This is a genomic window from Sphingopyxis sp., from assembly GCF_034380315.1.
In the GTDB taxonomy this organism is placed as follows: Bacteria; Pseudomonadota; Alphaproteobacteria; order Sphingomonadales; family Sphingomonadaceae; genus Sphingopyxis.
Map to the genome: position 1 here is coordinate 397,938 of NZ_JAXMPB010000003.1, position 55,263 is coordinate 453,200.

Genomic DNA, 55,263 nt, shown 5'->3' on the forward strand with positions numbered 1-55,263 from the left:
ACTCCCGGGCCATATTCGACGAACAATTTCGTATTTTTCCAATCCACCGGCTTCAGCATATGGCGGATCAACGTCGGGGAGGAAGGTACGATCGACCCGACCATCACCGGATGCTTGATGAAGCCCCGCACGAACATGCCCCACGGCCCGAAAAATCGTTTGAGCCGCTCGCGAACCCGACGGGTCAGCGCGATCTTCGTTTCTTGGGCCTGCGCCCGCGGATTGGTCATGGTGGCTTTCGCGTTGTTGCGGTTGCCAAGGACGTGGCAAAATCAAGGCGCTGGCGCAAGGAAAGAGTGTGGCTTGACACTGGACAGCGGCGCGCCCGCCTGTAGGAGGAGACAAGCCTGCGACGACCGGCGACGAAAGGAGGGGCGCATTGGCGACGACATCGCGGTCCATTCCGGCCGACCGAATGGCGGTCCTGTTCGCGGTCATGCTGGTCGCAGCCGCTGGCAACACGGCGATGCAGTCGATCCTGCCCGCGATAGGCGCAAAGCTGCACATTCCCGACGTCTGGGTCAGTCTGGCCTTCAGCTGGTCGGCACTGCTCTGGGTCGCAACCGCTCCGCACTGGGCCCGCCAGTCGGACAAGCGTGGACGCAAGGCGTTGATGGCGCTGGGCGTCATCGGCTTTTTCGCCTCGATGGCGCTCTGCGGTCTTGCCCTGTGGGCGGGGTTGGAGGGCTATGTCGCGGCCGGCACGACCTTCATCCTCTTCGCCCTTTTCCGCAGCCTTTATGGCGGGCTTGGTTCGGCGGCGCCGCCCGCCGTTCAGGCCTATGTCGCAGCGCGAACCGATCCCGCCGAACGAACGCAGGCGCTGTCGCTTGTTTCCTCCTCTTTCGGGCTTGGGACGGTGGTGGGGCCGGCGGTGGCGCCGTTTTTCATTCTCCCTTTCGTTGGGCTGGCCGGACCGATGCTGGTTTTTGCCCTGATCGGGCTGTTCGTTCTGGTCATGCTGCGCTGGCGGTTGCCCAACGACATGCCGCGCTTTGCGGCGCGCGGCGCGATCGCGCCCTATCCGCTGTCGGCCGGGCCCGCCGAGCCGAGCAGCGACGAAGAGGATGACGCCGCCCCGGCGCCCGCCCCCGCCCCGCCCCCGCTGCGCTGGAGCGACCCGCGCATCCGTCCCTGGCTCGCAGCGGGCTTTTTCGGCGGACAAGCGCAGGCCATGATGCTGGGCGTCATCGGATTCCTGATCCTCGACAGGTTGCAATTGCGCCTGAAACCCGACGAAGGCGCAGCCATGACGGGCATCGTCCTGATGGCCGGAGCCTTTGCCACCCTGCTGTCGCAATGGGGGTTGATACCGCTGCTGAAAATGTCGGCACGCCCCGCCGTCCTGCTGGGCGCGGCGCTTGGCGGGATCGGCATTTTGCTGACCGGCCTGTCCGACGATTTGCATGGTATTATGTTTGGTTTCGCGCTCGCCTCCCTCGGTTTTGGCCTCTTCCGCCCCGGTTTTACCGCCGGTGCGTCACTCGCCGTTCCGCGCCGCGATCAAGGCGCGGTGGCCGGTATGACCGCGTCTATCAACGGATCAGCCTATATCATCTCGCCCGCGATCGGCGTCCTTCTGTACAATTGGCACGCGATGGCGGGCTATGGCCTGATGGCGGCCTTTTGCGGCTGGCTGGTCGTGTGGGGCTGGACCGCGCTGCGCCAGCAACCCGCCGAGGGCTGACCCCCCGCAGACGCCCCCCCGGGGACCGGACCCGCGCATCAAGCACCGGCCGCGATCCCGACGGGAGCAACCCATGGCGTCCTATCCGGTCGGATCGTCACCATGTTTATGGTCGCGCACCGGTTTCAACATGCCGGGCGCGAAGAAGCCGATCGGGTCGACGCTCATCGCCTTCTGCTTGATCTCGCCCTGGATTTTTTCATAGTCGCGCTCCATCGCCTCCGTCACCGAAGCACGGGTATCGACCAGCGCCGCTTCGAAATCGGCCATCGTCACCCGGTCGCTGTCGAGCGAACGCTTGAGCGCGGCGAGACCCGCGCGGCGCACCAGATCCTCCAGATCCGCCCCGGTAAAGCGATCGGCCCGGCCCGCGAGGGCGTCGAGATCGACATCGTCGGCGAGCGGCATCCGGGAGGTGTGGATGTCCAATATGCGCTTGCGGCCATCGGCATCGGGAACCGAGACATAGATAAGTTCGTCGAGCCGGCCAGGCCGCAGCAGCGCCGGATCGATCAGGTTCGGCCGATTGGTCGCGCCGATCACCACGACCGCCTGCATCTCCTCTATCCCGTCCATTTCGGCGAGGATCGTGTTGACGACCCGTTCCGTCACCTGCGGCTCGCCCGACGTTCCGGTCCCGCGCGCGGGCACCAGACTGTCGAGTTCGTCGATGAACACGATCGTCGGCGCCACGGCGCGGGCGCGGGCGAACAGCCGGGCGATCTGCTGTTCGCTTTCGCCATACCATTTGGACAGCAGGTCCGAGGATTTGATCGCGATGAAATTGGCGTCGGATTCGCGCGCTGCCGCCTTGGCAAGCAGCGTTTTCCCCGTCCCCGGCGGCCCATAGAGCAAAAAGCCCTTGGCCGGACGGATGCCCAGCCGACGAAAGGCCTCCGGATGTTTGAGCGGCAGTTCGATGCCCTCGATCATCTTGTCGCGCGCCGCGTCGAGCCCGCCGATGTCGCTCCAGCGCACCTTGGGCGCCTGGACCATCACCTCGCGCATCGCCGACGGCTGAACGCGCTTCAGCGCATTCAGGACATCGTCGCGGGTCACGCGCACCTCGTCCAGAACCTCGGGCGGGATCGTCCCTTCTTCCAGATTGATCCGCGGCATGATGCGGCGCACCGCCTCGATCGCCGCCTCGCGGGTCAGCGCCGCCATGTCGGCACCGACGAAGCCGAAGGTCGTGCGCGACAATTCGCCGAGATCGACATCGTCGGCAAGCGGCATACCGCGGGTGTGGATGCCCAATATCTCGCGACGCCCGCTTTCGTCGGGCACGCCGATCACGATTTCCCGGTCGAAACGACCGGGACGGCGCAGCGCCTCGTCGATCGCATCGGGACGATTGGTCGCCGCGATCACCACCAGATTGGTGCGCGGTTCGAGCCCGTCCATCAGGGTCAGAAGCTGCGCGACCAGCCGCTTTTCGGCTTCGCCCGTCACCTGGCCGCGCTTTGGCGCGATCGAATCAATCTCGTCGATGAACAGGATCGACGGCGCCGCCTTTGCCGCCTGTTCGAACACGTCGCGCAGCCGCTTTTCGGACTCGCCGTAGGCGGAGCCCATGATTTCCGGACCGTTGATCAGGAAAAACTGGGCCTCGCTTTCATTGGCGACCGCACGCGCGAGCCGCGTCTTGCCCGTTCCCGGCGGACCGTGAAGCAGCACCCCGCGCGGCGGATCAACGCCAAGGCGGCGAAAAAGTTCGGGATAGCGCAGCGGCAGTTCGACCATCTCGCGAAGCTGGTCGATCGTTTCGCCAAGGCCGCCGAGATCGTCATAGGTCACGTCCGTCCGGCGCGCATCCTGCGGCTCCTGATATTCGGGGAGCAGTTCGACCTCGGTATTTTCGTCGATGAAGACCACCCCCTTGGGGCTCGCGGACACGACGAGCAGACGAACCTCGGCAAGTGCATAGGCCGGCGCATTGAGCATCTGGCGCAGTTGCGGGGGCATATCGCCAGACGGCAGGCGCTGTTGCCCCGCCGTCGCGACCGTATCGCCGGCCACCAGCGGGCGCCCGAAGAAGCTGCGTTTCAGGGCGTTGGCAGATCCCTGGAGGCGAAGATTTTCCTGGGCCGGGGCAAAGACGACGCGCGTTGCCGCGCGGGTTTCGACGCGGTTCAACTGGACCATGTCGCCCGCGCCGACACCGGCATTTGCACGCTGAAGCCCGTCGAGGCGGATTACCTCCAGCCCTTCGTCCTCGGCATAGGGAGCCATGATCCGCGACGCGGTCTCCCGCTTGCCGCTGATCTGCACCACGTCGCCTTCGGTCAGGCCAAGCTCGGCCATCGCCGAGCGCGGAATGCGCGCGATGCCGCCGCCGCTTTCTTCTGCGCGGGCATTGGCGACCTGCAATTTGATCTGTTTTTCCTTCACCGCTGCTTCGGTCAAAACCAATCTCCCACAATATGGTCACTATCCCGAAGATAGGAAGGAGGTTCCCTATTTTCGACCCCCTCGCCCGCTGGCGCATAGCCTGGCGCTATGACGCAGTGCACAATTGATCTGGCGGTTCGGGCCGCGCCATGTCATCATGGCGGACAGAGACGCATATGCAACGCCTTCCCCCCCTCAGCAGCATGGAAGCCTTTTTGGAGGTCGCCCGTCATGGCACGGTCAAGGCGGCCGCGATCGAGCTTGGCCTGTCGATGCCCGCCCTGTCGCGGCGCATTCAGACGCTGGAACATGCGGTGGGGCGGCCGCTGTTCAACCGCCATCACCATGGGCTGAGCCTGACGGAAGCGGGCCGGGCGCTGCAGGCGCAATTGTCGCCTATCCTGGACGAACTGCGCGCGGTGATCGGAAAGGCGGGCAGTCCCGACGCCTCGCTGCGGCTGCGGCTGAACATCCTGCCGCTGTTCGCGCAGCAACGGCTGTTCCCGCGCCTGCCCGAACTGCGCCGCGAGCATCCGGAACTGCATATCGACATCGAGACGCTGTCGCATGCCGAGGCGCGGCTGGGCGATGGGATCGACGTCGCCATCGCGCTGGCGCGATCGATCGACCCCGCGCTTTACGCCGCGCGGCTCGATCAGGACAAGGTGTTCCCGATCGCCGCGCAAGGCCTGACCGACGGCAGCCGCCCGATCACCGTTCCCGAACAGTTGCAACGGATGACGATCCTGCTTCACCGGGAAATGCCCGAAACCTTTAACGAGTGGCGGCGCGCGATCGGCATGCCCTGGCTGGAACCGGCGGCCACCGACTATTTCGATTCAGGCCCGCTGATGCTGGAGGCCGCCGCCCAGGGAATCGGGGTCGCCTTCATGCACGGTCATCACCTTGACGATGCCCATGACGCACGGCTGACCCGCCTGTTCGATTTCGATGTCGACAGCCCGTACAGCTATTGGTTCGTGTGCCGCCCGCGCGCCCTGCGCCAGCCGGCGGTGAAGCTGTTCCATGACTGGCTGCTGGCCGCGAAAATCTGATCGGCCCGCGGCGCGGCTAGATCCTGGCGGGCAGGTTTTCCTTGCGCATTTCGACCGCGATATCCCAGACCGCGATGAACATGGCAGCGATCACCGGGCCGATCACGATGCCGTGAAAACCAAAAAGCTGTAGCCCGCCGAGCGTGGTTAACAGCACGATATAGTCGGGAATGCGCGTTTCGCGGCCGACCAGGATCGGGCGCAGGATATTGTCGACCATGCCGATGACGAACAGCCCGCAAAAGACCAGCGCCACGCCCTGCCAGATCGAACCCGTGAACAGCAGATAAAGCGCCATCGGAACCCAGACGAGGCCGGTGCCGACCGCCGGGATCAGCGACGCCGCCCCCATCAGCACGCCCCACAGCAGCGCCGCCTCTATCCCCAGCGTCCACATCACGAGCCCGCCGATCAGCCCCTGGATGATCGCGACGACGATGCTGCCCTTGATGGTCGCGCGGACGACGACGATGAACCGGCCGACCAACAGGGTCAGATGATCGGGGCGCAGCGGCGAAGCTTCGGCAACCCGGCGCTGGATATGTTCGCCGTCGCGGATCAGGAAAAAGGCAAGGTAGAGCATCAGGCCGAGCGTGATCAGCAGCGAAAAAAGCCCCTGCCCGATCTGCAGCGCCTGTACCAGGACCGCGCGAAGGCCGTCGGCGGCGCCATCGCCCAGCAGGTCGCGCGCCGCCGCCAAATTGGTCAGGCCCAGGCGCTCGAGCCCGTCGGAGGCCCATTCGGGCAATCCGTCGCGAAACGCCGCGAAGCTGCGCGCGAGATTGATGTCGCCCGTTTGGATGCGCGAATAGATGGCGGTCGCTTCGCCCACCAGCGCCAGCATCAGCACCGTCGCGGGCAGAATGACGACGGCGATGATCAGCAGCAGCGTGAGCATGGCCGAGCTGTTTTTGCGCCCCGGCATCTTTGCCAGCAGGCGGCGATGGATCGGTTCGAACAGGATGGCGACGATGACGGCCCACAGGATCGCCGCCAGAAACGGCCACAGGATGACGAGGAAGGCCGCCGAAACGACCATCAGAATAGCCAGAAAGGGCCAGCGTCCGCCTTGATCTTCGTCCCTTTTCCCGTCCGGCATGTGGCTCTCTTTCGCAGGCGGGATCGCCCATGCGCCCATATTAGACGCAGAATCGCGGCGGGTTAAGCGAGGAAAATCCCCGCTTCATCGTGACGCTGTGGAAAATGGTGCTGCTGGGGAGGATTGAACTCCCGACCTCACCCTTACCAAGGGTGCGCTCTACCACTGAGCTACAGCAGCAGCCGGTGCCCTTTCGATCTATTTCGCCGGGCAGGCGCGGCCTATGGCGGTGCGCCCCGCGCGTGTCAAGATACGAGGCTTGACGATGATGCAATTTCCTCCGAAGGGCTCGCGCGTGACCAAAAAGCCCGCCCCGGCCGATCAGGAACGCGAACGCCGCCTTGCGGAGGCTTTGCGCGCCAATTTGCGCAAGCGCAAGTCACAGACCCGCGACGCAAAGGCCGATATCCCGGCTAAAGACTGACCGTAACGGTCACCATATCGGATTCGGCCAGCTCTTCGGCCTTGCGGACCGCGGCCTTGACCGGCAGCAACCAGCCGCCACTGTCGCGATGCGGGAAAACCGAGGTATTCCAGCTCGTGTCGCCGATGACGGCGCGCACCTTCGCCGATCCGAACCCGCGCCGCCGGTCCAGCCATTGTCCGCCCATCGCCGCCAGCCGAATCCCGTCGGCCGCCTCTCCCTCTATGGTCAGGAAATACCAGGCGGCGGGCGCCGTCGCCGATTGCCAGCGCCACAGCGGCGTCGTGACGGTGAACGCCTCCATGTCAGTTCCTCGCCGTCCGCGTCATTTTGCGCCCGCCGCGCGCACCGGCACCGGGATATTGCAAATGTCGGCGCCGCCCGCGGGCGCGATAAAAAAGGGATCGCGGCGGTTGGCGCGCGCATCGGAATAGCGCGCGAAGCTGTCGCTTTCGGTCGACAGATATTCGAACCGCGGCTGCTCGGTCGGCGGCAGGTCGCTGGCGAGGCGGATGGCGCGAATCGGCACCCGCTCGGCCGGATTTTCGTAAAAGCCCAGCGCCCCGGTGCCGCGCGGCAGGCTCGACAGATGCTCGATGCCGCTGACCACCCGGCCGACCAGCGCGATATTGCGGTCAAGGTGGCGCGGCGCATGGCCGATGACGGCATAAAGCTCGGCGCCGCTGCCGGTATCGGGCGAAAAATTCCGCCCGACGCCGACCGCGCCATAGCAATGGACGGGCCAGCGATGGTCGCGATCGAAAGCCATGGGCCAGCCGCTGAAAAAGCCGGTGGACGCCGCATAGGGATCGCGGCGCCCCTCGCCCGCTTCGCCGGGTGCCGGATCGCGAAGCGGTAGCCGTTCCGCCGGCACCAGATAGGCGTGCTCCGGCATCGTCGCCAGCCCGCCGGGCAGCGGCTTTGCCTTCGCGGCATCCTCGCCATCGGGGTCGCCCCACTGTGCAACATAATTGTCCTGGACGCGGGTGACGGCCATGCCGTCCCACCAATGCGCCGCCGCAAGCTTGCGGATATTGCCGATCCACCCCTGGCTGAAGGGCGCGGGCATCAACTGGATGACGATGCGCCGGTCCTTGCCCGCGCGGTCGGGCGCCAGATCCATCACCAGCAGATCGTCCGGCGGCACTGCGACCCAGTCGGCGGCGGGGGCCGCGCCGACGATCTCGCCCGGCGACGGCGGCGCCTGCTGGGCAAGCGCGGCGGGTACAAGCGCGAGGGCCGCGGCAGCGGCGAGGAAGCGGTGAGTCATGATGATGGTCTGCCACGCCGAACCGGCTTGCGAAAGCCCTACCAAACGATTAGGGCGCGCCTTCCAGTGCAAAGATGCGGAGCGGTGGCCGAGTGGTCGAAGGCGCTCGCCTGGAAAGTGAGTATACGGCAAAACCGTATCGAGGGTTCGAATCCCTCCCGCTCCGCCACTTCCGAACCAAGCCCGGAACGCCGTTTGCCGCCGATGGGGCGTCAGGGTCAGGCGCGCTCGTCGCTGTAAAAGGGTCGGTCGCCCGCGATCGTCACGCGCTCCATGCGCCGCACCGCGGGGAAATAATCCGACGCCGCATAATGCTGCGCCGCGCGGTTGTCCCAAAAGGCGATCGACCCCGCGCGCCAGCGAAAGCGGCACTGGATTTCGGGAACCGCCGCCGCGGCATAGAGATGCTGGAGCAGCGCCGCGCTCTCCTTCGCCGACAGCCCCTCGATATGGCTGGTGAAGGCGGTGTTGACGTACAGCGCCTGCTCGCCCGTTTCGGGGTGGGTGCGTATGACGGGGTGCCGCTGCGGCGGATACTGGTCGTGCAAGTCCTTCGCATCCTTGCCCAGCCGTTTGGCAAAGACCCGCGCAATGTCGTGAACCGCGACGAGCGACCGGCACCAGTCCTGCATGGCGGGCGACAGGCCGCGGAATGCCGCGCCCATGTCAGCGAACAGCGTATCGCCGCCGACCGGGGGCACCTCGACCGCGCGCAGGATCGAACCCAGCGACGGTTCGGCGCGCCAGGTGACGTCCGAATGCCAGAAATTCTCTCTCCCCTTCGATTCGGGTCCGTGCGCGATGTGCAGCACTTCGGGGTTCGGTTGGTCCCTGGGTGTTGCGGGATGAATTTCGAGCGAGCCGAAACGCCGTGCAAAGGCGATATGCTGTTCCGCGCTGATGAACTGGTCGCGAAAGAAGATCACCTTGTGCGCCAGCAGCGCGGCACGGACCTCGGCGATGACCGCATCATCCTGCGGTTGGCCGAGGTCTATTCCCGATATTTCGGCACCGATCGACGGTGTCAGGGGCGCAACCGTCAGCCGGGAAAAGGCGCGCGGCGGGGTGACGAGGTTCATCTTTCGCTCTCCCATTATCGGGTTTTCGCGCAGCATTAGCGCGGTTGCCGCCCGGCGAGTCAAGGCGCCCAGCCCATCCGTTGCGACAAGGCCGCGCGGATTATCGCGTGACACCCGCCGATATTTCGGCATGAAGAGAGGCTGTACGCCCTCAGCCGAACCAGAAATTCAGCGAAAGAAATCAAGATGAAATCGACCCTCTCCCTGGCCATCGCCGCCTTGTTCGCGACCGCCGCGCCCGCCTATGCGCTGGCCGCGCATGCGTTCGAACCCGCCGAACCCATGGAAGCGGCAGCAATGGTCGCCGGCGTTGCCGCCGCCGATGCGCCCGGCGACAGCACTGCGGCAGCCGATGCCTATGGCGAGGACGGCGGCCCACGCGCGCATGAACAGGCCGACGCGATCCCGTTCATCTGCCCCAACAAGAACGCGGTCGACGGCATGCACCGGCTGTGGATATCGCGGCAAAATCCCGATCATGCCGAATTTGAAATGCAGAAAATGATGGGCGATCTCGGCGCCGTCGCCGAATATATCACCATGACCCGCGTCGCGCAGCGCGGGACGACCGCCCGTTATGAATCCGACGACATGAGCTTTGACGTCACCGGCGACAAAGGCGTGTTCAACTTTATGGGATTCACCTTCGACTGCGCGCGCCAGCCCGCCTCCTGATCTTTCGGCGCCGGTCGGCCAGCCGCAGCGTCAGCCGGTTGTCGCGCCGCCCATGGCGCGCCCCGCCGCCGGCCACCGCCACGCGGCGATCGACCGGTGGCGGAAATGCGGGGCGGGATGGATGCGGCGCACCGGTTGCCCCGACGTGTCAGCGATTCCGCCCGCTTGCCGAGGGCAAGGGCGAATGCCCCATGGGTGCCGCCTCGAAAATGATCGACAAGAATCGGATGGAATAGCATAGAGATTGCACGGACCGGATCAGGGTTTCAGGCGCATGAAGATCATCGTGCGGGGCCAGAACTGAGTGGCAGGCATTTGAAGACCATATCAAAATCTGCGGCCGGATTTTTGAACCTCCCGCCCCGCCATTATACCGCCGATTGCCCTTTATGACACGACATCCCCCTTCCCCAAGAGCGGCCCGCGCCGCCGAAACACGACAGCAGCTTGTCCGGGTGGCGCAGGATCTTTTTGCCGCGCGCGGCTATGTCGACGTCAGCCTGGATGATGTGTTGGCGGGCGTTCACCTCACCAAGGGTGCACTCTATCACCATTTTCGTGACAAGAAGGACCTGTTTCGCGCGGTGCTGGTGACCGTGCAGGCGCGAATTGCGGCCAGCGCGCGCGCGGCGGGCGATGCGGCGGGCGATCCGTTTCAGGGCCTCAAGGCCGTCTGCCGGACCTTTCTGCGCGAATTGCGCAAACCGGATGCGATGCGGATCGTTTGCCGCGATGCGGGCGCGATCCTGACTTGGGCCGAATGCGCAGACATCGACCAGCAGCACATGCTGGCTGTGATGCGCGATTTCATCGGCACAGCGCAGGCAGCGGGGGCGATTGCCACGCTCGACCGGGAGGCGACGACGCGCGTTATCGCCGGGGCGATCTATCAAACCGTCGAGTGGGCCTCGCACGACCAAGCCGAGGGCCGGATGGCAGCAGGCGAAATCGTCATCATGCGATTGCTGGATGGTCTCGCAAACGATTGACTCACATACCAAAAGCATGCCCTATCACACATACTATTGGTATGTGAGGTGAATATGAGCGAAATGCCCAAGACCCTCGTGATGGGGGCAAGCGGGTTGATCGGCCGCCCCGTCGCGGAAACACTGGCGAGCGCCGGTCTGCCGGTGCGGGCCGGATACAGAAGCCGCCCCGTCGCCATTCCGGGCGCAGAACCGGTCCGGGTCGACGCGGAGACGGGCGAAGGGCTGGCCGAAGCCGTCGAAGGGATGGATCAGATTTTCCTGCTGGTCGGGGATATGCCCGACCAGACCGGGGCCGAATTGCGAATAGTCGATGCGGCCCGAAGAGCCGGTGTCGGCCACATCGTGAAACTGTCGACATTCGGCGCGGAAACCGAATCCTATTCGATCGCACGTATCCACCGGCCCGTAGAACAGGCGATCGAGCAATCCGGGATCGCCTACACCTTCCTGCGGCCGAATTGCTTCATGCAGAATTTCCATACCTATTATGGAGATATGATTGCCCATACGGGCCTGGTGAGGCTGCCTTGCGATGATGCCGCGGTCAGCTTTATCGACGCGCGCGACATTGCCGCCGTCGCCGCCCGCGTCCTTGTCGATGAGGCCTGGCGCGGCCGCGCCTATGACCTGACGGGTCCGCAAGCACTGACGCATGATCAGGCCGTCAGCTTCCTCGCGACAGCCGATGGCAAGCCGGTCCGATACAGGAGCATCACCGACGAAGAATGCCGGTCGGACATGATCGCGGCAGGCCTATCCGCCGCCTATGCCGAGGATATTGTCGAGCTTTGCCGCCATTATCGCACCGGAGCAGCAGCCCGCATCAGTTCGGCGGTGGAGGATATTACGGGCCGATCGGCCCTGTCATTCGCCACCTTTGCGGCCGATCACCCTGCCCCCTGGGCGTAACGGGCGCTTTGCAACGAATATTCGCGACAGGGCGCATTCGCTGCGGAACCGCGCGGACAGGGTGAAGGGCGCCCAGGGTGCGCGGCCCACATTGCCCATCCGGCGATGGGGCCGCGCATAAACGCCCCTGCTTGCCCCTGCTTACCCCTGCAAAGCGCCCGGCCTTGTCCGCGCCGGGCATGGAACAGGGCCTCGCCCTAGAACCATGCCTTGACGCCGATGACAAAGCTGGTGCTTTCGGCCGCTTCGCCGCCCGCGCGTGCGAAGCGGGCGGTATCGCCAAACTTGCGCGACCATTCGACGCCGACATAGGGCGCGAATTCGCGGACGATTTCATAGCGCAGGCGAAGACCCAGTTCGACGTCCGACAGCCCCGATCCGATCCCGTTCGCGGGCATATCCTGCAACGCAAAATTGGCTTCGATCGCGGGTTGCAGCACCAGTCGCTGGGTGATGCGCTGGTCATATTCCCCCTCGACCCGCGCGAGCAGATCGCCCTTGTCGGACAGGAACAACGCCCCTTCGACCTCGAACCAATAGGGGGCAAGCCCCTCAATCGCGAGCGTCGCATAGCTGCGGTCGGGACCGGGGCCGAAATCCTGACGAACGCCCGCCTGCGCGTTGAAATAGGGGCCGATGGCGCGGCTATAGAGCAATTGCACCTCGCCCCCTTCGAACCCTTCGCCGATGGCGCTTTCGCCTTCGCTCTTGATCGTCAGACGATTGATGTCGCCGCCGTACCAGGCTTCGCCGTCCCAACTGAATCCGTCATGGCCCTTTCGCGCCTGATATTCGAGATCGACGCTGACGAAGCCGAAGCTCTGTCCGCCGCCTTCCATCATCATTTCGTGGCGGGCGTGATCCATCTCGCCCTTGGGAAAGATGCGATCGGCATACCAGTCGCCCGGCGGCGGCGGCGCGGGCGCATCGCCGGCGGGCAGATCTGTACCGATGGCGCCGCCCGCGGTCGGCGGCGGCGCGGCCCTGGGCGTGCAATGCCCCATCGCGGCATGTTCGGGCGGACAGTCGGGATCGGCAACCGCCGGAGCAGCGGGTGCCGCCGCCCCATGACCGGCGTGGGGATCGATTGCAGCAGGCGCGTCGTGCCCGATGTGCTGGGCATGGTCGGCAGGCGCGTCATGCCCGCCATCATGAGCGCCGTGTACGCCCTTGTCCGTTTCCTCTGCCATGCGGCAATGGCCCATCGCGGCATGTTCGGCCGTGCAGCCGCCCATGGAACGCGGCTTTTCCATCGGCTCGGCGCCCGAGGCAGCGGGCGGAGCCGCGCCATGTGCGCCATGCTGGCCATGGCCCGTTTCATGCCCCGATCCATGACCGGCGTGGGGATCGGTCTGGGAAGCGGTCTGAGCCATCGCCGCCGGAGCGAGGGCGAGGGCCGACAGGCCGGCGAGCAGCATCGATACGCGCCTCATGCCGCCTCTCCCTTCGGACGGACGCTGACGACGCGCATCATCCCCGCGTGCATGTGATAGAGAAGATGGCAATGAAACGCCCAGTCGCCGAGCGCGTCGGCGGTAAAGTCAAAGGTCGCGATCCCGCCCGGCTGGACGATCACCGTATGCTTGCGCGGGGCATGATCGCCCTTGCCCGTCACCAGTTCAAAGAAATGGCCGTGCAGGTGGATGGGGTGGCTCATCATCGAATCATTGACCAGATTCACCCGCACCCGCTCGCCCTCGATAAAGGGAATGGGTTCGTGATGGTCCGACATCTTCACGCCGTCGAACGACCACATGAAGCGCTCCATATTGCCGGTCAGATGGATGTCGAGCGACCGTTCCGGCGCGCGGACATCGGGGTTGCGGTCGAGCGCGACGAGGTGGTGATAGGTCAGTACCTCGTGCCCGACATCCTCCAGCCCCTGCCCCGGTTCGGCCATGCGGTCGACGGGCATGGGCGAGATGGACTGGACGCTGGGGTCGCGCTTTACCTGCGGCGCCACGTCGAAATCGCGCATACTGTGGTCCATACCGCCCGCGCCGTGGCCCATCGCGGCGTGATCGGCGCCCGCCGCATCGGCGGCCGGGGTGCAATGGCCCATGGCGGCATGTTCGGGGGTGCAAGCCGCATCGCCGCCACCGGACATGTCGCCCATGCCCATGTCCTTCATCGTCGCCAGCGGACGGGCGCGCAGGGCGGGCACAGGGGCGACCATTCCGGCCCTGGGCGCCAGCGTCGCGCGGGCAAGGCCCGAGCGGTCATTGGCCTCTGCCACGAAGCTGTAGGCGCGATCCTCGATCGGGGTGACGATGACGTCATAGGTTTCGGCGACGCCGATCTGAAATTCGTCGATCTCGACCGGCCGGACATTGAGCCCATCGGCCTGGACGACGGTCAGGCGCAAGCCCGGAATGCGGACGTTGAAGATCGTCATGGCCGACGCATTGATGATGCGCAGCCGCACCCGTTCGCCCGGCGCGAACAAGGCGGTCCAATTGTCACGCGGGCCATGGCCGTTGATCAGGAAGGTATAGGTCGAACCATTGACGTCGGCGACATCGGTGGGGTCCATCCGCATCCGGCCCCATTCGATCCGTTCCTTCAGCGACTGGTCCTTGCCCGACAACAGGCCGCCCAGCGTCTGGCGCTGCATATTGAAATGGCCCGGATTGACCTTCATCTTGCGGAAGATTTCTTCGGGCGCGAGCTGGCTGTGGTCGGACAGGACGATCACATGCTCGCGGTCATAGGCGACCGGGTCGGCGCCCTTGGGATCGATGACGATCGGGCCATAATGGCCGAGCTGTTCCTGCAATCCCGAATGGCTGTGATACCAATAGGTGCCCGACTGGACGATCGGGAATTCGTAAACGAAGGACGAACGCGGCTTGATGCCCGGAAAGCTGACGCCCGGCACCCCATCCATGTGAAAGGGCAGGATCAGCCCGTGCCAGTGGATCGAGCTGTCCTCGTCGAGTTCGTTGATGACCGTCAGGCGCGCCTGCTGCCCTTCCTTGAGGCGAAGCAGCGGCGCCGGGACGGTGCCGTTGATGCCGATCGCGCGGCTGACCTTTCCGTCAACGCGCATTGTCTGGCGCGCGATGCGCAACGTGATATCGGTGCCCGAAAGGGTGGGAAGCTGCGGCGCCAGACCGGCCGAAACCGGCTGTGCCCACGCGGGAAACCATGCGGCCATCGCCGCCACCGTACCGCCACCCAAAGCTCCGCCGACGAACCGGCGCCTGTCAATCTGCATGGAAATTCAAACTCTCCTGAAAGTCTCTGTTCAGCATACGCGCCGGGATCGCCTCCCCCTTGCCGCGCCAAGAAATTTTCGCGCTAGGCGGTGCCGTCCAGCGACGCACGCAAGCGTTGCCGCGCGCGATAGAGCCGCGTCTCGATGGTCTTTTCGCTGACTCCCAGCGCGGCGGCGGCCTCTGCCTGGCTCATTTCCTCGACACCGCGCAGCAGCAATACTTCGCGCAGTTTCGGCGGCAATTCGGCCATCGCCGCGCGAACGCGCGCCAGATCGGCACGGTCCGCGGTCGCGACATCGGGCGCGGGCACCTCGCTGGCGACATGATGCGCACTTTCCAGCGGCAGCGCGCGGGCAAAAAAGGCGCGTACCTTGCGCCGCCGCGCCCAGTCGCGGCACTTGTTGAGCGCGATCCGGGCGATCCACACCCGAAACGGGCGGTCGCCGTCATAACGGCCGATCGCGGCAAAGGCGGCGACGAACGCCTCCTGCGTCAGGTCCATCGCTTCGTCGGCGTCGCCGATATTATTCTGGATCAGGCGAAAGACCGGCGCCTTGTGGCGGCGCAGCAATTCGCGATGGGCCGGGCCGCCGCCGGCCCTTGCCATGGCCGCCAGTTGCTTGTCGCTCGCCTGCCCCAGCTCCTCGCTCACCGCGCATCGGCGGTCAGCGCCTTGACCACGCTTTTGTCGAACATCGCCGCCTGTTCGGCGCTCAACACCTCGCGCATGGCGAACAGATGCTGCAATGTTTCCTTCTGCAATTCGCCCATGACCTTGTGCGTATGGTCGATCGCATCGGTCACTTGCGGACCATAGCCGTGCTCGGCCTCGATCGCACGGGCAAGGCGCACATTGGCGGCGCGCATTTCACGCTCCAGCGCATCGCGGCGGGCCGAAAAATCCTTTTCGATCTGATCGAGCCGGGCGTGCTGGTCCGACGTGAGATCGAGTTCATTGTGCAACAGCGTGTGCAATTCGGTCTCGCTCGCCTTCGGCTGGTCGAGCACCAGCCGGGCAAGGAAAACGCCGGCGACCGCCGCGAAAAATGCCACCAGCGCGATCAGCAGCAACCGCCGCGATGCGGTCATTTGCCAGCATCCAGCAGCGTGGAGGGCGCCAGCGGGCTGGCCGGAACCAGCGGCGTCAGCGGGCTGGCCGCCACGGCGGGTCCGGGCATTGCGCTGCCCGCAACGATGCCGCCGCCCAACGAGACAAAGGCCGCGAGCGCCATCATGCGCCGCATGGCCGCCGCCTCGCGCTGCCGGACCGCCAGAGCGTCCAGCACCCGATCGTCGAGCGTATCGAGCGCTTGCGGCAGCGGCGCGCTGCCCAGCATGTGAAGCGACTTGTCCATCGGATCCTTCTGCATTGTCCTCACCTCGCCTATACGCACGCCGGATAATCGCCCCTCAAAAGGATCGATATTGAGGGAGCGCCATACAGGATGCGTAATAGCAGCAGATACGCCCCAATGGAGGAAATAATGATCAAGTCCCTTCTCTCCCCGGCCGCCCTGACCCTGGCGCTGCTGCTCGCCCCCGCCGCACAGGCGCATGTGTCGCTGGCGGGATCGAAACCGGCGGCCAATGCGACCGTTTCGAAGGTGACGTCGGTGGCCCTGCATTTCAGCGAAAAGCTGATCCCGGCGACGATGAAGGTCGAACTGGTCATGACCGGGATGCCCGGAATGAAGGATCACCCGCCGATGAAAATGCCCTTCACCTCGGCGATGGGCAAGGACGGCAAATCGATGACGCTGCAGATGAAGCGGGCGCTCGTCCCTGGCACCTACAAGGTCAAATGGACCGCGGCGGGCACCGACGGACATCGCATGGGAAGCGAATTCAGCTTCACGGTGAAATAGGCCGATGCCCGACGCGCTGCTGATCGGCACGCGGTTCGCGCTTTACGCCGACCTGTTGCTGCTCGTCGGGATCGCCGCCTTTCCCCTGCATTCCCGAAGCGCGTGGGCGGCGCCCGTTACAGCAGCGCTGACGCCGCTCGCGACATTGGGCCTTGCCCTCGCCACCGGGCATCTGCTGCTGCTTGGCGCCGCGATGTTCGGCGTGTCGCCATCGGCCATCGACGGCGCGATGATCGGCGTCCTGATCGGTGAAACCGACATGGGAACGACAGGGACGATCCGCATCGGCGCGCTCGCGCTCGCGCTTGGCGCCGCCCTCACCATGCGCGGTCGGCTCAAGCCCATGGCCGTGGCCGTCGCAACGGCCGGAGCGCTGGCCCTTGCCACCCTCGCCTGGTCGGGACATGCCGCCGCGACCGAGGGCGCATGGGGCACCCTTCACCGCGCAAGCGACGCGCTGCACCTGATCGCCGCCGCCGTCTGGCTGGGCGCCATCGCCGCCTTGCTGATGCACATTGGCCGCCCGACCGGTGCCGCGGGTCCGCCGCTGGCAGACACCGCACAGACCCTCGAACGCTTTGCGCCGGTCGGAACCGCCTGTGTCGGGGTCATCCTGTTCACAGGAATCGTCAACGGCGTGGCGATTGCGGGCATCGACGGGATCGGCGCCTTGCCCGAAACCGCCTATGGCCGCCTGTTGGCCCTGAAAATCCTGTTGTTCGGCCTCATGCTGGCGCTGGCCGCCGCCAATCGCTGGCGGCTGACCCCGCGGCTTCGCGCCGTGTCGGAGGCAGCGGCAACGTCGGCGGCGGTCGAGCCTGGACGCGCGCTGCGCGCGATCCGGGTCAGCCTGTTGCTGGAAATGGCGGCGGCGGCGGCCATATTGGGTCTGGTCGCCTGGCTGGGCACGCTCGCGCCATTACCCGACGCAAGCGCATGAAGGCCCCAACGCCTAGTGGCTTGGCGCCAGTTCGCCGCGTGCCTGGCGAAACACCTCGATACTGCCCCAGACCGCGAGGCTGGCCATGATGCTGGCGACCAGCAGGTCGGGCCAGCTCTGGCCCGTCCCGAACACGCCCAGCGCCGCGGCCATCACCGCGACATTGCCGATCGCGTCGTTGCGCGAACATATCCACACCGACCGCATGTTCGCATCGCCGGTGCGATAGCGGTACAGCATCAGGGCGACGACGACATTGGCCACCAGCGCCAAAGCCCCGATCGCCCCCATGGTTTCGGCATGGGGCGCGGTGCCGTTGAAAAATCCCCATATCGCCGATCCGAACACCCACAGACCAAAGACCAGCATCGTCAGCGCCTTCACCAGCGCGGCGCGGGCGCGCCACGCCAGCGCCATGCCCGCGACACCCAGGCTGATCGCATAATTGGCGCTGTCGCCCAGAAAATCGAGTGCGTCAGCCTGAAGCGCGCGCGAATCCGCGGCCACCCCCGCAACGACCTCTACAGCGAACATCGCGCCATTCACGATCAGCGCGATCCACAGCACCCGGCGCCAACGCGGATCGTTGAGCGCGCTCGTTCCACTTTTGCTTGCACAGCATTGGTCGGCCATCGCCGAAGTCTCCTTGGTTCTTCGAGTCGACACCCTATATGGACCCTGTAGCAACTACAGGGTCAAGCGATGAAAATCGGCGAACTGTCGCGCGCAACCGGCACCAACATCGAAACCATCCGTTATTATGAGCGCATCGGCCTGTTGCCCGAACCCGGGCGCACCGCGGCCAATTACCGCAGCTATGGCGACGCCCATCGCGCGCGGCTGGTCTTTGTCCGCCATTCGCGCGACCTGGGGTTCACGATAGAGGAAATCCGTTCGCTGCTGGACCTGTCCGACGATCCCGCCCGCGACTGTCACGAAGCCGACCGCATCGCCAGCGCACATCTGGAACAGGTCGAAGGAAAGATCGCGCAATTGACCGCGCTACGCGACGAACTGACCCGCATCGTCGGCCGCTGTCGCGGCGGCCTGGCGGGCGACTGCCGGGTGATCGAGGCGCTGGGCGATCATGGGCAGTGCCAAAGCGCGCATTGAGCGCCAACCGAAGCCGTTCCGGCCGTCGTTGCAAAGGCGATAGGCGATAGGCGACGCAGCGGAACGATGCCGAAGAGAGCAACGCTCGCAAAGGCGATTGGCAAACATTGAATGACGTGAAGGTGGGACGATTCTGTTGCCCGGCTCGTCCCCAGCCGCTGGTATCCGATTCTGTTGCCCGGTTCGGTCCGAACCGCGTTCTATTTGTCTAACCTTCGGCCGTGAGGCTTATCGGTTAGGCAGCAAGAGCGAGTGCTTCGTTATCGTTAGCACTTATAGTTTTGAGCCTTGAACGGGTTACTCAGCCCGGAAGAAAACATCGTCTTTGAACACACGTCGATCCTGGTTCGGCCCCGTCAGAAGCCCGCGCGCCCCTTCACGGATGCGCGGGTTTGTGGTGGAGCCGCCGGGTACTGCCCCCGGGTCCGCTGTGTCTATTCCACGACACCATTTATCCTCATAGCCAGCCGAAACCGGCACCCTCCATATAGGCAGCCCGCCCGCGCTTGGAAAGAGCACGGACGGGCATTTTGTCGCTATTTGGCAACCGGATCGCCGCCAGATGAGCGGCTAACCTCTTATTTTTTACGCAATTCATCCCGAATTTCGGTGAGCAGATCGACCTCGCTGGGCCCCGCCGGAGCCGCCTCGGGCTCTTGCTTGCGCATCACCTTGTTCACCCATTTGACGAGAAGAAAGATGATGAAGGCCAGAATCAGAAAATTGATCACCGCGGTGATGAAGGCGCCATAACCGATCATCGCGACCCCCGCTTCCTTCAGCGCGGCATAATCGGTCGCCGACACGCCCGCCGGAACGCTGCCCAGAAGGATGAACTTGCTGGAAAAATCGACCCCGCCAAAGATCGCGCCGACCAGCGGCATAATGACATCGCCGGTCAGCGACGTGGTGATGGTGGCAAAGGCACCGCCGATGATGACACCGACCGCAAGGTCCATGACATTGCCCTTTGCGATAAATTCCCTGAACTCTGCCAGCATCTGCCTGCTCTCCGAAATAGTGGGTCCTGTGGACTTCTGGTGCCGCGACGATTGCGCAAAGGCAAGCGGCTTCCTATTATGTGTATTGTTGCGGCAAAACGCCGCCCAAGGGAGACTGACACATGAGTTTTCGTTCCGCCCGCTGGATGATCGTGCCCGTCGCCGCGCTTTCGCTGTCCGCCTGTGGCATCAACAGTGTGCCGACCAAGGAGGAAGCGGCAAAGGCCAAATGGGCGAATGTCGAGGCCGCCTATCAGCGCCGCGCCGACCTGATCCCCAATCTGGTCGAAACAGCCAAAGGCGCCGCGAATATCGAACAGTCGACGCTGGAAGGCGTGATCCAGGCGCGTGCCTCGGCCACGCAGGTCAAGCTGTCGCCGAGCGATCTGGAAGATCCCGCAAAGGTCCAGCAGTTCCAGCAGGCACAGGGCAATGTGTCGAGCGCGCTCGGTCGCCTGCTCGTCACCGTCGAACAATATCCGGACCTCAAGAGCCAGGCGCGCTTTGCCGACCTGATGACCCAGCTTGAGGGCACCGAAAACCGCATCAACGTCGCGATCCAGGACTATAATGGCGCGGTGCAGGATTATAATACGACGATCCGTACCTTCCCCGACATCATCGGTGCCAAGATCGTCCACGGCGCCGAGCCGATGACGCCGTACAAGGCGGTGACGCCCAATGCGAACGAGGCACCGAAGGTCGATTTCGGGCAGTAATGATACCGCGCCTTCTTCTTGCAGCGCCGTCGGCGATTTTACTCGCGGTCGGCGGATGCAAGGCCGAAGCGCCAATCGAATCCTCGATCTGCCTTGGCATCCCGCAAACGGCCTTGGCGGGTCACGTAACGGATGTCGCCAATATTCTGAATGATCGGGAGGAAGCCCAGTTGTCAGAGCGTCTCGCCCGCTACGAAGCGCGGACGAAACACCAGATGGTCGTCGCTACCGTGCCGGCCCTCAATGGTGCGCAGCCGATTGAATATGCCACCTGTCTGGGGCGCCGATGGCAAATCGGACGGAAAGACGAAAACGACGGCATCCTGATCCTTGTCGCGCCCAACGAACGCCAAATGAGCATCGCGACCGGACATGGCATCGAGAAAATTTTGACTGACGAGAAAGCAAAGGCCGTTATCGTCGACCAAGCCACACCACATTTTAGGAGTGGGGATTACTTCACCGGCCTTTCCAAAGGCATTGAATCGATTGCCGTACAGACGGGAGATAATCTGTGAGGATGCTTCAGTTGAGCTGGATGCTCGGGATCATCCTTATCGCTTCCCCCGCCGCCGCGCAGACCTTCCCCGCGCTGAGCGGCCGTGTCGTCGATCAGGCGGACATTATTCCGCCGGCCGAAGAGGCCGCGCTGACCAATCAGCTCGCCGAACTGGAAACGGCGACCGGCCATCAGCTGGTCGTCGCGACGGTCAAGGATCTTGGGGGCAACGAGGTCAGCGACTATGGCTACAAGCTTGGTCGCGAATGGGGCATCGGCGGCAAGGAAGCCAATAACGGCGTCATCTTTCTGATCGCCCCGAACGAGCGGCGGATGAATATTTCGGTGGGCTATGGTCTCGAACCCGTGCTGACCGACGCGCTGTCGGGACGCATCATCCGTGACGTGGTTACGCCCCGGTTCAAGGACAATGACTATCCCGGCGGCATTCAAGCCGGGGTCGATGCGATCGCCCAGCAGATCCAACTTCCGCCCGAAGAAGCGAAAGCGCGCGCCGCGGCGGCATCCAAGGCCGAACGCGACCGCGCCAAGGACGGCAATTTCGGCGGGCTGTTCTTTATCGCGTTCATCATCATCTTTTTCTTCATCGTGCCGATGCTGTCGGCGCGAGGCCGGCGCGGCAAGCGGCACCGGCGGCGGCGCGGTCCCTGGGGCGGCGCGCCGATCATCATCTGGGGCGACGATGACGATTGGGGCGGCTGGGGCGGCGGCGGCGGATCGTCGTGGGGCGGCGGTGGTGGCTTTGGGGGCGGCGGCTTCGGTGGATTTTCGGGCGGCGGCGGCAGCTTCGGCGGCGGCGGCGCGTCGGGCGGCTGGTAGGGAGCGGATCACATGCCACGCAAGGTCAATCATGTGAGCGAGGCCGATCACCGCATCGTCACCGATGCGGTCGCGGCGGCCGAACGCCATACCGACGGCGAAATCGTCACCATCATCGCGGCGCAATCCAATGACTATGACGATGTCGCGCTCGTCTGGGCCAGCGTCGGCGCCTTTCTGGCCATGTCGCTGGTCGCGCTGTTCCCCGATTTCTATCGCGGCATTTACGACTGGCTGCGCGGCGGCTGGGGGCATGAGCCGACCGCGAACGAATGGCTGGGGACGATCATCGCCTTTGGCGTCATCAAGTGGATCGGTATCTGGCTGATCCTGCTCTGGCGCCCGCTGCGGCTCGCCCTGACCCCGCGTGCGATTCTGGCGGGGCGGGTGCGTGCCCGCGCGATCGATCTGTTCAAGGTCGGAACCGAGGCGAAGACCGTCGGCCGCACCGGGGTCGTGCTGTATGTCAGCCTGAAGGAGCATCGCGCCGACATCGTCGCCGACGAGGCGATCGCCGCAAAGGTCGCGCCCGAAATATGGGGCAACGCAATGGCGGCGCTGATCGACCGCATCCGCGCGGGCGAGCCTGGCGAAGGCATGGCAGAGGCGGTGCGGCAGATGGGCGTCGTCCTGGCCGAACATTTCCCCAAGAGCGACGGCAACCCCAACGAGCTGTGCGATCGGCTGATCGAAATCTAGAAAGCGAAACCATGTCCCGCCCTGCCCCCGACACGCCCATCGAGACGCGCTGGGAAGGCCGCTTCATCACGGTAAGGCAACAGGGAAACTGGGAATATGTCTCGCGTTCGCGCGGGATCCATGCCGCGGTGATACTGCCGATCGACGATGCGCCGGACGGGCGGCACGTCATTCTGGTCGAGCAATATCGTGTGCCGATGGGCCGCCCCTGTCTGGAGCTTCCCGCCGGGCTGGTCGGCGACGACAGCGCGGGCGAAGCGTCCGAAAGCGCAGCGCGGCGCGAGCTCGAGGAGGAAACCGGCTATCGCGCCGAAACCTGGCGCACGGTCGGCGAATTTTTCAGCTCCCCCGGCATGGTGAGCGAAAGCTTCACCCTGCTCGTCGCGACCAAGCTGACGAAGGTGAGCGAGGGCGGCGGGGTCGATGGCGAGGATATCATCGTCCACCGCATCCGGCTGGACGGCATAGAGGATTTCATCGCCGCGAAACGCGCCGAAGGATGCGGGATCGATGTGCGCGTCGCGATGCTGCTGGCGGGCGGGTTGCTGGCCTGACGAACGGCTGTGGCGGGCCAGGATTTGGCCCCGGCCGCCCTTCCCTGTCCCATCCATCGAGGAAATGCGGTTCAAGCAGGATCCCGGGTCAGGCACGGGGCAATGGCAGTGAGGCGCGTCCCCTCGCCGCCCCAAAAGCGGCCCTTGGCTTTCGCCGCCGCGCCTATCGGACCCCGAAACGCCAGCGCAGCAACGGGCGGGCGAGCAACAGGCCCGCGAGGAAACCGCCCATATGGGCCCAGATGGCAACCGCGCCGAAACCCGCGCCGGCGGCAAGGCCGATCAGCAGTTGGACACCGATCCACGCCGCGGCAAGCCACAGCGCGCGAACCCAATGGCTGGGGATCGGACCGATGGCGGGGGCCTGACTGCGGCTGAAGATCAGCGCGAACACCGCGATCAATGCCGAGATCGCACCGCTGGCACCGACCATCGGCACCGTCGACTGCGGGTCCGCGATCCATTGGGCAAAAGCGCCCGAATAGGCGCCCGCGACCAACAGCACCCCCATCGCCTTGCCGCCCAGCGGCGCCTCGAGCTGGCGTCCAACGAACAGCAGAACGATGACGTTGAAGATCAGGTGCATCAGGCCGCCGTGCAGAAAGGCCGACGACAGCGGCGTCAGTGCAAAGGGCATCATCGGCCCCGGCGGCAGGATCAGGCTGGTGTCGAAACGCGCGGGAATGAAGCCCGCGCGCACGATGGCATCCAGGTGCAGGCCCGTGATCGCCAACAGAATGTGAACGACGACGCAAACGAGCGCGAAGCCCGTCACCACCGGCGCGTCCTGCGGCTTCATCCTGCCCGTCCGCCGATCAGATGAACTCGATCTTGTTGACGAGATAATATTTGTCGCCCGCGGGCACGGTGACTTCGATCTCGTCGTCGACCTTGCGCCCGATCAGCGCGCGGCCGAGCGGCGAATTATAGCTGATCTTGCCCGCCTTCGCATCGGCTTCGGCCTGACCGACGATCTGATACCTCACCGGCTTGTCATCCTCGTCGGCGAGGGTGACGGTCGCGCCGAACACGATCCGGTCGCCCGACAGGGTCGTCGGGTCGATGACCTGCGCGCGCGCCAACCGGTCCTCCAGGTCGCCGATGGTCGCTTCGACCTGCCCCTGGCGTTCCTTGGCGGCATGATATTCGGCGTTTTCCGAAAGGTCGCCGTGGGCCCGCGCTTCCTCGATCGCGTCGACGATCAGCGGGCGTTCGGCCTTCAGCGTCGCGAGTTGCGCGCTCAGCTTCTCATAGCCTTCCGCCAGCATCGGCACCTTTTCAACGCTTGCCATTATCCTGTTGTCCTTCGTCAATAATCCCACCCCGGCGAAAACCTCGCCGGGCGGCAGAGCCGCTGTTTCCGTCAATGTCGGGGAGTGGAGCGGTCCTTCAATAATAGTCCTGAAGCGGCTTTACTTCAAGAGAGCGCGCGCGCAGCGCACCGATCGCGTGGGTTGCGGCATCGCTGCCCGCCGCGGTGGTGTAATAGGCGATGTCGGCCGCCAGCGCGGAGGCGCGGATCGACTGCGAATCCTGCAGGCTCTGCCACCCTTCGGTGGTGTTGAAGATCAGCTGGATATCGCCATCCTTGATCCGGTCGACGATGTGCGGGCGCCCTTCGGCAACCTTGTTCACCCGTTCGACCGATATGCCCTGCGCGGCGAGATAGTCGGCGGTGCCGCCGGTCGCCACCACCTGCCAGCCCCAGTCGGCAAGCTGCTGGACCGCGGCCAGAATGCGCGGCTTGTCGCTGTCCTTCACCGACACGAACACGCGCCCGTCGGTCGGCAGACGGTCGCCCGCGCCGAGCTGCGCCTTGGCAAAGGCAAGGTTGAAATCGCTGTCGATTCCCATGACTTCGCCGGTGGACTTCATCTCGGGCGACAACACCGGATCGGTGCCGGGGAAGCGCGCGAAGGGGAATACCGCTTCCTTCACCGCGACATGCGCGATGTCGCGGTTGATCTTGGGCAGGCCGGCGAGCTTTTCACCCGCCATCACCCGCGCCGCGATCTTGGCGATCGGCGATCCCACCGCCTTGGCGACGAAGGGCACGGTCCGGCTGGCGCGCGGATTGACCTCGATCAGGTAAACCGCGCCGTCCTTGACCGCATATTGCACATTCATCAGCCCGCGTACGCCGAGCGCGCGGGCAAGCGCGTCGGTCTGGCGCTCGATCTCCGCAACGATATCGGCCGACAGGCTGTAGGGCGGGATCGAACAGGCGCTGTCGCCCGAATGGACGCCGGCTTCCTCGATATGCTGGAGCACGCCCGCCACGACGACATCGGTGCCGTCGCACAGCGCATCGACATCGACCTCGATCGCGTCGCGCAGATAACGGTCGATCAGCACCGGGCTGTCGCCCGAAACCTGCACCGCGGTTTCGATATAATTTTCAAGCTGCGCCTGATCGTCGACGATCTCCATCGCGCGGCCGCCGAGGACATAGGAGGGGCGGGTCAGCACCGGATAGCCGATGCGCGCCGCGACCGCGACCGCTTCCTCGCGGCTGCGCGCGATGCCGTTCTCCGGCTGTTTCAGGCCCAGCTTGTTGACCAGCGCGGCAAAACGCTCGCGGTCTTCGGCCAGGTCGATCGCGTCGGGCGAGGTACCGAGGATCGGGATACCCGCCTCGGCGAGCGCCTGCGCCAGCTTCAACGGCGTCTGGCCGCCGAACTGGACGATCACACCCGCCAGCGTCCCCTTCGACATTTCGACGTGCAGAATTTCCAGCACATCTTCGGCGGTCAGCGGCTCGAAATAGAGGCGGTCCGACGTATCATAATCGGTCGACACCGTTTCGGGGTTGCAGTTGACCATGATCGTTTCATAGCCCGCTTCCTCCAGCGCAAAGCAGGCATGGCAACAGCAATAGTCGAACTCGATCCCCTGCCCGATCCGGTTCGGACCGCCGCCAAGGATCACGACCTTTTTCCGGTCGCTGGGGTTCGCCTCGCACTCGGGCTCGCCAAAGGTCGGCGCTTCATAGGTCGAATAGAGATAGGGTGTCTGCGCCTGGAATTCGGCGGCGCAGGTGTCGATCGTCTTGAAGACCGGACGCACGCCCAGCCGATGGCGCAGCGCGCGCACTTCCCGTTCGGTGACGCCGCCGGTCATCGCCTTCACCGTTTCGTGGATCAGGCCGGTTCCGTGCGCGGCCGCGGCGCGCGAGCCGGGACGCAGATGCGCCGACTGAAGCGCCAGATAGGCCAGCCGCTTGTCGGAGAAGCCCATGGATTTGAGCTTGCGCAGCCCTTCGGCTTCACGCGGCAGACCGTTTTCCATCACAGATTGTTCGGCCGCGACGATTTCGGCGATGCGTTCGAGGAACCACATGTCATAGCCCGCGACGCGATTGATCTCGGCGAGTGGCAGGCCTTCGCGGATCGCCTGCGCGGTGTTGAGCAGCCGGTCGGGGGTGCGCTTCGCCAGTTCGCTTTTCAACTGGTCGTGGCTCGCGCCGACGAGGCGGTCGACGAAGTTGAAGCCCGACAGCCCGGTTTCCAGCCCGCGCAGCGCCTTTTGCATCGATTCATGGATGGTGCGGCCGATCGCCATCACTTCACCCACCGATTTCATCGCGGTCGACAGCGCCGCCTCGGCGCCCTTGAACTTTTCAAAGGCGAAGCGCGGGATCTTGGTGACGACATAATCGATCGTCGGTTCGAACGACGCCGGGGTGACGCCGGTGATGTCGTTCATGATCTCGTCGAGCGTGTAGCCGACCGCCAGCTTCGCCGCGACCTTGGCGATCGGGAAACCCGTCGCCTTCGACGCGAGCGCCGAACTGCGCGACACGCGCGGGTTCATCTCGATCACGATCAGGCGGCCGTCCTTCGGATTGACCGCGAACTGGACGTTCGACCCGCCCGTCTCGACCCCGATCTCGCGCAGCACCGCGATGCTCGCGTTGCGCATGATCTGATATTCCTTGTCGGTCAGCGTCAGCGCCGGGGCGACGGTGATGCTGTCGCCGGTGTGCACCCCCATCGGATCGACATTCTCGATCGAGCAGATGATGATGCAATTGTCCTTGCGGTCGCGCACCACCTCCATCTCATATTCTTTCCAGCCGAGGAGCGATTCCTCGATCAGGACTTCGGTGGTCGGCGAGGCGATTAGGCCGCCGCGGACGATATGCTCGAATTCCTCGCGGTTGTACGCGATGCCGCCGCCGGTGCCGCCGAGCGTGAAGCTCGGGCGAATGATCGAGGGCAGCCCGGTGCGTTCGAGCACCGCAAACGCCTCGTCGAGCGTGTGCGCGACGCCGCTGCGCGCGCTTTCCAGCCCGATCTTGTCCATCGCGTCGCGGAACTTCTGCCGGTCCTCGGCCTTGTCGATCGCCTCGGCATCGGCGCCGATCATCTCGACGCCGTACTTCGCGAGCGTCCCGTCCTGCGCGAGCGCGAGCGCGGTGTTGAGCGCGGTCTGCCCGCCCATCGTCGGCAGCACCGCGTCCGGCCGCTCCTTTTCGATGATCTTCGCGACGATCTCGGGCGTGATCGGCTCGACATAGGTCGCATCCGCCAGATCGGGATCGGTCATGATCGTCGCCGGGTTGGAGTTGACGAGGACGATGCGATAGCCCTCCTCCTTCAGCGCCTTGATCGCCTGCGTCCCCGAATAGTCGAACTCGCACGCCTGACCGATAACGATCGGGCCGGCGCCGATGACGAGGATGGATTGGATGTCGGTTCTTTTGGGCATTTGACTACTTTGCTCTCATTGCATACATTGATTGCATTGCAATCACGGGAGATGAGTGATGGGCAGCGTGACGATCCGGGGACTCGACGATGCGGTGAAGCATAACGCCCGGTTGGCAGCGGCAGCCAACGGCCGCTCGCTGGAGGCCGAGCTGCGGGCGCTGTTGGAGCGGACTTATGCCGTCCAGCAAGACGAACGCGCCGCCCGCATCCGGGCGATGAGCGGGAAGGAGTTCGTCGCCCATCTGGTCAAGGTAGCTAACGGCGCCGGTGAAGGCGTGTTCGACGATAACGAAGACGGGTTCGAGGAATTCGACCTTTGATACTGGCCGACGCCAACCTGCTGAGCGAGACGAGCAGGCTTTGCCCGGAACCGAGCGTGTTGGTCTGGATTGAGGCGAATATGGAGCAGCTTCATCTGCCCGCTCCCGCCCTGTCCGAATTGCGCTACGGCTGTTCCAAATTGCCGCCATCGGCCAAGCGGCAGGAATTGGAAACATGGCTAGCCGATTTGCTGATCGAATTCGAAAACCGGATTCTGCCGTTCGATAAAAATGCTGCGGAAGCGCACGGTGTCCTTCGCGCACGGCTGAAAGCCGCAGGAAAGCCATGCCCCCCATCTGACAGCTATATCGCCGCCATTGCCCTGTCGCTCGCCTGCCCGCTGGCGACGCGCAATGTCCGCGATTTCGAATGGACCGGCGTGGAATTGATAAATCCGTGGGAGCCATAACCGGTCCATCCACACACACTCGACCGGCGACGACAGGGCCGGCGCCGATGACGAGGATGGATTTAATGTCGGTTCTTTTGGGCATACAGACTCTTGAAAGATGAGGAATCTAAACTAGGTGCGCGGCCAACTCCGGCGCCAAACGAAAAGAGCGAGCTCTTTCGGACACACTCGACAAGCTCAAGGTCGGTTTGGTCGCGGAACGGATTATTTTTCTTTAGAGGAACAGAAACATACTGGACGTGCGTCCAGCCATGATCGATCAAGAATTTTGCTTCACCGCAGCCCGCGAGAAGCGTCACTAGAAGATCGGCAGACCCGGTACTCAGCACAGGGTCGCTACCCTCTTTCCCCCCTTTGATGGGCCCGCCCGAATGATCCTCACCATCCACTATCGAGAAAACGAGAAGATCATTCCCACTGTCAAACGCCTGATCATATTTTGCTACGTCATCGTCCTTGGCGGAGCTTTCCGCGGCAGGCGCGCAACCAGCCAAGACAACGGGAAAAGCCAGAAACAGAAGAGGCGTAACAAGCCTCACTTCAGCCCACCCACAAACTTCTCGAACAGATAGAAGCTGTCCTGCGGCCCCGGACTCGCCTCGGGATGATATTGCACGCTGAACGCCTGCTTGCCCGTGATCGCGATGCCGCAGTTCGATCCGTCGAACAGGCTCTTGTGCGTTTCGACCACGCCCGCGGGCAAGGTCGATGCGTCGACCGCGAAGCCGTGGTTCATGCTGGTGATCTCGACCACGCCGTCGGCGAAATCGCCGCCGACGCGCTGCACCGGATGGTTCGCGCCGCGGTGGCCCTGGTGCATCTTCATGGTTCTAGCACCCGCCGCGAGGCCGAGCATCTGGTGGCCGAGGCAGATGCCGAAGATCGGGACGTCGCGCTCGAGCAACCCCTTGATCACCGGCACCGCATAGTCGCCCGTCGCCGCGGGGTCGCCGGGGCCGTTCGACAGGAACACGCCCGCGGGGTTGTGGCTCAGCACTTCGTCGAGGGTCGCGGTCGCGGGGACCACCGTGACGCGCGCGCCGGCCGCCACCAGGTTGCGGAAGATATTGTCCTTTGCGCCATAATCGATCGCGACGACATGGGGGCGCTCGCCACCGTCTTCGGTCGCATAGCCGTGGCCGAGCGTCCACGCGCCGCCGGTCCAGTCGCCCGTATCCGTCCGGCTGACCGCTTTCGCCAGGTCCATGCCCTCCAGCCCCGGCCAGCCGCGCGCCATTGCCAGCAACTCGTCCACGTCGAACACACCATCGGGGCTGTGCGCGATCACCCCGTTCGGGGCGCCGGCATCGCGGATGCGGCGGGTCAGCGCGCGGGTGTCGATGCCCGCAAGGCCGACCAGCCCCTCGGCCGCCATCCAGTCGGGCAGCGTCTGGGCGCTACGAAAATTGCTGGGCTGCGTCGGCAGTTCGCGCGTGATGCACCCGATGGCGGCGCGGCGTTCGCGCTCCATATCCTCTGCGTTCGCGCCGACATTTCCGATGTGCGGAAAGGTGAAGGTGATGATCTGCCCGGCATAGCTGGGGTCGGTCAGGATTTCCTGATATCCGGTCATCGCCGTGTTGAAACAAATCTCGCCGGCGCCCGCGCCGACCGCGCCATAACCGATGCCCCACAGGATCGTGCCGTCGGCAAGGACAAGAACGCCCGTCGCCCCGGAAGGCTGGGCTTTGGGCGCGGCGCTGGGCGCCACTGAGGGGTTGGCAGGTGCCATTCAACATGCTCCGGTCGGGGGGCTAAACGGCCGACCAACTAGGCGGCAAAAAAGTGATTCACAAGCTATCGGATTTCGAATTTTGCCGCTAGAGAGGGCCTTTCCGAAATTTGCAGCGCATGGGGACACGCATGATTCGCGATGACATCAAGGCTGCGCAGGTTGCCGCGATGAAAGCCGGCGACAAGGCGCGGCTCGGCACGATCCGGCTGATGCTGGCCAAGATCAAGGACCGCGACATCGAACTTCGCACCGGCACGGCGCCGGCCGACGATGACGTACTCGTCACCGACGTGCTCCAGAAAATGGTCAAGCAGCGCCGCGAATCGATCGCCATGTACGAACAGGGCGGCCGCCAGGAACTCGCCGACATCGAGGCTGCCGAAGTCACGGTGATCGAGGATTTCCTGCCCGCCCAGATGGACGAGGCCGAAGCAAAGGCGGCGATCGCCGCGATCGTCACCGAACTCGGCGCGTCGAGCGTCAAGGACATGGGCCGGGTGATGGCGGCGGTAAAGGAACGCCATGGTTCGCAGCTCGACATGAGCAAGGCATCGGGCTGGGTGAAGGGCGCGCTGAGCTAGGCCTCCAACATCGCGGCCGCGCCCCTGACCTTCCCCCAAAGCGGGAGGAGAATGGCGATGGCGGATTTGCTTCCCCCCTCCCGCTTGCGGGAGGGGTCGGGGGTGGGCATATCGCCCCATGATGGACGGACAGTTTCAACCGCGCGACACGCCGCGAGCACGGGAGCTGCGCAACAGCGCGGCGCCCGCCGAACGGGCGCTGTGGCGCCGCCTGTCCGGGCGCAAAGCCGGCGGCTGGAAATTCAGCCGCCAAATGCCGGTCGGCCCCTATTTTGCGGATTTCCTGTGCCGCGAGGCCCGATTGGTCGTCGAAGTTGATGGATATTCGCACGACATGCGCCAGGCCCATGACGAAAATCGGGACGATTGGCTGGCCCGGCACGGCTATCGCGTGCTGCGTTTCGCCAACCGCGATGTGATGGGGAATATTGAGGGCGTCGTGAACGAAATCAGCCGCATCCTTGGGCCCCTGCCCACCCCTAACCCCTCCCGCAAGCGGGAGGGGAACGTATGACCGCGGTCGCCGCCTTTGCCCGCCGTCGACGGCGGAAAGGCAATTAGATGGCCCTCTCCCCGCAATGGCTGGACGAACTGCGCGCGCGCATCACCCTGTCGACCCTCATCGGGCGGACGGTGAAGATCACCCGCGCCGGGCGCGAACACAAGGCGTGCTGCCCTTTCCATAACGAAAAGACGCCCAGCTTCACGATCAACGACGAAAAGGGCTTTTACCACTGCTTCGGCTGCGGCGCGCATGGCGACGCGATCCGCTGGATGACCGACCAGCGCGGGCTGTCGTTCATCGACGCGGTCAAGGAACTCGCGGGCGAAGCGGGGATGGAGGTTCCCGCCGCCGATCCGCGCGCCGCCAAAAAGGCCGAGGAACAGGCAAGCCTGCGCGACGTAACGCAGGCGGCCGCGCTGTGGTTCACGCAGCAATTGGACAGTTCGAACGGCGCCCCGGCGCGCAGCTATCTGGCGAAGCGCGGCATTTCGGAGGCGACACGCGCCGCCTTCGCCTTCGGCCTTGCCCCAGACAGCCGCAGCGCGCTGAAAGAGGCGCTGAAGAAATTCCCGACCGCGATGCTGGTCGAGGCGGGAATGCTGATCAAGGTCGACGACAAGGAACCTTACGACCGGTTCCGCGGCCGGTTGATGATCCCGATCCGCGACGCGCGCGGGCGCGTGATCGCCTTTGGCGGGCGCATTTTGGGCGATGGCGAGCCCAAATATCTGAACTCGCCCGACACCCCGCTGTTCGACAAGGGGCGCACGCTGTTCAACCTCGACAGGGCGAGCCCCGCGTCGCGCCAGACCAACCGGGTGATCGTCGTCGAAGGCTATATGGACGTGATCGCGCTGGCCGAGGCGGGAATTGCCGATGCGGTCGCCCCGCTTGGCACCGCGCTCACCGAAAACCAGCTTGGCATGTTGTGGCGGATGGTGCCGGTTCCCCTGCTCTGCTTCGACGGCGACGCGGCGGGACAAAAGGCGGCGATGCGCGCCGCGACGCGCGCGCTGCCGCTGCTGCGCCCCGGTTTCAGCCTTGCCTTTGCGACGCTCCCCGCCGGGCAGGATCCCGACGACCTCGTCCGCACCAAGGGCGCCGATGGCTTTGCCGCGATCCTGGAGGAGGCACAGCCGCTCGTCGATCGCCTGTGGGCGCATGAAGTGGCGGCGGGGCCGCTCGCCACCCCCGAAGAGCGCGCCGCGCTCAAAAGCCGCCTGCTCGCCCATGCCGATGCGATCGAGGATCCCGACGTGCGCCACCATTATCGCGAGGCGTTTCGCGAACGGCTCGACGGCCTGTTCGCGCGTGCGCGCCCCGAACGCGGCGGCCGCGTGCCCTGGGCGCCGCCGGGCGGGCGCGGCGGCGGCGGCCGGCGCTTTGCCGCCGACCCGCGACTGCAACCGCCGGTCGAAGAAACGCGCTCGATCGGACAGACGGGTATCGGCGCCCATTATGCGGCGGCGCTGATCGGCGGTTTGCTGCGCTATCCCGAGGCGCTCGGCCGCCATGAAGAGGCGCTGATCCGCCTTTCGGTCCCCGATTCCGCCGACGCCGAACTGCTGCGCCTGATGCTTGACATCGTCCCGGCCCACGAAGGGCTTGATTGCGAGGGGTTGCTTGCCATATTGGAGCCCATGAAAGTGTATAATAGGGCGACGACATTGCTCAGAGCCGACGGAATGCACTTCTCGTTCAACCGCAGGCTGGAAGAGGGCGAAGGGGCCGCTGCGGCGCGTGAAAGCGCGCTTCGCGACCTTGATGAATATATCGGCGTGCTGGTGACGCAGCCCGAAATCCGCGCCCGGCTTGCCGAGGCGACCGCGGATTTCCAGCGCACGATGGACGACGAAGGCCTGGCACGACAGCAAAAGCTGCGCGCCCTGGACGCAGAATTGACCCGCCGACTGGCCGCGCTGTCCGACAGCAGCCAGTTTTGATCCTTGTTATGCCCCGCAGGCAGGAAATTTGAATGGCCACCAACAACAACGCCGACACCGACGCGCCGCTGATCGACCTCAACGAAGCCGACGTCAAAAAGCTGATCGCGCGCGGCAAGAAGCGCGGATATCTGACCTATGACGAGCTGAACGAGGCGCTGCCGCAGGATCAGATGTCCTCCGAACAGATCGAGGACGTGATGTCGGCGATTTCGGACATGGGCATCAACATCGTCGAAAGCGACGAGGATGTTCAGGAAGAGGCCGAACAGGAAAGCGACGAAGAGGTCGATGTCAGCGCCGGTACCGGCTCGCTGTCGAACCCGGCGATCGAAAAGAAGAAGGAAACGGTCGACCGCACCGACGATCCGGTGCGCATGTACCTGCGCGAAATGGGCGCGGTCGAACTGCTGAGCCGCGAGGGCGAAATCGCGATCGCCAAGCGCATCGAGGCGGGCCGCGACACGATGATCCTTGGCCTGTGCGAAAGCCCGCTGACCTTCAACGCGATCATCGAATGGTCGAATGCGCTGAACAATGGCGACATGCAATTGCGCGAGATCGTCGATCTCGAGGCCATGCTGTCCAAGGACCCGGCGCCTGAAAACCTCGAGGATGAGGAAAGCGACGACGGCGAGATCAGCGAGAAGAATGCGGGCGTTTCGTTCAAGGACGACGACGAGGTCGAGGATGAGCCCGAGGCCGACGGCGACGACGAGGACGGCGAAGGATCGGCCAAGAAGCGTGAAAACTTCGAAGAAGACGAAGAAGATAATACGCTGAGCCTCGCGGCGATGGAGGAATTGCTCAAGCCCGACGCGCTCGAGAAATTCGCAAACATCACCAAGAGCTTCAAGGCCTTTTCCAAGCTTCAGGATTCGCGCCTCGAAGCACTGTCGGCGGGCGAGGAATTTCCCGCCGCGTCGGAAAAGAAATATCACAAGCTGCGCGAAGAGCTGACCGCGCAGGTCGAAAGCGTGCAGTTCCACGGCACGAAGATCGAATATCTGGTCGACCAGCTTTACAGCTACAACCGCCGCCTGACCGCGCTCGGCGGCCAGATGCTGCGCCTTGCCGAACGCCACAAGGTGCCGCGCAAATCCTTCCTCGACCATTATGTCGGGCGCGAACTCGAAGAAAACTGGCTGGAACAGGTCGGAAAGCTCGACAAGAAATGGGCGGCCTTCGCGGAAAATGAGGGCGCCGCGGTCGACCGCATCCGCATCGAGATCAGCGAAATCGCGCAGGCGGCGGGCATGAGCCTGACCGAATTCCGCCGCGTCGTGAACATGGTTCAAAAGGGCGAGCGCGAAGCGCGCATCGCGAAAAAGGAAATGGTCGAGGCGAACCTGCGCCTCGTCATCTCGATCGCCAAGAAATATACCAACCGCGGCCTGCAGTTCCTCGACCTTATTCAGGAAGGCAATATCGGCCTGATGAAGGCGGTCGACAAATTCGAATATCGCCGCGGTTATAAATTCTCGACCTATGCCACCTGGTGGATCCGCCAGGCGATCACCCGTTCGATCGCCGACCAGGCGCGCACCATCCGCATCCCCGTGCACATGATCGAAACGATCAACAAGCTGGTCCGGTGCAGCCGCCAGTTCCTGCACGAAAGCGGCCGCGAGCCGACGCCCGAGGAAATGGCCGAGCGCCTGTCGATGCCGCTCGAAAAGGTCCGCAAGGTGATGAAGATCGCCAAGGAGCCGATCTCCCTCGAAACACCGATCGGCGACGAGGAAGACAGCCACCTCGGCGATTTCATCGAGGACAAGAATGCCGTCATCCCGGTCGACGCCGCGGTGCAGTCGAACCTCAAGGAAACGGTGACGCGCGTTCTGGCCTCGCTCACCCCGCGCGAGGAGCGCGTTCTGCGCATGCGCTTCGGCATTGGCATGAACACCGACCATACGCTGGAAGAAGTCGGACAGCAGTTCAGCGTGACGCGCGAACGCATTCGTCAGATCGAAGCGAAAGCGCTGCGCAAGCTCAAGCATCCGTCGCGCAGCCGCAAGATGCGCAGCTTCCTCGACCAGTAATCGTCACCGACATTCGTCGAAAAATGCAGGCGTCCGGTCTAATCGGGCGCCTGCATTGCTATGCACGCTTGTAAAGACACGCCGTCCACCCAAATAGGGCGGCGCTCTCCCCCACCTCCCCGAGCGGCAAGCATGTTGAAACACTGGATTTGATGGCGCAATTTCCCGGATAGTGGGGATAATTCCCACAGAAGAAATGGGGGCGGCACCCCAATTTCGGAAAAACCGCCGGAAAACAGCCACTTTGAAAATTGGCACGCCCTTTGCGAAGCAAGGAGCACAAGCGCGGGGAGGTGCCCGCAGCCAAAAGGAAAGACATAATAATGGAAACCACCAATCTCTTCCGCCGCCGCGACACTTTCTTCGGTATCTGCGAGGCCGTGGGCCAGGATTTCGGTTTCAACCCGCTGTGGTTGCGACTGGCCTTCGTCCTTCCGCTCTTCTTCTTTCCCGTTCAGACCTTCGCCGGATATTTCGGCCTTGGCCTGGTCGTTCTCGCCTCGCGCCTGCTGTTCCCGGCAAAGGATGCGGCGAAGGCACAGGCCGCGGCAGCGCCGACAGCAACGCCTGCGTCGGCAGCAACCGAGGCGTCTGCCCCGGCGGCAGAACTGGCCATCGCGGCCTGACGTTCGCGCCCCGGCGGGGGCCGACAGGACAGTGGACCGGCCTCCCCCTCCCCGCCGGTCCCGTCCATCATCCCGCCCAAAAGAATATGGCGTTCCACTGGCGCCATTTCGGAAACCGGCAAGCTTCCCCGGGCTTGCCGGTTTCTTCTTGTCCGCACCGCCTGTCCCTTGCTGGCACAGCCTTTCCGCGAAATCCGGCGCCGCTTATAAACGCGACGTTTACGACACATGCTTATGACCGGTCGCTGGAATTTCATCGACCTGGGCGCTGCCCAGGGCCGTGTGCGAGGAAAATGCGTTGATCCAGTCGACACAGCCCCTGCCGCCATCGCGCGGCATCGCCGAAATGCTCGACACGCTGGTGGCCCATGACGGCACCGGCGCGCACCCCCACGTCCGCGCGGGCGAGTTGTCGAACGGACCGCAGGCGATGCGCAACCTTGCCGACGCGGTACATTTCCTCTGCCTGCTCCATGGCCGTCATCCCGGCGTCATCGACAGCGCGGCGCGCAAGGGCGTCGACGCGGCATCGCGGGCGTGGATGGAACAGGCCGCCGACGCCTTTGCCGAAGAACGCGCCTTCCTGTCGAAAATCGCCGCCGCGGTCGGCCCCGTGCCGAGCACCCAGGGCCAGGCCGAGTGCGAGGCCGCGGTCGCAGCACAGCGCAAGGCGCTCGACATGCTGGCCGAATCGGATCGTCACGGCTGCGCGGTGGGCGCCGCGATCGCACTGACGCTCGACTGGCGGACGATCCGCGTGCTGCTCGACATCTCCGCCGAACGGCTGGACATGACGCCGCAGCGCAGCACGCTTCCTGACCTGCGCGACACGGCGCGGCTTGCCTCGACGGTCGCCGACCGCCCGGCGATCGAACGCGCCATGATGTTCGGCGCCCAGCAATTGATTGCCCAGCACAATGGCCTGTGGGATCTGATGGCGGCGCGCGCCGCAGCCCGCGCGCACGGATAAGTCCCGCATCGGCCACATCGCTTCGCCCGCAGGCGAAGCGTGTCGCTTGCACCCTTCCCCGCCCCCGGCTATGCCCTTCCAGTTGACGTTCACGTTAAGGGAAAGGCTGTCTGCCCATGCGCTTCGAAGGAACCAGCGCCTATATTGCCACCGACGACCTCAAGGTCGCGGTCAACGCCGCGACGATGCTGCGCCGGCCGCTGCTGGTAAAGGGCGAACCCGGAACCGGCAAGACCGTGCTGGCCGAGGAAATCGCAAAGGCCTTTGACGCGCCGCTGATCACCTGGAACATCAAGTCGACGACCAAGGCGCAGCAGGGCCTGTACGAATATGACGCGGTCGCCCGGCTGCGCGACGGCCAGCTTGGCGAAGAGCGCGTCCACGACATCCGCAATTACATCAAGAAGGGCAAGCTGTGGGAAGCGTTCACCAGCCCCAAGCTTCCCGTCCTGCTGATCGACGAAATCGACAAGGCCGACATCGAATTTCCGAACGACCTGCTTCAGGAACTCGATCGCATGGCCTTTCATGTGTACGAAACCGACGAAACGATCACCGCGCGCGAACGCCCGATCGTCGTCATCACGTCGAACAATGAAAAGGAACTGCCCGACGCCTTTCTGCGTCGCTGTTTCTTCCACTATATCAAATTCCCCGACCGCGACACGATGGCGGACATCGTCGAGGTCCATTTCCCCGGCATCCAGAAAACACTGGTCAGCCGCGCGATGGACATTTTCTATGACGTGCGCGACGTGCCGGGGCTCAAGAAAAAGCCGTCGACCAGCGAACTGATCGACTGGCTGAAGCTGTTGCTGGCAGAGGACATGCCGCTCGAAGTGCTGCAGAACCGCGACGTCGGCAAGGCCATCCCGCCGCTTCACGGCGCATTGCTCAAGAATGAGCAGGATGTGATGCTGTTCGAAAAGCTCACCTTCATGGCCCGCCGCCAGGGAAGCTGAGCGATGACGCGCGTGCGCTGTGTCGTGGTGACGACCACCGTGGGAACCGGCCAAGAAGCCGACGCCATCGCCGAGGCGCTGGTCGCGGAGCGGCTTGCCGCCTGCGTCCAGGCGTGGCCGGTGGCCAGCCGCTATCGTTGGCAGGGGCAGGTCACACGCAGCGAGGAATTCCGGATCGAAGCGAAGACCAGCCCCGCCCAGGCGGGCGAACTCATTGAACGGATCGCGGCGCTCCATCCCTATGACCTGCCCGAAATCATCGCGGCCGAGGTCGAAACCTCCGCCGCCTATGCGGGCTGGGTCGAATCCGAAACCGACGCCGAATAACGGGGTACCGCCCGGCCGGCGTTACAGCTGATACGCCACTTCGACATCGCCCCAGCGGCGACCATTGATGATCGCCGGGGTATAGACGTTACGCACCGTCACATAGTTGGTGCCGTCGCCTTCCTGGCGATAGACCGACATGAAGAAGGATGCGTTGCTGCGCTTCGCGGCCGCGTCGGTGGTGTCGAACAGGATGCGCCCGTTGCGGCAGTGCGCCGTATCATGTTCCAGTTCGCCGGTCGGCGCGCGCGAACATTCCGAAATATGCGTCGGCAGAAACCCGTTCATGTCCGCCGCCGAAGACATTTTCAGATGCGGGTTCGATACCACCACCCGGTCGAACAACGGCCGCCAATTGACATCGGCCCAATCGGACAGGCTGGTGCGAAAGCGTTCGGGGTTCGAGCCCGGAACACGCACATAATTGGTGTCGAAAAGCTGCTCCATCGTCAACTCGCCCGCCGCGATCGCGGCTTCGGCGATCGCGACGAACTCATCGCGCACCCCGGCCGCCAGCTCGATGATCTCCGAATCGGCGGGACTGACGCCGGCGGAAAGCACCGCGTTGAACATGCGGTTCGACACATGTTCCATCGACAGGATCGAATCGCGGGTCGCGTTCAGCGTCGCGCCATTGCCGCGCACCGAATCGACGACCCGGTCGAGCGCGCCGCGGACCTTGGCGCCATTGGCATGAACCATCGCAGAGCTTTGCGCGATCCGGTCGCTCTGATCGTCGAGCATGGCGACCAGATGCGTCGCATCGTGCAGCGCGTCGGTGATCGTTTCGAACTGCGCCTCGGCCCGGCTCGACTGTTCGACCCCGGCCTGGATTTCGGCAACCAGCCCCCCGGCCTCTGCGGCCAGGCTGCCGATGCTGCGGCGAATCTCGTCGGTGGCTCCGCGCGTATTCTGCGCCAGCTTCTTCACCTCGGCCGCAACGACGGCGAAGGTACGCCCGGCATCGCCCGCGCGCTCGGCCTCGATCGCGGCGTTGAGCGCGAGCATGTTGGTCGTCTTCGCGATCGATTCGATCGACTGGCTGACCTGTTGCACCTGCTCCATCACTGCGGCGAAATTGGTGACATGTGTGCCGAGGCGCGTGACAAGGTCGATGACCGAGCGAAATTCGGTGACGGCCGCGTTGACGCGCTCGGCGCCGGTGTCGAGCTGTTCGCACGCGCGCGCCGACAGCAGCTTGGCCTCGTCGGTCGAATCGGCGATCTGGCGCTGGTCGGCCTCCAGGCTGACGACATATTCCTCCAGCCGTCCCAGCTCGACGATCTGGCGGTCCATCTGCTCGGTCGCGCGCTGAATACGCCCGGCCGCATCGCTGCACCCGACGGCCAGTTCGCCGCAGTCGCTGGCGACCGACTGGTCGAGTATCGCCGCCCCGGCATTGATCGGATCGAACTTCATGGCTGCACCCACGTCCTGAATGATCGAAAAGCTATGACCGACAATGGTTAACGAGCCGTCAATGGGTACCTGGCTGCTGGCGGCCGAAATGGGGTGGGAAGCGGATATATAGGAGTTGAGCTGGTTTCCCCTCCCGCGGGCGGGAGGGGCAGCGAAACTTGCGAACTTGTTCGCTAGTTGCAGCGGGGTGGGCAATCGCAACGTCGCTGCCCACCCCCCGCCCCCTCCCGCAAGCGGGAGGGGAGACAAGGTCGCAATCGGTCGCAACCGGTCGCAACCGGTCGCTAGCCGACGAACCTCCTTTTCCGTTCGTGTCGAGCGAAGTCGAGACACCCATCGATGCGGCGCCCGGCCCGCAGGGGCATCCCGACTTCGCTCGATGCGAACGGACCCGGGAGGCGGGCGGCAATCGCGCTAAATGTGACATTGTGGCGGGGGGAAGAGGAACCCCGCAAGGGAAAGTTGACCGCGCCCAGGGTCTTGGGCACCGCTTACGTTAAATCTATGCGCGAAACCTTGGTCCCGCCGCACGGCCCAGGTCCGCAATCCGTCAAAAGCGACCATCCCCAGAAAACTCTTTCCTAAAACGCACGGCAATGATCTACCCTGCCGGATGACGTTTTCGCTCGCCTCGCAGCCCTTCCCGCGGCCCCTTCATTTGCGCATCGCTAAAGCGACAAAGGAGACACTTTCGCGGCGCACGTCCGTATCCTTTGTCTCCTTAAGGCCGCATAAGGTCTCAAAACCCCCTCGCCCATGCGGGGCCTTTATGGCCTCGGCGCCGTCACCCTGCGCGGCGCTCATGCGATTTGTGCGTAAAGTTGCGCAGTTTTCCGCCACTTTTCTTCCCCGCTTCAACGTCGCTTTCCGTAAACGTAAAGTGATTGCACGAGCCGCGCCGACGCGATAGGTCTTTGCCATGCTTCTGGGCTTTCTCGACGAACTTCGCGCGGCGGGCATCCCCGCCAGTCTGAAAGAGCATCTTATGCTGCTCGAAGCGCTCGACCGCGAGGTGATCGACCGCACGCCCGAGCAATTCTATTACCTGTCCCGCGCGATCTATGTGAAGGACGAAGGCCTGCTCGATCGCTTCGACCAGGTGTTCAACAAGATCTTCAAGGGCCTGCTCACCGATTATGGTCAAAACCCGGTCGACGTTCCCGAAGAATGGCTAAAGGCGGTCGCCGAAAAATATCTCACGCCCGAGGAGATGGAGGCGATCAAGTCGCTCGGCGACTGGGACGAGATTATGGAGACGCTGAAAAAGCGGCTTGAGGAACAGCAAAAGCGTCATCAGGGCGGCAACAAGTGGATCGGGACCGGGGGCACCAGCCCCTATGGCAATTCGGGCTACAACCCCGAAGGCGTGCGGATCGGCGGCGAAAGCCGGCACAAGCGCGCGCTCAAGGTCTGGGAAAAGCGCGAGTTCCAGAACCTCGACAACACGAAGGAACTGGGCACCCGCAACATCAAGATCGCGCTGCGCCGCCTGCGCAAATTCGCGCGCGAGGGCGCGGCCGACGAGCTCGATATCAAGGGCACGATCGACGGCACCGCGCGGCAGGGCTGGCTCGACATCAAGATGCGCCCCGAACGGCGCAATGCGGTGAAGCTGCTATTGTTCCTCGACGTCGGCGGTTCGATGGACCCGTTCATCAAGCTTTGCGAGGAACTCTTCAGCGCCGCGACGACCGAGTTCAAAAATCTCGAATTCTTCTATTTCCACAATTGCCCGTATGAAGGCGTGTGGAAGGACAATAAGCGCCGCTGGTCCGAACGCCACCAGATGTGGGACATCCTCCATAAATATGGCCATGATTACAAGGTGATCTTCGTCGGCGACGCATCGATGTCGGCCTATGAAATCACCCATCCGGGCGGCAGCGTCGAACATTTCAACGAGGAATCGGGCGCGGTCTGGCTCCAGCGCATCACCCATGTCTATCCCGCCGCGGTGTGGCTGAACCCGGTGCCCGAGGCGCATTGGGGCTACACCCAGTCGGTGAAGCTGATCAAACAGCTGATGAACGACCGCATGTATCCGCTGACCCTCGCCGGGCTCGACGATGCGATGCGCGAATTGACGCGCAAGCATTGAGCGCTGCGGCCCACTTAGGCCGTGACGATTTCAGGCCCATCCCCTAATCCCGTTCGCATCGAGCGAAGTCGAGATGCCCATCGCTCGTACGCGCCCTCGGGGTGTCTCGACTTCGCTCGACACAAACGGATTTTTCCTGCCCCGCTGCGCTAGGCCCCCATGTTCGACCTCCCCCTCGTCACCATCCTGCTGCTGACCGGTTTTATCAACCTGATCGGCGCGCTCGCCTATGCGGCGCGGATCGCGGGCGTCCGCACGCGGCGGATCGCGATGTCCTTCGCGCTGTTCAACATCCTCGTGCTCTTTTCGCGCACCTCGAACAGCTTTTTGGGGCCGTTCCTCGCCAAGCGCATCGAGACGCGCATCCACGACGGCAGCGGCGGGCATCTGTTCCTCGACATGCAGCTGGTATTGGCGGCGGCGAGCGTCGCGACCTTGATCGGCATATTGCTGGTGCCGACGGGTCAGCGCATGTTCGCGGCGGCGATCGGCTGGTATCAGGACAATCGGTCGACGACGAAGCTCGCGTTGAAAGCCGCGAGCCCGAGTGGCCTCAAGACGCTGGGCCGATCGCTGACCCTTCCCAGCCTGTCGCACCTAAAAAATTGGAGGATGCCGAAAGGTATCGGCTGGGGGGTCCTGATCGCCAATTGCCTGGCGCAGTCGCTGCTCGCCGTTGGCGTCGTGGCGTCGCTCTATGCCGGCTATCTCGCCCCCGAATTTCGCGTCACCGCATCGCAGCTTTCGGCGCTGATCAATGGCTTTGCAACGATCCTGCTCTTCGCCTTCATCGACCCGCAATTGTCGGTGATGACCGACGACGCGGTCGAGGGGAAAGTCGACGAGGCCGATTTCCGCCGCGCGATCACCCTGATCTCGCTCAGCCGCCTTGCCGGCACGGTGCTTGCGCAGGCGCTGCTGCTGCCCGCCGCGGCGCTGATCGCGTGGGTCGCCATTTATGTCTGACGCGCCGCAGAATGGCATCGGCGGCCACAGCCGGTTTCACGCGGTCCGCGCGCGGCTGGAGGCCATGGCGGTCGAACCGGGGCCGCGCGGCTGGTTCCTCGAATTTCTGGTGTTCGGCTTCAAACAAGGGTGGGCGTGCCTGTTCGGCGGCCTGATGCTCGCCCTGCTGCTCGCCACGCATCTCTTCTGGCCCGCCGACGCGCCGATCCACCGTTATGACGCGATCACAATCGGCGCGATATTGATCCAACTCGGCATGCTCGCCTTTCGGCTCGAAACGCCAAGGGAAGCGCTCGTCATCCTGATCTTTCACATCGTCGGCACGGTGATGGAGCTGTTCAAAACCGCCGCAGGGTCATGGCAATATCCGGAAGCCAGCCTGCTTCATATCGGCGCGGTGCCGCTGTTTTCGGGCTTCATGTATGCCGCCGTTGGCAGCTATATCGCGCGCGTCTGGCGCATCTTCGATTTCCGCTACACCGATTATCCGCCATTGTTGGCGACATGGGCGCTGGCGGCGGCCATTTATGTCAATTTCTTCGCCCACCACTGGCTGTACGACATCCGCTGGGCCCTGTTCGCGGCGACGGCACTGCTTTTCTGGCGATGCCAGGTGTGGTTCCGGCCGCTGCACGTCCACCGCCGCATGCCGCTGCTGGTCGGATGGGGGCTGGTCGCGATCTTCATCTGGTTCGCCGAAAATATCGGCACCTTCGCGCGCGCCTGGACCTATCCGCATCAGGACGATGGATGGCAGATGGTCGGCATCGAAAAGCTGGGTAGCTGGTATCTGCTGATGATCATTTCGTTCGTGCTGGTCAGCCTGGTCCAGCGGCCGAAGGGGCCCGCGTCATGACATGGGGATTGGCGCTTTATCCGCTTTGCAGCGCCATAACGATCGCATGGGTGTCGGAATAAAAAGGCGTGCCCTCGATGACCAGCCCATCTTCGAAGCGCAGAACCTCGGCAAAAGGCTGAATCACCATCTTGTCATTCGCCCTCGCGACGAGGGTGATCGGCGCCGTCATAAACAGCGTATCCCCCGCGTATGTCGCGGTCATGTCGCCAAGGCTCATATCCGCCCAGATGTCGCCCATCGTGCGGATCAGCGCCGCGACGCCGTCAAGCCCGCACCAGTCCCCCGCGTAGGGCAGGGATGCGGGTTCGTGGACCACCACGTCCGGATGAAATACCTCCGCCAGACTGGCGATGCCGACCTCCCCGCGCATATATCGAAACTCGGCCTCGAACATCCTGTCGAGCAGGCTTTTCGCCTTCAGGTCATTTTCGGCAGTGGCGAGCATGGCAATCTCCGGAAAAAATGGGAGGCCGATGACTAGCGCCGTGACAGCATACCGCCGTCCCGTTTGTTGCGTTCAAAAATGCCTGGGCCATCGGCCGGGCTATTACCCGAACGGCTTGTCGATCGACGACGCGGGCTCGCTGAACCAGCGCGGACCGTCTTCGGTCATGTAAAAACAATCCTCGAGGCGGATGCCGAACTCGCCGGGAATATAGATTCCGGGCTCGTTCGAGAAGCACATGCCCGGTGCCAGCGGCGTCGTTTCGCCGCGCACAAGATTGACCGGCTCGTGCCCGTCGAGCCCGATGCCGTGTCCCGTACGATGCGACGTACCCGGCAGCTTGTATCCGGGGCCCCAGCCAAGGCTTTCATAATAGGCGCGCACCGCGTCATCGACCTTGCCCGCGGGGGTGCCGAGCTTTGCCGCGGCAAAGGCGACGTCCTGCCCCTTGCGCATCTGGTCCCAGACCTGCCGCTGGCGCGGGCTCGCCTTGCCGTAAACGAAGCTGCGCGAAATGTCGGATTGATAGCCGTGGACGGTCGCGCCGCAGTCCATCAGCACCACCTCGCCCTCCTTCACCGCCTGCGGCTTGCCCGATCCGTGCGGATAGGCGCTCGCCTCGCCGAGCAGGATGAGTTCGAACTCGCTGCGTCCCCCGAGCGCAATGGTCGCCGCCTTCATGATTCCGCCGATGTCGGCAGGCGTCATCCCGGCCTTGATACGCGGCGCCGTGTGTCGATAGGCCGCCATGCTGATGTCCGCGGCGACCTGCATGAGCGCTATTTCGGCCGCCGACTTGTGCATCCGGCAGCCGCGCACGACCGGCGCGCCATTGACAATCCGGGCGTCGGGCAAAGCCTTCTTGAGCCCGTCGACCGCGAAATAGCGCACCGTTTCCTCGACCGCGATCCTCCCGGCCGCGAAGCCGCGCCTGGCCAGCCAGGCCGCCACAGCGGCGAGCGGATTTTCATCTTCATCCCAGGTCAGCACGTCCGCCGTAACGCCCAGGCTTTCGCGCACCGATGGTTCTTCGAAAAAGGGCGTGACGATCGCGATCTCGCCTTCGCGCGTCAGCACCGCGGCGGTCAGCCGCTCGCTCCGCCACCATTCGATCCCCGTGAAATACACAAGGCTGGAACCTGGCTCGATCAACAGCGCAGCGATGTCGTGGCTGCGCATCAAGTCCGCTGCCTTGGCGATCCGGGCCGCGCGCTCTTCTCTACCGATGGGTACGGCCCCGGCCGCAAGATTGGGAAGGTCCGCGCTCTCTTCCGCCGCCCAGGCGGGCAAAATGGTCGCGAAACTCGCGGCGCCCGCCGCTCCGAAAAAATGCCGCCGCCGCATCATCCGCCATCCCTTCGTTCAATAGAGGAGAAGATCCGCAATCTCGTCCTGCCATGCATGCTCGTCGGGGCGCGCCGACGCATCGAGATCAGCCGCGCCCGCCCCGGCGTCATCGACCCATTCACGCAGGCCCGGGCCGCCGTTGATCACATCGATCGCAAGCACTTCGTCGGTATATTCATATTTGAAATCCAACCCGCGCCACAGCGGGTAGTCCGGATAGAGCGTGCGGATTGCCTTGAACCCCAGGGCCTGGACACGCCAGGGGCGAAAGGCGCGATGATCATACCACGGGCCCTCTGCGTGGATATGGACCCCGTTGTTGAGCGTGCCCGCATGTTTGTGAAAAGTGGGCTCGAACCAGATGTCGCGAAGCTTGCATCCCTGGAGCCATTGAGGTGCCAGGCGATACATCTCGGCGACAACTGCCCGTGCATCGATGTCCGGCGCGCCAAAGAGTTCAAGCGGGCGGGTCGTGCCGCGCCCTTCGCTCAAACTCGCTCCCTCGACCATCACCGTTCCGGCATAGGCGCGCGCCATGTTGACGTTGGGCGCATTGGGGCTGGGGTTGACCCAGACCCGCTCTGTCGGCCAGCCGAAACCCGGCCCGTCGGGCTGCCACCCCTCCATCGCGATCACCCGATAGTCGACATCAAGGTTGAAGTGGCGGATGAACCAATGCCCCATTTCGCCCATCGTCAGACCGTGACGCATGACCATCGGCCCGGCGCCGACGAAACTTTCCCAACCATTGAGCAGCCGCGTGCCTTCGACCGGGCGACCGGCGGGATTTGGGCGGTCGAGCACCCACACCGATTTCCCGTGCTGCGCCGCCGCTTCGAGCACGTACAGCAAGGTGGTGACATAGGTGTAGATGCGGCAGCCCAGATCCTGAAGATCGACCAGCATGACATCGAAGGTGTGCATCGATTGCCCGGTCGGGCGGCGCACATCGCCATATAGGCTAAAACATGGGACCCGATGCACCGGATCGGTAAAATCGGGCGACTCCATCATATTGTCCTGAAGGTCGCCGCGCACCCCATGTTGTGGGCCAAATACCGCCGTTACCTTAACCCCCGCACCGACGAGCGCGTCAAGGCTGTGCGCAAGGTTGGCGGTGATCGAGGCGGGATGCCCGAGCAGCGCGACGCGGCGCCCTTCCAGCTGTTTGCGCAAATCGGGGTCGGCGAGCAGGCGGTCGATGCCGAATTTCACTGTCATGGCGCGGGGGGTGCCCCAAGCGCGAGCCTAAAGCAATCGGGATGATGGAAATCGGGCTTCCCCGGCGGATGATGAAGGGCCCAATAGCTTTTCGTCCCATCGCGCTCCTCGATCACCGCCGATAGCGCCAACTTGCTGTCTTCTTCCGGGAAGATACCGGGTTCAACCCGCAGCGCATAATGATCCGCTCCCTTCTCGGCCGCCATGACCCAGGGCGCGAGTTCGTCGGGGTGCAGGAGTGCGCGATAATCGTCGAATTGATAGCAGGCCCAGCGGCCATCGGGCGCATAGTTGAATTCGGTATAGTCGGGCTCGCCCGCATCGGTCAGAAAGGCTTCGAAACAGCTGCTTTGCCACAGGCCATCGGTGGCCGCATCGGCGATGACCAACTCGCCCTCCCCCTGTGGCAGGAGCAACGCATCGATGTCGCCTTCGACCATGAAGCGAAGGGCGAAACCGTCCTCGAAGGACAGTTCGACATCGACCGCGACCGACCGCACCGCGACGGCCGGCGTATCGGGATGACAGATCAATTCCGCACGCATGCTACCCAAATCACAAACCCCATGCTAAGCGCCCCCCGCTTTCAAAGAGGCTATTATGACCAGTTACAAATCCGACCTGCTGCGCCTGCTCGACGAGCGAGGCTATATCCACCAGATGACCGACGCGGAAGGGCTCGATGCCCTCGCGGCGAAGCAGATCGTACCTGGCTATATCGGTTTCGACGCCACCGCGCCCAGCCTGCATGTCGGCAGCCTCGTGCAGATCATGATGCTGCGCCGCCTGCAACAAGCGGGGCACAAACCCATCGTGCTGATGGGTGGCGGAACGACGCGGATCGGCGATCCCACGGGACGCGACGAAAGCCGCAAGATGCTGTCGGACGAGACGATCAAGGCGAATATCGCGTCGATCTTCAGCATTTTCCAGCAATTTCTGACCTTTGGCGACGGCCCCACCGACGCGGTGATGGTCGACAATCACGACTGGCTGGGCCAGCTCGGCTATATCGAACTGCTACAGGAAGTTGGCACCCATTTCACGATCAACCGCATGCTGACCTTTGATTCGGTCAAGTTGCGGCTCGAGCGCGAACAGCCGATGACCTTCCTCGAATTCAATTACATGATCCTGCAGGGCTATGATTTCCGCCACTTGTCACGCGAGATGGGCGTGCGGTTGCAGATGGGCGGATCCGACCAGTGGGGCAATATCGTCAACGGCATGGAACTGGGCCGCCGCATGGACGGCGCCGAACTGTTCGGGCTGACGACTCCGTTGCTGACCACCGCCGCCGGCACCAAAATGGGCAAAACCGCCGCTGGGGCCGTCTGGCTAAATCCCGCGCAACTGTCCCATTTTGACTATTGGCAATATTGGCGGAACTGCGACGACCGCGACGTCGGCAAGTTTCTGCGGCTGTTCACCGACCTGCCGATGGACGAGATCGCGCGGCTCGAGGCGCTCGAAGGCGCCGAGATCAATGCGGCAAAGAAGATGCTCGCCGACGCGGCAACCGCGATGTGCCGCGGCGAAGACGCCGCACGGGTCGCGGCCGACACCGCCGCGCAAACCTTTGAAAAGGGGCAGATCGGCGGCGACCTTCCGCAGGTTTCGGCACCGGCGGAAGGCATCGGCATATTGAATGCGCTGCGCGAGCTTGGCTTTGCGGCCTCAAACAAAGAAGCGCGCCGCAAGCTCGATGAGGGCGCGGTGAAACTGAACGGTACGGTCGTGCGCGACCCGCAGCAGTTGATCCTGCCCGCCGACGAGCCAGCAACGCTATCGCTGGGATCGAAGAAACATGGGCTGGTGACGCGCTGATCCGCAAAACAGCGTTTACGCTTTCTTCAACACTGGCGTAGAACCTCCCCGGCCAAACCACAAAAGGTCCGGGACGTATGCGCAAGATTGATACCAGCAAGGCCCATTATAATGGGCTCGACCAGCGAATAGCGCCGCGCAGCGACGTCTATTGCCGCCTGCCATTTGTTATGCCCGATGGTCGGCAGGAAATGTGCACCTGCGTCAACATCAGCGCCGACGGTCTGCTGATGCGGTTCGAGCGCGGGCTGGAGCCGGGCGATCTCGTCGTATTCCGGATGCCGATCATCGGTCGTACGGCCGCGAAAGTGGTCTGGTCGCTGGGCGGCAAGACCGGCGTGCAGTTCGACAAATCGATCGATGTCGAGGACTATCTGCCGATGCTGCGCGCGATGGGCGCACGCGGCGACGTCAATTAGGAACGACCAGCACTCGGCCCTGGCGTAATTGCGCCTCGTGCTGCGACAGCGCGTGACCGGTTGGCGTAACCTGCATCATCCGCTCCGCAGCAACGGCACCGCGGCGTCGCGTTCGAAGAGATAGAGGCACAGGCGAACCGCCTCTCCGCGCGCTCCCGAAATCCCGCCGTCGCGTTCGATAAACAGCCGCGCATCATCATGCGCCACAGGAAGCAGGCGAACAAGCTGTTCGGGAGTCGCGAGGCGATAGTCGGCATCGCCCGACTGCTTCAGCCCCAATAGCTCGCCGCCGCCGCGCAGTTCGAGGTCCTTTTCCGCGATCAGAAACCCATCGTTCGTGTCGCGCATCAGCGCCAGCCGCTCGCGCGCCGTTTCCGACAGATTTTGCGAACGCAGCAGGAGGCATACCGATTTGGCGGTGCCGCGCCCGACCCGTCCGCGTAGCTGGTGGAGCTGGGCGAGGCCGAAATTTTCGGCATGTTCGACGATCATCAAGCTGGCGGCGGGGACATTGACCCCGACCTCGATCACCGTCGTCGCGACAAGGACGCCGATCTCGCCCGCTTCAAAGCGGGCCATCACCGCATCCTTGTCCACCCCCTTCATCCGGCCATGGACCAGCCCGACCGCATCGGTGCCAAAGCGTTCGCGTAGCAGCGCGGCACGATCCTCGGCCGCCGCAAGCTCGCTCGTCTCGCTTTCGGCAACAAGTGGACAGACCCAATAGGCCTGCGCGCCGCCAGCAAGGTGCCGGGAAAGCCCGTCGATTACCTCGTCAAGCCGATCGACCGACACAACGCGGGTATCGACTGGGGTGCGGCCCGGCGGCATTTCGTCGAGCCGCGACACATCCATTTCGCCATGATTGGCAAGCAGCAGGGTGCGCGGAATCGGGGTCGCGGTCATCACGAGCAGGTGAGGCGGCCGCGCGCCCTTGTCGGTGAGCATCAGCCGCTGAGCGACACCGAAGCGATGCTGTTCATCGACGACGACCAGCGCGAGGTCGCGGTACCCGACCGCTTCCTGAAAGATCGCGTGGGTACCGACCAATATGTCGATACTGCCATCGGCAAGCCCCATCAGCGTCGATTCCCGCGCCCGCCCCTTGTCGCGTCCGGTAAGGATCGCAAGATTGACCGGCAAGCCGCCGAGCATCGATTGCAACGTCGCAAAATGCTGGCGCGCCAAGATTTCGGTCGGGGCAAGCAGCGCGGCCTGCGTCCCCGCCTCGACCGCCGCCAGCATCGCGCGCAGCGCCACCAGCGTCTTGCCCGACCCGACATCACCCTGCAGCATGCGCAGCATCGGTGTGTCCTGCGCCATGTCGCCCGCGATCTCGCGCCCCACCCGTTCCTGCGCGCCGGTGAGACCAAAGGGCAGTTTGAGCGCATCGACGAGACGCCCGTCACCGCGGATCGCGCGCCCCTTGCGCGCCTTCAGTCCCTCGCGGATCAGCATCAACGCAACCTGGCTCGCGAAAATTTCGTCATAGGCGAGCCGGTCGCGCGCCGCCTCGTCGCGCGGGCTGGCATGCGCACGTTCCAAGGCGTCACGCCACGCGGGCCACCCCCGGCTAGCGAGCAGCGGCGCGTCGATCCATTCGGCAAGATCGGGTCGCCGCTCAAGCGCGATCGTCGCAAGCTGCGACAGCCGCGCGTTGGTGAGGCCTTCGGTCAGCGGATAGACGGGTTCGTGAACCGCGATCGCGCCTGCATCCCTGGGTTCGGCCACATGATCGGGATGGACGATCTGGCGCATGTCGCCATAAAGATCGAGGCGCCCGGACACCCGCCGCGCCTCCCCCAGCGGAAACAGCTTGCGCGCCAGCCCCGACGTCCGCCCGAAATAGACGAGCCGGACATGATCGCCCGCGCTGTCGAACGCCTCGACCCCAAAGGGCGCACGCGGAGAACGGCCGGGACGGTAATCCTGCGCAGTGACATCGACGATGATCGTCTGTCCGGCCTGCGCCTGATCGAGCCTGTCGACCGGCACGCGCGAAATGAGCCCGGTCGGCAGGTGAAAGAGGACATCGAGGACGCGATCGAGCCCGAGCCGGGTCAGTGGCTTTGCAAGCTGCGGCCCCACCCCCTTGAGGTCGGTGAGCGCGGCGAAGAGCGGATTGAGAATTTCTGGTCGCATATCGTCTCGATCAGCCCCGCAATTCCCCGCGCAATTTCAATCCAAAGGTCACGCTCCTCCCCTTCCTTTTGCCGCCGCCGGCCAGACAGGCGGGGCGTGTGCGTCGCAATGATCGAGGCGAGCGGATAGTCTGCGTCATCGCCAAAGGCTATCCCGCCGCGACAGCGTAAGACAGCAAAAAAACCGCATGGCCGAGCGCGCTTCCTTTCGGAGCAGGCATATCCTTGACGCACCGATGATGCAGCGGATTGAGTATTGCAGCTTGCATCGTTAGGGCGTGCTTAGTCCCCAACCCTGCACCTTGCCCTCTCCATCTCCGTTCGCATCGAGCGAAGTCGAGACAATATATGTTCCCGATTGCAAAGGCCCGCCATGCAAGACCGTCTGAAACGCCTGAAATTTCGTGCCTGGCATCGCGGCACGCGCGAGGCCGATTATATGATCGGCGGCTTTTTCGACCGTTATGCGGCCCAATGGAATGAGGCCGAGATCGCCTGGTTCGAGGCGGTGTGCGAGGAAGATGATGTCGACATCATGAGTTGGGCACTCGGCACCGGTGCACCGCCCGTGCATCTCGACCGGCCCGACATGATAGCCGCAATGCGCCGACTGGACTATATTCCGCTGCCATGACCCGCACCGCCGCCGACATTTTCGCCGCCATCGGGCAGGCGTCGGCGCCCCTGACGCTGGCCCGCGCCGCCGACGGTTTCCTGCCGCTGCTTCTCGCCGACCTCGCGCGGGCCAGCGACAAGCGCCTCCTCTATATCGCGACCGACGACGCCGCGATGCAGGCGATCGCCGACGCCGCCCCCTTCTTTGCCGCCGACCTGATCATCCACCGTTTTCCAGCCTGGGATTGCCTGGCCTATGATCGCGCCGGTCCGTCGATGCGGGTCAGCGCAGACCGGCTGGCGGCGTTGTCGGCACTTCAGGCCCCGGCGAAGCGTGGCGAGTTGATCCTCACCACCGTCGCCGCGATCACCCAGCGCACGCTGACGCCCTTTCGCGTCCGCCAGCTTGCGACGACATTGGCAGCAGGACAGCGGATCGACCGCGACGCGCTCGCCGAGTTGCTCGTCGCGAACGGCTTCAACCGGGTCGACACCGTCGCCGACCAGGGCGAATTTGCGGTGCGCGGCGGCATTCTCGACCTGTTCCCGGCGGGCGAGGAGAGCGGGCTGCGCGTCGATTTCTTTGGCGACGAGATCGAAAGCATCCGCCGCTTCGACCCTGCGGACCAGCGCAGCCTGGGCCCGGCCAAGGCGCTGCAACTGCTTCCCGCCGCCGAAACGCTGCTCGACGAGGCGACGATCAAGCGCTTCCGTACCGGATATCGCGAACTGTTCGGCGCCGCGGCGACCGGCGATCCGCTGTATCAGGCGGTGAGCGAAGGGCGGCGACAGGCAGGGATGGACCATTGGCTGCCGCTGTTCGAAGAACGACTGGCAACCCTGTTCGACCATATCGATCCCGCGACCCCCGTATTGCGCGGCCACCGCACCGATGCGACCGCCGATACACGCTTCGAGGCGATCGGCGACTATCATGCCAACCGCGTCGCCGCCGAACAGGAACAGGCAGGCAGTTACCGCCCGCTGGCGCCCGAGGCGCTCTATCTGACGGCGAGCGAATGGAAGGCGGCGGCAGAGGCGCGGCCGGTGCATATCATTACCCCGTTCGATGTCCCCACCACGCCAGCGGTGATCGACCTCGAAAGCTTTGCCGCGCGCGATTTCACCCCCGAACGTACCGCCGACCTCAATGTTTACAACATGGTCGCCGATCATCTGTCGGACGAACGGCGCAAGGGACGGCGGACGATCATCGCCAGCTATTCGCCCGGCGCGCGCGACCGCCTGTCGGGGCTGCTGCGTGAGCATGGCGTCACATCACTGGCGCCGGTCGAGGGGTGGCAGGAAGCGCTGGGCACCGCTTCGCCCGAAGCTGGCGGGGCGACCGCGATGGTCGTGCTGCCGCTCGATCATGGTTTTGCGACCGAAGCGGTCAGCCTGCTTACCGAACAGGATATTTTGGGCGAGCGTCTGGTCCGGCGGCAAAAGCGCCGCAAGAGCGCCGACGCCTTTCTGGCCGAACTGGCGACGCTCAGCGTCGGCGATCTGGTCGTCCATCTCGACCATGGCATCGGCCGCTACGAAGGGCTGACCTCTATACCGGTCGGCAACAGCCCGCATGATTGCGTCGCGCTGACCTACGCTGGCGGCGACAAGCTGTATGTGCCGGTCGAAAATCTCGACGTCCTGTCGCGCTATGGGGGCGAGAGCGAGGGTGTCGCACTCGACAAGCTGGGCGGCGAGGCGTGGCAACGGCGCAAGGCGCGGATGAAGGAACGCATCCGCGAGATCGCCGGCGAACTGCTCGCGACCGCGGCGGCGCGTGCGCTGCGCGCCGGCGAACTCTTGGCCGCCGACGCCGCCTATCCGGCCTTTGTCGACCGCTTTCCCTATCAGGAAACCGACGATCAGGACCGCGCGATCGGCGATGTGCTTGCCGATATGGCGTCGGGGCGCCCGATGGACCGGCTCGTCTGCGGCGACGTCGGTTTCGGCAAGACCGAGGTGGCGCTGCGCGCCGCCTTCGTCGCGGCGATGGCAGGGGTTCAGGTCGCGGTGGTCGTTCCCACCACCCTGCTCGCGCGTCAGCATTTCACCAATTTCGCCGAACGCTTCAAAGGCTTTCCGATCAACATCGGCCGCCTGTCGCGACTGGTCCCGGCGGGCGAAGCCCAGAAAACGCGCGACGGCCTTGCCAATGGTCAGATCGACGTGGTGGTCGGCACCCACGCGGTCATCGCAAAAGCCGTCGAATTCAAGAATCTTGGACTGGTCATCGTCGACGAGGAACAGCGCTTCGGGGTAGTCCACAAGGAACGGCTGAAACAGCTCAAGACCGACGTGCACGTGCTGACGCTGACCGCGACGCCGATCCCCCGCACGCTGCAAATGGCGATGTCGGGGCTGCGCGAGCTCAGCGTCATCCAGACCCCGCCGGTCGACCGGCTGGCAGTGCGCACCTATGTCGCGCCATGGGACCCGGTCGTGATCCGCGAAGCGTTGCTGCGCGAGCATGACCGCGGCGGCCAGAGCTTTTTCGTCACCCCGCGCATCAAGGACCTGCCCGACATCGAAGAGTTTCTGCGCACCCGCGTTCCCGAGATCAAATATGTCGTGGCGCACGGCCAGATGGCGCCAGGCGAGGTCGAAGAGCGGATGGGGGCCTTTTACGATCGCAAATATGATGTGCTGGTATCGACCACCATCGTCGAAAGCGGGCTCGACATTCCCAGCGCCAACACGCTGATCATCCACCGCGCTGACCGTTTTGGCCTTGCCCAGCTTTATCAGCTTCGTGGCCGCGTCGGGCGGTCGAAAACGCGCGCCTATGCTTATCTGACGACGCCTGAGAACGGCGCGATCACCGACACGGCCGAAAAGCGGCTGAAGCTGCTCGGCGACCTCGACACGCTCGGCGCAGGATTTCAGCTCGCGAGCCATGACCTCGACATTCGCGGTGCCGGGAACCTCGTTGGCGACGAACAATCAGGTCATATCCGCGAGGTCGGTTTCGAACTGTATCAGTCGATGCTGGAAGAAGCGATCCTGGTCGCCAAGGCCGAAGGGGCGGGCGTTGCGCCGCCGCGCGAGGCGCTGTCGCCCGTCATCACGGTCGACGCGCCGATCCTGATTCCGGAGGATTATGTCCCCGACCTGCCGCTTCGCATGGCGCTCTATCGCCGGATCAACGAAGCCGAAGGGCGCGCCGGACTCGACGCCTTTGCCGCCGAGATGATCGATCGGTTTGGCCCACTGCCGCCCGAAACGGCGAACCTCATCCAGTTGATGGAGATCAAGGCCAACGCCAAGACGGCGGGAATCGCCAAGCTCGACGTCGGCACCAAGGGCGCACTCGTCAGCTTCCACGGCGACCAGTTCGCCAACGTCCCCGGCCTGATCGCCTATGTCGAGCGACTGAAGGGCCGGGCCCGGATCCGCCCCGACAACAGACTGTCGGTCAGCGGCGAGTGGGCAAGCGCGGGCGCGCGGCTGAACGGCGCGCTGCAACTGTCAAAGGGGCTTGGCAAGCTCGCGCGGCAGGCGAACTGAGGCGGCCCCTGGGGTTCGCGCTTTGCCGCTTTCGGCCGCGATCACTCCATCAGCGCCAGAAGCTGGTCCCCCGGTACCGGACCCGATTTCAGAAAACCCTGCCAGGCCGCAACGCCAAGATCGCGCAGGCGAACGAGCTGCGCCTCATTCTCGATCCCCTCGGCAACGACAAGCAGACCGAGCGCGCGCGCCAGATCGACGATCGCACGCACCACAATGCGATCACGGTCG

General features: G+C 64.2%; 57 protein-coding genes, 2 tRNA genes and 1 other RNA gene (2 of these 60 running past the window's edge). 32 read left to right on the plus strand and 28 right to left on the minus strand.

All coding sequences use genetic code 11. The features are described from left to right. Positions 1-230, minus strand: partial view of a class I SAM-dependent methyltransferase gene (locus U0S50_RS07780; protein WP_322308199.1) — the 5' end (the start) only. The gene continues 409 nt to the left of window position 1, outside the view; only the first 230 of its 639 coding nucleotides appear in the window; it begins with the start codon at positions 228-230; its stop codon lies off the left edge, out of view. A gap of 149 nt (positions 231-379) precedes the next feature. Between U0S50_RS07780 and U0S50_RS07785 the strand changes: the two genes are divergently transcribed. Beyond that, positions 380-1,687 carry an MFS transporter gene (locus U0S50_RS07785; RefSeq protein WP_322308200.1) on the plus strand — a complete coding sequence of 436 codons (1,308 nt, stop codon included), beginning with the start codon at positions 380-382 and terminating at the stop codon, positions 1,685-1,687. Between the two features lie 81 nt (positions 1,688-1,768). Here the strand turns inward: U0S50_RS07785 and U0S50_RS07790 are convergent, their stop codons facing one another. Then, positions 1,769-4,093 carry a CDC48 family AAA ATPase gene (locus U0S50_RS07790; protein ID WP_322308201.1) on the minus strand — a complete coding sequence of 775 codons (2,325 nt, stop codon included), beginning with the start codon at positions 4,091-4,093 and terminating at the stop codon, positions 1,769-1,771. Positions 4,094-4,254: 161 nt separating this feature from the next. Here U0S50_RS07790 and U0S50_RS07795 point away from each other — a divergent pair, with 161 nt between their 5' ends. After that, positions 4,255-5,133 carry a LysR substrate-binding domain-containing protein gene (locus tag U0S50_RS07795; protein WP_322308202.1) on the plus strand — a complete coding sequence of 293 codons (879 nt, stop codon included), beginning with the start codon at positions 4,255-4,257 and terminating at the stop codon, positions 5,131-5,133. A 16-nt stretch (positions 5,134-5,149) separates the two neighbouring features. Here U0S50_RS07795 and U0S50_RS07800 read toward each other — a convergent pair whose 3' ends face one another. Together U0S50_RS07800 and U0S50_RS07805 are read right to left on the minus strand one after the other, a co-directional pair. Continuing rightward, positions 5,150-6,232 (minus strand): AI-2E family transporter, encoded by a 1,083-nt coding sequence (locus U0S50_RS07800; protein WP_322308203.1) that lies wholly within the window; start codon positions 6,230-6,232, stop codon positions 5,150-5,152. Between the two features lie 105 nt (positions 6,233-6,337). Continuing rightward, a tRNA-Thr gene (locus tag U0S50_RS07805) sits at positions 6,338-6,412 on the minus strand. A 115-nt stretch (positions 6,413-6,527) separates the two neighbouring features. Here U0S50_RS07805 and U0S50_RS07810 point away from each other — a divergent pair. Continuing rightward, positions 6,528-6,656 carry a hypothetical protein gene (locus U0S50_RS07810; protein ID WP_322308204.1) on the plus strand — a complete coding sequence of 43 codons (129 nt, stop codon included), beginning with the start codon at positions 6,528-6,530 and terminating at the stop codon, positions 6,654-6,656. Here the strand turns inward: U0S50_RS07810 and U0S50_RS07815 are convergent. Together U0S50_RS07815 and U0S50_RS07820 are read right to left on the minus strand one after the other, a co-directional pair. Further along, positions 6,646-6,960 (minus strand): DUF1905 domain-containing protein, encoded by a 315-nt coding sequence (locus U0S50_RS07815; RefSeq protein ID WP_322308205.1) that lies wholly within the window; start codon positions 6,958-6,960, stop codon positions 6,646-6,648. The genes U0S50_RS07810 and U0S50_RS07815 overlap by 11 nt on opposite strands. A gap of 21 nt (positions 6,961-6,981) precedes the next feature. After that, on the minus strand, positions 6,982-7,926 hold the full coding sequence (locus tag U0S50_RS07820) for a peptidylprolyl isomerase (protein WP_322308206.1): 945 nt from the start codon (positions 7,924-7,926) through the stop codon (positions 6,982-6,984). A 78-nt stretch (positions 7,927-8,004) separates the two neighbouring features. Between U0S50_RS07820 and U0S50_RS07825 the strand changes: the two genes are divergently transcribed. Then, positions 8,005-8,095: transfer RNA gene (locus U0S50_RS07825), tRNA-Ser, on the plus strand. A 49-nt stretch (positions 8,096-8,144) separates the two neighbouring features. Here the strand turns inward: U0S50_RS07825 and U0S50_RS07830 are convergent. Further along, the gene (locus tag U0S50_RS07830; protein ID WP_322308207.1) at positions 8,145-9,005 is read right to left on the minus strand and encodes a TauD/TfdA dioxygenase family protein; all 861 of its coding nucleotides are present in this window, start codon (positions 9,003-9,005) and stop codon (positions 8,145-8,147) included. A 186-nt stretch (positions 9,006-9,191) separates the two neighbouring features. On the opposite strand from U0S50_RS07830, the gene U0S50_RS07835 reads away from it, so the two are divergent. From U0S50_RS07835 to U0S50_RS07845, 3 genes are all read left to right on the plus strand, one after another. Beyond that, positions 9,192-9,680 (plus strand): hypothetical protein, encoded by a 489-nt coding sequence (locus U0S50_RS07835; RefSeq protein WP_322308208.1) that lies wholly within the window; start codon positions 9,192-9,194, stop codon positions 9,678-9,680. Positions 9,681-10,135: 455 nt separating this feature from the next. Further along, positions 10,136-10,669 (plus strand): helix-turn-helix domain-containing protein, encoded by a 534-nt coding sequence (locus U0S50_RS07840; RefSeq protein WP_322308209.1) that lies wholly within the window; start codon positions 10,136-10,138, stop codon positions 10,667-10,669. 54 nt (positions 10,670-10,723) lie between these two features. Next, on the plus strand, positions 10,724-11,581 hold the full coding sequence (locus tag U0S50_RS07845) for an SDR family oxidoreductase (RefSeq protein WP_322308210.1): 858 nt from the start codon (positions 10,724-10,726) through the stop codon (positions 11,579-11,581). A gap of 197 nt (positions 11,582-11,778) precedes the next feature. Here U0S50_RS07845 and U0S50_RS07850 read toward each other — a convergent pair whose 3' ends face one another. The 5 genes from U0S50_RS07850 to U0S50_RS07870 form a co-directional block, all read right to left on the minus strand. Continuing rightward, a complete protein-coding gene (locus U0S50_RS07850) occupies positions 11,779-13,014 on the minus strand; it encodes a copper resistance protein B (protein WP_322308211.1) in 1,236 nt (411 codons plus the stop codon). After that, positions 13,011-14,804: a copper resistance system multicopper oxidase gene (locus U0S50_RS07855; protein WP_322308277.1), complete on the minus strand. Its 1,794-nt coding sequence runs from the start codon at positions 14,802-14,804 to the stop codon at positions 13,011-13,013. Before U0S50_RS07855 ends, U0S50_RS07850 begins: the two co-directional genes overlap by 4 nt. Before the next feature lie 77 nt (positions 14,805-14,881). Continuing rightward, on the minus strand, positions 14,882-15,451 hold the full coding sequence (locus U0S50_RS07860) for an RNA polymerase sigma factor (RefSeq protein ID WP_322308212.1): 570 nt from the start codon (positions 15,449-15,451) through the stop codon (positions 14,882-14,884). After that, positions 15,448-15,888, minus strand: a complete 441-nt coding sequence (locus U0S50_RS07865) for a periplasmic heavy metal sensor (RefSeq protein WP_322308213.1) — start codon at positions 15,886-15,888, stop codon at positions 15,448-15,450. The genes U0S50_RS07860 and U0S50_RS07865 overlap by 4 nt, the downstream gene beginning before the upstream one ends. Then, positions 15,885-16,169 carry a hypothetical protein gene (locus tag U0S50_RS07870; protein WP_322308214.1) on the minus strand — a complete coding sequence of 95 codons (285 nt, stop codon included), beginning with the start codon at positions 16,167-16,169 and terminating at the stop codon, positions 15,885-15,887. Before U0S50_RS07870 ends, U0S50_RS07865 begins: the two co-directional genes overlap by 4 nt. A 114-nt stretch (positions 16,170-16,283) precedes the next feature. Here U0S50_RS07870 and copC point away from each other — a divergent pair, with 114 nt between their 5' ends. Further along, positions 16,284-16,664 carry a copper homeostasis periplasmic binding protein CopC gene (gene copC / locus U0S50_RS07875; RefSeq protein WP_322308215.1) on the plus strand — a complete coding sequence of 127 codons (381 nt, stop codon included), beginning with the start codon at positions 16,284-16,286 and terminating at the stop codon, positions 16,662-16,664. Between the two features lie 4 nt (positions 16,665-16,668). Next, positions 16,669-17,604, plus strand: a complete 936-nt coding sequence (gene copD, locus U0S50_RS07880; RefSeq protein ID WP_322308216.1) for a copper homeostasis membrane protein CopD — start codon at positions 16,669-16,671, stop codon at positions 17,602-17,604. Positions 17,605-17,616: 12 nt separating this feature from the next. Here the strand turns inward: copD and U0S50_RS07885 are convergent, their stop codons facing one another. Then, positions 17,617-18,237 (minus strand): cation transporter, encoded by a 621-nt coding sequence (locus U0S50_RS07885; protein ID WP_322308217.1) that lies wholly within the window; start codon positions 18,235-18,237, stop codon positions 17,617-17,619. Between the two features lie 69 nt (positions 18,238-18,306). On the opposite strand from U0S50_RS07885, the gene U0S50_RS07890 reads away from it, so the two are divergent. Further along, entirely contained in the window at positions 18,307-18,717 is a 411-nt protein-coding gene (locus U0S50_RS07890) for a helix-turn-helix domain-containing protein (RefSeq protein WP_322308218.1), read from the plus strand. Positions 18,718-18,877: 160 nt separating this feature from the next. On the opposite strand, the gene ssrA is transcribed toward U0S50_RS07890, so the two are convergent. Together ssrA and mscL are read right to left on the minus strand one after the other, a co-directional pair. Further along, positions 18,878-19,234, minus strand: a transfer-messenger RNA (tmRNA) gene (ssrA, locus tag U0S50_RS07895). Positions 19,235-19,295: 61 nt separating this feature from the next. Further along, positions 19,296-19,718, minus strand: a complete 423-nt coding sequence (gene mscL, locus U0S50_RS07900) for a large conductance mechanosensitive channel protein MscL (RefSeq protein WP_322308219.1) — start codon at positions 19,716-19,718, stop codon at positions 19,296-19,298. Between the two features lie 122 nt (positions 19,719-19,840). Here mscL and U0S50_RS07905 point away from each other — a divergent pair, with 122 nt between their 5' ends. Genes U0S50_RS07905 through U0S50_RS07925 form a run of 5 tightly spaced genes read left to right on the plus strand, consistent with a single transcriptional unit; the run spans position 19,841 to position 23,029 of the window. After that, positions 19,841-20,437, plus strand: a complete 597-nt coding sequence (locus tag U0S50_RS07905; protein WP_322308220.1) for a LemA family protein — start codon at positions 19,841-19,843, stop codon at positions 20,435-20,437. After that, entirely contained in the window at positions 20,437-20,955 is a 519-nt protein-coding gene (locus U0S50_RS07910; protein ID WP_322308221.1) for a TPM domain-containing protein, read from the plus strand. Before U0S50_RS07905 ends, U0S50_RS07910 begins: the two co-directional genes overlap by 1 nt. Before the next feature lie 2 nt (positions 20,956-20,957). Then, positions 20,958-21,776 (plus strand): TPM domain-containing protein, encoded by an 819-nt coding sequence (locus U0S50_RS07915; protein ID WP_322308278.1) that lies wholly within the window; start codon positions 20,958-20,960, stop codon positions 21,774-21,776. Positions 21,777-21,788: 12 nt separating this feature from the next. Further along, positions 21,789-22,475 carry a hypothetical protein gene (locus U0S50_RS07920; RefSeq protein ID WP_322308222.1) on the plus strand — a complete coding sequence of 229 codons (687 nt, stop codon included), beginning with the start codon at positions 21,789-21,791 and terminating at the stop codon, positions 22,473-22,475. Positions 22,476-22,486: 11 nt separating this feature from the next. Then, entirely contained in the window at positions 22,487-23,029 is a 543-nt protein-coding gene (locus U0S50_RS07925; RefSeq protein WP_322308223.1) for an NUDIX hydrolase, read from the plus strand. 163 nt (positions 23,030-23,192) lie between these two features. On the opposite strand, the gene U0S50_RS07930 is transcribed toward U0S50_RS07925, so the two are convergent. The 3 genes from U0S50_RS07930 to carB all read right to left on the minus strand — a co-directional run bounded on the left by U0S50_RS07930 (position 23,193) and on the right by carB (position 27,739). Next, positions 23,193-23,828 (minus strand): rhomboid family intramembrane serine protease, encoded by a 636-nt coding sequence (locus U0S50_RS07930; RefSeq protein ID WP_322308224.1) that lies wholly within the window; start codon positions 23,826-23,828, stop codon positions 23,193-23,195. A gap of 16 nt (positions 23,829-23,844) precedes the next feature. After that, complete coding sequence (gene greA / locus U0S50_RS07935; protein WP_322308225.1) at positions 23,845-24,321, minus strand: transcription elongation factor GreA; 477 nt, start codon at positions 24,319-24,321, stop codon at positions 23,845-23,847. Positions 24,322-24,418: 97 nt separating this feature from the next. Further along, the gene (gene carB, locus U0S50_RS07940) at positions 24,419-27,739 is read right to left on the minus strand and encodes a carbamoyl-phosphate synthase large subunit (RefSeq protein ID WP_322308226.1); all 3,321 of its coding nucleotides are present in this window, start codon (positions 27,737-27,739) and stop codon (positions 24,419-24,421) included. 58 nt (positions 27,740-27,797) lie between these two features. On the opposite strand from carB, the gene U0S50_RS07945 reads away from it, so the two are divergent. After that, entirely contained in the window at positions 27,798-28,061 is a 264-nt protein-coding gene (locus U0S50_RS07945) for a FitA-like ribbon-helix-helix domain-containing protein (protein WP_322308227.1), read from the plus strand. Continuing rightward, entirely contained in the window at positions 28,058-28,471 is a 414-nt protein-coding gene (locus tag U0S50_RS07950) for a type II toxin-antitoxin system VapC family toxin (RefSeq protein ID WP_322308228.1), read from the plus strand. Before U0S50_RS07945 ends, U0S50_RS07950 begins: the two co-directional genes overlap by 4 nt. Before the next feature lie 62 nt (positions 28,472-28,533). Here the strand turns inward: U0S50_RS07950 and U0S50_RS07955 are convergent, their stop codons facing one another. Next, on the minus strand, positions 28,534-29,013 hold the full coding sequence (locus tag U0S50_RS07955; RefSeq protein WP_322308229.1) for a hypothetical protein: 480 nt from the start codon (positions 29,011-29,013) through the stop codon (positions 28,534-28,536). Next, positions 29,010-30,206, minus strand: a complete 1,197-nt coding sequence (gene carA, locus U0S50_RS07960; RefSeq protein WP_322308230.1) for a glutamine-hydrolyzing carbamoyl-phosphate synthase small subunit — start codon at positions 30,204-30,206, stop codon at positions 29,010-29,012. The genes U0S50_RS07955 and carA overlap by 4 nt, the downstream gene beginning before the upstream one ends. 131 nt (positions 30,207-30,337) lie before the next feature. Between carA and U0S50_RS07965 the strand changes: the two genes are divergently transcribed. The 8 genes from U0S50_RS07965 to cutA all read left to right on the plus strand — a co-directional run bounded on the left by U0S50_RS07965 (position 30,338) and on the right by cutA (position 38,165). Then, a complete protein-coding gene (locus U0S50_RS07965) occupies positions 30,338-30,790 on the plus strand; it encodes a GatB/YqeY domain-containing protein (RefSeq protein ID WP_322308231.1) in 453 nt (150 codons plus the stop codon). 118 nt (positions 30,791-30,908) lie between these two features. Then, complete coding sequence (locus tag U0S50_RS07970) at positions 30,909-31,304, plus strand: endonuclease domain-containing protein (protein ID WP_322308232.1); 396 nt, start codon at positions 30,909-30,911, stop codon at positions 31,302-31,304. Between the two features lie 47 nt (positions 31,305-31,351). Next, positions 31,352-33,238 carry a DNA primase gene (gene dnaG, locus U0S50_RS07975; protein WP_322308233.1) on the plus strand — a complete coding sequence of 629 codons (1,887 nt, stop codon included), beginning with the start codon at positions 31,352-31,354 and terminating at the stop codon, positions 33,236-33,238. Positions 33,239-33,270: 32 nt separating this feature from the next. Further along, positions 33,271-35,280, plus strand: a complete 2,010-nt coding sequence (gene rpoD / locus U0S50_RS07980) for an RNA polymerase sigma factor RpoD (protein ID WP_322308234.1) — start codon at positions 33,271-33,273, stop codon at positions 35,278-35,280. A 323-nt stretch (positions 35,281-35,603) separates the two neighbouring features. Then, entirely contained in the window at positions 35,604-35,906 is a 303-nt protein-coding gene (locus U0S50_RS07985) for a PspC domain-containing protein (protein ID WP_322308235.1), read from the plus strand. A gap of 298 nt (positions 35,907-36,204) precedes the next feature. Then, positions 36,205-36,876, plus strand: a complete 672-nt coding sequence (locus U0S50_RS07990) for a DUF6975 family protein (protein WP_416194969.1) — start codon at positions 36,205-36,207, stop codon at positions 36,874-36,876. Positions 36,877-36,992: 116 nt separating this feature from the next. Then, entirely contained in the window at positions 36,993-37,838 is an 846-nt protein-coding gene (locus tag U0S50_RS07995; RefSeq protein ID WP_322308236.1) for a MoxR family ATPase, read from the plus strand. 3 nt (positions 37,839-37,841) lie between these two features. Beyond that, the gene (cutA, locus tag U0S50_RS08000) at positions 37,842-38,165 is read left to right on the plus strand and encodes a divalent-cation tolerance protein CutA (RefSeq protein WP_322308237.1); all 324 of its coding nucleotides are present in this window, start codon (positions 37,842-37,844) and stop codon (positions 38,163-38,165) included. Between the two features lie 21 nt (positions 38,166-38,186). On the opposite strand, the gene U0S50_RS08005 is transcribed toward cutA, so the two are convergent. Together U0S50_RS08005 and U0S50_RS08010 are read right to left on the minus strand one after the other, a co-directional pair. Then, positions 38,187-39,584 carry a methyl-accepting chemotaxis protein gene (locus U0S50_RS08005; RefSeq protein ID WP_322308238.1) on the minus strand — a complete coding sequence of 466 codons (1,398 nt, stop codon included), beginning with the start codon at positions 39,582-39,584 and terminating at the stop codon, positions 38,187-38,189. A gap of 654 nt (positions 39,585-40,238) precedes the next feature. Beyond that, entirely contained in the window at positions 40,239-40,505 is a 267-nt protein-coding gene (locus U0S50_RS08010; RefSeq protein ID WP_322308239.1) for a hypothetical protein, read from the minus strand. Between U0S50_RS08010 and U0S50_RS08015 the strand changes: the two genes are divergently transcribed. From U0S50_RS08015 to U0S50_RS08025, 3 genes are all read left to right on the plus strand, one after another. Beyond that, complete coding sequence (locus U0S50_RS08015) at positions 40,504-41,682, plus strand: VWA domain-containing protein (protein ID WP_322308240.1); 1,179 nt, start codon at positions 40,504-40,506, stop codon at positions 41,680-41,682. The genes U0S50_RS08010 and U0S50_RS08015 overlap by 2 nt on opposite strands. A gap of 159 nt (positions 41,683-41,841) precedes the next feature. Continuing rightward, positions 41,842-42,648, plus strand: a complete 807-nt coding sequence (locus tag U0S50_RS08020) for a lipid II flippase Amj family protein (protein ID WP_322308241.1) — start codon at positions 41,842-41,844, stop codon at positions 42,646-42,648. Beyond that, positions 42,641-43,504 carry a DUF817 domain-containing protein gene (locus U0S50_RS08025; protein WP_322308242.1) on the plus strand — a complete coding sequence of 288 codons (864 nt, stop codon included), beginning with the start codon at positions 42,641-42,643 and terminating at the stop codon, positions 43,502-43,504. Before U0S50_RS08020 ends, U0S50_RS08025 begins: the two co-directional genes overlap by 8 nt. A 16-nt stretch (positions 43,505-43,520) precedes the next feature. Here U0S50_RS08025 and U0S50_RS08030 read toward each other — a convergent pair whose 3' ends face one another. The 4 genes from U0S50_RS08030 to U0S50_RS08045 all read right to left on the minus strand — a co-directional run bounded on the left by U0S50_RS08030 (position 43,521) and on the right by U0S50_RS08045 (position 47,065). Next, entirely contained in the window at positions 43,521-43,952 is a 432-nt protein-coding gene (locus U0S50_RS08030; RefSeq protein ID WP_322308243.1) for a nuclear transport factor 2 family protein, read from the minus strand. A 102-nt stretch (positions 43,953-44,054) separates the two neighbouring features. After that, positions 44,055-45,296, minus strand: coding sequence for a M24 family metallopeptidase (locus U0S50_RS08035; RefSeq protein ID WP_416194973.1), 1,242 nt, complete (start codon positions 45,294-45,296; stop codon positions 44,055-44,057). An 18-nt stretch (positions 45,297-45,314) separates the two neighbouring features. Then, a complete protein-coding gene (locus U0S50_RS08040; protein ID WP_322308280.1) occupies positions 45,315-46,514 on the minus strand; it encodes a DUF1343 domain-containing protein in 1,200 nt (399 codons plus the stop codon). 2 nt (positions 46,515-46,516) lie between these two features. Next, positions 46,517-47,065 (minus strand): DOMON-like domain-containing protein, encoded by a 549-nt coding sequence (locus U0S50_RS08045; protein WP_322308245.1) that lies wholly within the window; start codon positions 47,063-47,065, stop codon positions 46,517-46,519. A gap of 55 nt (positions 47,066-47,120) precedes the next feature. Between U0S50_RS08045 and tyrS the strand changes: the two genes are divergently transcribed. Both tyrS and U0S50_RS08055 read left to right on the plus strand, forming a co-directional pair. Continuing rightward, a complete protein-coding gene (gene tyrS / locus U0S50_RS08050) occupies positions 47,121-48,347 on the plus strand; it encodes a tyrosine--tRNA ligase (protein ID WP_322308246.1) in 1,227 nt (408 codons plus the stop codon). A 77-nt stretch (positions 48,348-48,424) separates the two neighbouring features. Then, the gene (locus tag U0S50_RS08055; protein ID WP_322308247.1) at positions 48,425-48,766 is read left to right on the plus strand and encodes a PilZ domain-containing protein; all 342 of its coding nucleotides are present in this window, start codon (positions 48,425-48,427) and stop codon (positions 48,764-48,766) included. 75 nt (positions 48,767-48,841) lie between these two features. Here U0S50_RS08055 and recG read toward each other — a convergent pair whose 3' ends face one another. Beyond that, entirely contained in the window at positions 48,842-50,908 is a 2,067-nt protein-coding gene (recG, locus tag U0S50_RS08060; RefSeq protein ID WP_322308248.1) for an ATP-dependent DNA helicase RecG, read from the minus strand. A 372-nt stretch (positions 50,909-51,280) separates the two neighbouring features. Here recG and U0S50_RS08065 point away from each other — a divergent pair, with 372 nt between their 5' ends. Together U0S50_RS08065 and mfd are read left to right on the plus strand one after the other, a co-directional pair. Continuing rightward, positions 51,281-51,541 carry a succinate dehydrogenase assembly factor 2 gene (locus U0S50_RS08065; RefSeq protein WP_322308249.1) on the plus strand — a complete coding sequence of 87 codons (261 nt, stop codon included), beginning with the start codon at positions 51,281-51,283 and terminating at the stop codon, positions 51,539-51,541. Continuing rightward, positions 51,538-55,032, plus strand: coding sequence for a transcription-repair coupling factor (gene mfd, locus U0S50_RS08070; protein ID WP_322308250.1), 3,495 nt, complete (start codon positions 51,538-51,540; stop codon positions 55,030-55,032). The genes U0S50_RS08065 and mfd overlap by 4 nt, the downstream gene beginning before the upstream one ends. A gap of 41 nt (positions 55,033-55,073) precedes the next feature. Here the strand turns inward: mfd and U0S50_RS08075 are convergent, their stop codons facing one another. Further along, positions 55,074-55,263, minus strand: partial view of a GGDEF domain-containing phosphodiesterase gene (locus tag U0S50_RS08075; RefSeq protein WP_322308251.1) — the 3' portion only. The gene runs 1,007 nt beyond the window's last position; only the last 190 of its 1,197 coding nucleotides appear in the window; its start codon lies off the right edge, out of view; the stop codon is at positions 55,074-55,076.

Excerpts from the sequence above, each read along its gene's own strand:
- U0S50_RS07835 (WP_322308208.1), top strand. The coding sequence starts at position 9,192 with ATGAAATCGACCCTCTCCCTGGCCATCGCCGCCTTGTTCGCGACCGCC.
- U0S50_RS07870 (WP_322308214.1), bottom strand. The coding sequence starts at position 16,169 with ATGCAGAAGGATCCGATGGACAAGTCGCTTCACATGCTGGGCAGCGCG.
- U0S50_RS07915 (WP_322308278.1), top strand. The coding sequence starts at position 20,958 with ATGCTTCAGTTGAGCTGGATGCTCGGGATCATCCTTATCGCTTCCCCC.
- U0S50_RS07795 (WP_322308202.1), top strand. The coding sequence starts at position 4,255 with ATGCAACGCCTTCCCCCCCTCAGCAGCATGGAAGCCTTTTTGGAGGTC.
- U0S50_RS07995 (WP_322308236.1), top strand. The coding sequence starts at position 36,993 with ATGCGCTTCGAAGGAACCAGCGCCTATATTGCCACCGACGACCTCAAG.
- U0S50_RS08045 (WP_322308245.1), bottom strand. The coding sequence starts at position 47,065 with ATGCGTGCGGAATTGATCTGTCATCCCGATACGCCGGCCGTCGCGGTG.
- U0S50_RS08015 (WP_322308240.1), top strand. The coding sequence starts at position 40,504 with ATGCTTCTGGGCTTTCTCGACGAACTTCGCGCGGCGGGCATCCCCGCC.
- copC (WP_322308215.1), top strand. The coding sequence starts at position 16,284 with ATGATCAAGTCCCTTCTCTCCCCGGCCGCCCTGACCCTGGCGCTGCTG.
- dnaG (WP_322308233.1), top strand. The coding sequence starts at position 31,352 with ATGGCCCTCTCCCCGCAATGGCTGGACGAACTGCGCGCGCGCATCACC.
- U0S50_RS07820 (WP_322308206.1), bottom strand. The coding sequence starts at position 7,926 with ATGACTCACCGCTTCCTCGCCGCTGCCGCGGCCCTCGCGCTTGTACCC.
- carB (WP_322308226.1), bottom strand. The coding sequence starts at position 27,739 with ATGCCCAAAAGAACCGACATCCAATCCATCCTCGTCATCGGCGCCGGC.
- U0S50_RS07985 (WP_322308235.1), top strand. The coding sequence starts at position 35,604 with ATGGAAACCACCAATCTCTTCCGCCGCCGCGACACTTTCTTCGGTATC.
- U0S50_RS07815 (WP_322308205.1), bottom strand. The coding sequence starts at position 6,960 with ATGGAGGCGTTCACCGTCACGACGCCGCTGTGGCGCTGGCAATCGGCG.
- U0S50_RS07905 (WP_322308220.1), top strand. The coding sequence starts at position 19,841 with ATGAGTTTTCGTTCCGCCCGCTGGATGATCGTGCCCGTCGCCGCGCTT.
- U0S50_RS07885 (WP_322308217.1), bottom strand. The coding sequence starts at position 18,237 with ATGGCCGACCAATGCTGTGCAAGCAAAAGTGGAACGAGCGCGCTCAAC.
- tyrS (WP_322308246.1), top strand. The coding sequence starts at position 47,121 with ATGACCAGTTACAAATCCGACCTGCTGCGCCTGCTCGACGAGCGAGGC.
- U0S50_RS07945 (WP_322308227.1), top strand. The coding sequence starts at position 27,798 with ATGGGCAGCGTGACGATCCGGGGACTCGACGATGCGGTGAAGCATAAC.
- carA (WP_322308230.1), bottom strand. The coding sequence starts at position 30,206 with ATGGCACCTGCCAACCCCTCAGTGGCGCCCAGCGCCGCGCCCAAAGCC.
- U0S50_RS07970 (WP_322308232.1), top strand. The coding sequence starts at position 30,909 with ATGATGGACGGACAGTTTCAACCGCGCGACACGCCGCGAGCACGGGAG.
- U0S50_RS07925 (WP_322308223.1), top strand. The coding sequence starts at position 22,487 with ATGTCCCGCCCTGCCCCCGACACGCCCATCGAGACGCGCTGGGAAGGC.
- U0S50_RS07910 (WP_322308221.1), top strand. The coding sequence starts at position 20,437 with ATGATACCGCGCCTTCTTCTTGCAGCGCCGTCGGCGATTTTACTCGCG.
- greA (WP_322308225.1), bottom strand. The coding sequence starts at position 24,321 with ATGGCAAGCGTTGAAAAGGTGCCGATGCTGGCGGAAGGCTATGAGAAG.
- U0S50_RS08020 (WP_322308241.1), top strand. The coding sequence starts at position 41,842 with ATGTTCGACCTCCCCCTCGTCACCATCCTGCTGCTGACCGGTTTTATC.
- U0S50_RS07930 (WP_322308224.1), bottom strand. The coding sequence starts at position 23,828 with ATGAAGCCGCAGGACGCGCCGGTGGTGACGGGCTTCGCGCTCGTTTGC.
- U0S50_RS07965 (WP_322308231.1), top strand. The coding sequence starts at position 30,338 with ATGATTCGCGATGACATCAAGGCTGCGCAGGTTGCCGCGATGAAAGCC.
- recG (WP_322308248.1), bottom strand. The coding sequence starts at position 50,908 with ATGCGACCAGAAATTCTCAATCCGCTCTTCGCCGCGCTCACCGACCTC.
- U0S50_RS07800 (WP_322308203.1), bottom strand. The coding sequence starts at position 6,232 with ATGCCGGACGGGAAAAGGGACGAAGATCAAGGCGGACGCTGGCCCTTT.
- U0S50_RS07830 (WP_322308207.1), bottom strand. The coding sequence starts at position 9,005 with ATGAACCTCGTCACCCCGCCGCGCGCCTTTTCCCGGCTGACGGTTGCG.
- U0S50_RS08030 (WP_322308243.1), bottom strand. The coding sequence starts at position 43,952 with ATGCTCGCCACTGCCGAAAATGACCTGAAGGCGAAAAGCCTGCTCGAC.
- U0S50_RS07845 (WP_322308210.1), top strand. The coding sequence starts at position 10,724 with ATGAGCGAAATGCCCAAGACCCTCGTGATGGGGGCAAGCGGGTTGATC.
- U0S50_RS07865 (WP_322308213.1), bottom strand. The coding sequence starts at position 15,888 with ATGACCGCATCGCGGCGGTTGCTGCTGATCGCGCTGGTGGCATTTTTC.
- U0S50_RS08055 (WP_322308247.1), top strand. The coding sequence starts at position 48,425 with ATGCGCAAGATTGATACCAGCAAGGCCCATTATAATGGGCTCGACCAG.
- mfd (WP_322308250.1), top strand. The coding sequence starts at position 51,538 with ATGACCCGCACCGCCGCCGACATTTTCGCCGCCATCGGGCAGGCGTCG.
- U0S50_RS08025 (WP_322308242.1), top strand. The coding sequence starts at position 42,641 with ATGTCTGACGCGCCGCAGAATGGCATCGGCGGCCACAGCCGGTTTCAC.
- copD (WP_322308216.1), top strand. The coding sequence starts at position 16,669 with ATGCCCGACGCGCTGCTGATCGGCACGCGGTTCGCGCTTTACGCCGAC.
- U0S50_RS07890 (WP_322308218.1), top strand. The coding sequence starts at position 18,307 with ATGAAAATCGGCGAACTGTCGCGCGCAACCGGCACCAACATCGAAACC.
- U0S50_RS08005 (WP_322308238.1), bottom strand. The coding sequence starts at position 39,584 with ATGAAGTTCGATCCGATCAATGCCGGGGCGGCGATACTCGACCAGTCG.
- U0S50_RS08010 (WP_322308239.1), bottom strand. The coding sequence starts at position 40,505 with ATGGCAAAGACCTATCGCGTCGGCGCGGCTCGTGCAATCACTTTACGT.
- rpoD (WP_322308234.1), top strand. The coding sequence starts at position 33,271 with ATGGCCACCAACAACAACGCCGACACCGACGCGCCGCTGATCGACCTC.
- cutA (WP_322308237.1), top strand. The coding sequence starts at position 37,842 with ATGACGCGCGTGCGCTGTGTCGTGGTGACGACCACCGTGGGAACCGGC.
- U0S50_RS07850 (WP_322308211.1), bottom strand. The coding sequence starts at position 13,014 with ATGAGGCGCGTATCGATGCTGCTCGCCGGCCTGTCGGCCCTCGCCCTC.
- U0S50_RS08035 (WP_416194973.1), bottom strand. The coding sequence starts at position 45,296 with ATGCGGCGGCGGCATTTTTTCGGAGCGGCGGGCGCCGCGAGTTTCGCG.
- U0S50_RS08065 (WP_322308249.1), top strand. The coding sequence starts at position 51,281 with ATGCAAGACCGTCTGAAACGCCTGAAATTTCGTGCCTGGCATCGCGGC.
- U0S50_RS07920 (WP_322308222.1), top strand. The coding sequence starts at position 21,789 with ATGCCACGCAAGGTCAATCATGTGAGCGAGGCCGATCACCGCATCGTC.
- mscL (WP_322308219.1), bottom strand. The coding sequence starts at position 19,718 with ATGCTGGCAGAGTTCAGGGAATTTATCGCAAAGGGCAATGTCATGGAC.